Origin of the sequence: Bradyrhizobium sp. HKCCYLRH3059 (genome assembly GCF_051168035.1) — a bacterium.
In the GTDB taxonomy this organism is placed as follows: domain Bacteria; phylum Pseudomonadota; class Alphaproteobacteria; order Rhizobiales; family Xanthobacteraceae; genus Bradyrhizobium.
In genome coordinates this window covers 172,163-228,537 of the sequence record NZ_JBNPUF010000011.1, presented here as the reverse complement: position 1 = coordinate 228,537, position 56,375 = coordinate 172,163, and the positions used below count along the sequence as shown (strand labels likewise).

The 56,375-nt window shown below is 66.5% G+C and carries 54 protein-coding genes and 1 other RNA gene (2 of these 55 running past the window's edge); 27 read left to right on the top strand and 28 right to left on the bottom strand.

What is annotated here, in order from left to right:
• The 4 genes from ACQR13_RS29045 to ACQR13_RS29030 all read right to left on the bottom strand — a co-directional run.
• Positions 1–705, bottom strand: partial view of a tripartite tricarboxylate transporter permease gene (locus ACQR13_RS29045; protein ID WP_315752476.1) — the beginning only. The gene continues 810 nt to the left of window position 1, outside the view; the window shows 705 of its 1,515 coding nt (coding positions 1–705); its start codon is at positions 703–705; its stop codon lies off the left edge, out of view.
• A 7-nt stretch (positions 706–712) separates the two neighbouring features.
• The gene (locus ACQR13_RS29040; protein WP_315713366.1) at positions 713–1,492 is read right to left on the bottom strand and encodes a tripartite tricarboxylate transporter TctB family protein; all 780 of its coding nucleotides are present in this window, start codon (positions 1,490–1,492) and stop codon (positions 713–715) included.
• A 97-nt stretch (positions 1,493–1,589) separates the two neighbouring features.
• A complete protein-coding gene (locus ACQR13_RS29035) occupies positions 1,590–2,123 on the bottom strand; it encodes a chromate transporter (protein ID WP_315713367.1) in 534 nt (177 codons plus the stop codon).
• Complete coding sequence (locus tag ACQR13_RS29030) at positions 2,120–2,716, bottom strand: chromate transporter (protein ID WP_315713652.1); 597 nt, start codon at positions 2,714–2,716, stop codon at positions 2,120–2,122. Before ACQR13_RS29030 ends, ACQR13_RS29035 begins: the two co-directional genes overlap by 4 nt.
• A gap of 94 nt (positions 2,717–2,810) precedes the next feature.
• On the opposite strand from ACQR13_RS29030, the gene ssrA reads away from it, so the two are divergent.
• The 7 genes from ssrA (at position 2,811) to feoB (ending at position 8,470) form a co-directional block, all read left to right on the top strand.
• Positions 2,811–3,165: a transfer-messenger RNA gene (gene ssrA / locus ACQR13_RS29025) on the top strand.
• Positions 3,166–3,426: 261 nt separating this feature from the next.
• Entirely contained in the window at positions 3,427–3,957 is a 531-nt protein-coding gene (locus ACQR13_RS29020) for an SspB family protein (protein WP_315752475.1), read from the top strand.
• A gap of 96 nt (positions 3,958–4,053) precedes the next feature.
• Positions 4,054–5,478: a class II fumarate hydratase gene (gene fumC, locus ACQR13_RS29015; RefSeq protein ID WP_315713369.1), complete on the top strand. Its 1,425-nt coding sequence runs from the start codon at positions 4,054–4,056 to the stop codon at positions 5,476–5,478.
• A gap of 238 nt (positions 5,479–5,716) precedes the next feature.
• Complete coding sequence (locus ACQR13_RS29010) at positions 5,717–5,902, top strand: DUF4169 family protein (protein ID WP_315713370.1); 186 nt, start codon at positions 5,717–5,719, stop codon at positions 5,900–5,902.
• Positions 5,902–6,189, top strand: coding sequence for a ribbon-helix-helix domain-containing protein (locus tag ACQR13_RS29005; RefSeq protein ID WP_315713371.1), 288 nt, complete (start codon positions 5,902–5,904; stop codon positions 6,187–6,189). The genes ACQR13_RS29010 and ACQR13_RS29005 overlap by 1 nt, the downstream gene beginning before the upstream one ends.
• A gap of 107 nt (positions 6,190–6,296) precedes the next feature.
• Positions 6,297–6,572 carry a FeoA family protein gene (locus ACQR13_RS29000; RefSeq protein WP_315713372.1) on the top strand — a complete coding sequence of 92 codons (276 nt, stop codon included), beginning with the start codon at positions 6,297–6,299 and terminating at the stop codon, positions 6,570–6,572.
• 20 nt (positions 6,573–6,592) lie between these two features.
• Positions 6,593–8,470 carry a ferrous iron transporter B gene (feoB, locus tag ACQR13_RS28995; RefSeq protein ID WP_315713373.1) on the top strand — a complete coding sequence of 626 codons (1,878 nt, stop codon included), beginning with the start codon at positions 6,593–6,595 and terminating at the stop codon, positions 8,468–8,470.
• Between the two features lie 16 nt (positions 8,471–8,486).
• Here feoB and ACQR13_RS28990 read toward each other — a convergent pair whose 3' ends face one another.
• On the bottom strand, positions 8,487–9,275 hold the full coding sequence (locus ACQR13_RS28990; protein WP_316201755.1) for an NAD(P)H-dependent oxidoreductase: 789 nt from the start codon (positions 9,273–9,275) through the stop codon (positions 8,487–8,489).
• Positions 9,276–9,365: 90 nt separating this feature from the next.
• On the opposite strand from ACQR13_RS28990, the gene ACQR13_RS28985 reads away from it, so the two are divergent.
• The gene (locus ACQR13_RS28985; RefSeq protein ID WP_316201754.1) at positions 9,366–10,289 is read left to right on the top strand and encodes a LysR family transcriptional regulator; all 924 of its coding nucleotides are present in this window, start codon (positions 9,366–9,368) and stop codon (positions 10,287–10,289) included.
• A gap of 1 nt (position 10,290) precedes the next feature.
• On the opposite strand, the gene ACQR13_RS28980 is transcribed toward ACQR13_RS28985, so the two are convergent.
• From ACQR13_RS28980 to ACQR13_RS28920, 13 genes are all read right to left on the bottom strand, one after another.
• Entirely contained in the window at positions 10,291–12,162 is a 1,872-nt protein-coding gene (locus ACQR13_RS28980) for a bifunctional sugar phosphate isomerase/epimerase/4-hydroxyphenylpyruvate dioxygenase family protein (RefSeq protein ID WP_316201753.1), read from the bottom strand.
• Positions 12,159–12,896, bottom strand: coding sequence for an ABC transporter ATP-binding protein (locus tag ACQR13_RS28975; protein WP_434863479.1), 738 nt, complete (start codon positions 12,894–12,896; stop codon positions 12,159–12,161). The genes ACQR13_RS28980 and ACQR13_RS28975 overlap by 4 nt, the downstream gene beginning before the upstream one ends.
• A gap of 10 nt (positions 12,897–12,906) precedes the next feature.
• Entirely contained in the window at positions 12,907–13,650 is a 744-nt protein-coding gene (locus tag ACQR13_RS28970) for an ABC transporter ATP-binding protein (protein WP_315725831.1), read from the bottom strand.
• Positions 13,647–14,645, bottom strand: coding sequence for a branched-chain amino acid ABC transporter permease (locus ACQR13_RS28965; protein ID WP_316192842.1), 999 nt, complete (start codon positions 14,643–14,645; stop codon positions 13,647–13,649). The genes ACQR13_RS28970 and ACQR13_RS28965 overlap by 4 nt, the downstream gene beginning before the upstream one ends.
• On the bottom strand, positions 14,642–15,517 hold the full coding sequence (locus ACQR13_RS28960) for a branched-chain amino acid ABC transporter permease (RefSeq protein ID WP_315755128.1): 876 nt from the start codon (positions 15,515–15,517) through the stop codon (positions 14,642–14,644). The genes ACQR13_RS28965 and ACQR13_RS28960 overlap by 4 nt, the downstream gene beginning before the upstream one ends.
• A gap of 71 nt (positions 15,518–15,588) precedes the next feature.
• Positions 15,589–16,728 carry an ABC transporter substrate-binding protein gene (locus tag ACQR13_RS28955; protein WP_434863478.1) on the bottom strand — a complete coding sequence of 380 codons (1,140 nt, stop codon included), beginning with the start codon at positions 16,726–16,728 and terminating at the stop codon, positions 15,589–15,591.
• 79 nt (positions 16,729–16,807) lie between these two features.
• Positions 16,808–17,689 (bottom strand): shikimate dehydrogenase, encoded by an 882-nt coding sequence (locus tag ACQR13_RS28950; protein WP_434863481.1) that lies wholly within the window; start codon positions 17,687–17,689, stop codon positions 16,808–16,810.
• 121 nt (positions 17,690–17,810) lie between these two features.
• A complete protein-coding gene (locus tag ACQR13_RS28945; protein WP_316226141.1) occupies positions 17,811–18,752 on the bottom strand; it encodes a LysR family transcriptional regulator in 942 nt (313 codons plus the stop codon).
• Between the two features lie 31 nt (positions 18,753–18,783).
• On the bottom strand, positions 18,784–22,557 hold the full coding sequence (locus ACQR13_RS28940; protein WP_434863477.1) for an AsmA family protein: 3,774 nt from the start codon (positions 22,555–22,557) through the stop codon (positions 18,784–18,786).
• Positions 22,558–22,725: 168 nt separating this feature from the next.
• Entirely contained in the window at positions 22,726–23,958 is a 1,233-nt protein-coding gene (locus tag ACQR13_RS28935) for a cytochrome P450 (protein ID WP_316183986.1), read from the bottom strand.
• A gap of 72 nt (positions 23,959–24,030) precedes the next feature.
• Positions 24,031–25,332 carry an MFS transporter gene (locus tag ACQR13_RS28930; protein ID WP_434863476.1) on the bottom strand — a complete coding sequence of 434 codons (1,302 nt, stop codon included), beginning with the start codon at positions 25,330–25,332 and terminating at the stop codon, positions 24,031–24,033.
• A 795-nt stretch (positions 25,333–26,127) separates the two neighbouring features.
• Entirely contained in the window at positions 26,128–26,940 is an 813-nt protein-coding gene (locus tag ACQR13_RS28925) for a DODA-type extradiol aromatic ring-opening family dioxygenase (protein ID WP_316169797.1), read from the bottom strand.
• Positions 26,941–27,154: 214 nt separating this feature from the next.
• Positions 27,155–27,589: a DoxX family protein gene (locus ACQR13_RS28920; protein WP_316174241.1), complete on the bottom strand. Its 435-nt coding sequence runs from the start codon at positions 27,587–27,589 to the stop codon at positions 27,155–27,157.
• 102 nt (positions 27,590–27,691) lie between these two features.
• On the opposite strand from ACQR13_RS28920, the gene ACQR13_RS28915 reads away from it, so the two are divergent.
• The 4 genes from ACQR13_RS28915 to ACQR13_RS28900 all read left to right on the top strand — a co-directional run bounded on the left by ACQR13_RS28915 (position 27,692) and on the right by ACQR13_RS28900 (position 31,325).
• The gene (locus ACQR13_RS28915; protein WP_434863475.1) at positions 27,692–28,609 is read left to right on the top strand and encodes a LysR family transcriptional regulator; all 918 of its coding nucleotides are present in this window, start codon (positions 27,692–27,694) and stop codon (positions 28,607–28,609) included.
• Between the two features lie 42 nt (positions 28,610–28,651).
• Complete coding sequence (locus ACQR13_RS28910; RefSeq protein ID WP_434863474.1) at positions 28,652–30,355, top strand: SulP family inorganic anion transporter; 1,704 nt, start codon at positions 28,652–28,654, stop codon at positions 30,353–30,355.
• Between the two features lie 199 nt (positions 30,356–30,554).
• Positions 30,555–30,785: a hypothetical protein gene (locus tag ACQR13_RS28905; RefSeq protein ID WP_315736839.1), complete on the top strand. Its 231-nt coding sequence runs from the start codon at positions 30,555–30,557 to the stop codon at positions 30,783–30,785.
• A gap of 267 nt (positions 30,786–31,052) precedes the next feature.
• Positions 31,053–31,325: a GCG_CRPN prefix-to-repeats domain-containing protein gene (locus tag ACQR13_RS28900; RefSeq protein ID WP_315713392.1), complete on the top strand. Its 273-nt coding sequence runs from the start codon at positions 31,053–31,055 to the stop codon at positions 31,323–31,325.
• 176 nt (positions 31,326–31,501) lie between these two features.
• Here the strand turns inward: ACQR13_RS28900 and ACQR13_RS28895 are convergent, their stop codons facing one another.
• Positions 31,502–32,923, bottom strand: coding sequence for an FAD-binding oxidoreductase (locus ACQR13_RS28895; protein WP_315713393.1), 1,422 nt, complete (start codon positions 32,921–32,923; stop codon positions 31,502–31,504).
• Positions 32,924–32,995: 72 nt separating this feature from the next.
• On the opposite strand from ACQR13_RS28895, the gene ACQR13_RS28890 reads away from it, so the two are divergent.
• Complete coding sequence (locus ACQR13_RS28890; RefSeq protein WP_315713394.1) at positions 32,996–33,502, top strand: thioesterase family protein; 507 nt, start codon at positions 32,996–32,998, stop codon at positions 33,500–33,502.
• A gap of 16 nt (positions 33,503–33,518) precedes the next feature.
• Here the strand turns inward: ACQR13_RS28890 and ACQR13_RS28885 are convergent, their stop codons facing one another.
• Positions 33,519–35,057: a helix-turn-helix domain-containing protein gene (locus ACQR13_RS28885; RefSeq protein WP_316201745.1), complete on the bottom strand. Its 1,539-nt coding sequence runs from the start codon at positions 35,055–35,057 to the stop codon at positions 33,519–33,521.
• Between the two features lie 159 nt (positions 35,058–35,216).
• Between ACQR13_RS28885 and ACQR13_RS28880 the strand changes: the two genes are divergently transcribed.
• Entirely contained in the window at positions 35,217–36,056 is an 840-nt protein-coding gene (locus ACQR13_RS28880) for a class I SAM-dependent methyltransferase (protein ID WP_316169800.1), read from the top strand.
• A gap of 133 nt (positions 36,057–36,189) precedes the next feature.
• On the opposite strand, the gene ACQR13_RS28875 is transcribed toward ACQR13_RS28880, so the two are convergent.
• Entirely contained in the window at positions 36,190–37,407 is a 1,218-nt protein-coding gene (locus ACQR13_RS28875) for an alpha/beta hydrolase (RefSeq protein WP_316165973.1), read from the bottom strand.
• A gap of 299 nt (positions 37,408–37,706) precedes the next feature.
• A complete protein-coding gene (locus ACQR13_RS28870) occupies positions 37,707–39,206 on the bottom strand; it encodes an amidase (RefSeq protein ID WP_434863480.1) in 1,500 nt (499 codons plus the stop codon).
• 260 nt (positions 39,207–39,466) lie between these two features.
• On the opposite strand from ACQR13_RS28870, the gene ACQR13_RS28865 reads away from it, so the two are divergent.
• The 4 genes from ACQR13_RS28865 to ACQR13_RS28850 are packed head-to-tail and all read left to right on the top strand — an operon-like array spanning position 39,467 to position 42,535.
• Positions 39,467–40,306 carry a roadblock/LC7 domain-containing protein gene (locus tag ACQR13_RS28865; RefSeq protein WP_315825259.1) on the top strand — a complete coding sequence of 280 codons (840 nt, stop codon included), beginning with the start codon at positions 39,467–39,469 and terminating at the stop codon, positions 40,304–40,306.
• A 60-nt stretch (positions 40,307–40,366) separates the two neighbouring features.
• Entirely contained in the window at positions 40,367–41,128 is a 762-nt protein-coding gene (locus tag ACQR13_RS28860; protein WP_315713400.1) for an MBL fold metallo-hydrolase, read from the top strand.
• A gap of 1 nt (position 41,129) precedes the next feature.
• Complete coding sequence (locus tag ACQR13_RS28855; RefSeq protein WP_315752453.1) at positions 41,130–41,894, top strand: OmpA family protein; 765 nt, start codon at positions 41,130–41,132, stop codon at positions 41,892–41,894.
• Positions 41,891–42,535 carry a hypothetical protein gene (locus ACQR13_RS28850; RefSeq protein ID WP_315713402.1) on the top strand — a complete coding sequence of 215 codons (645 nt, stop codon included), beginning with the start codon at positions 41,891–41,893 and terminating at the stop codon, positions 42,533–42,535. The genes ACQR13_RS28855 and ACQR13_RS28850 overlap by 4 nt, the downstream gene beginning before the upstream one ends.
• A gap of 83 nt (positions 42,536–42,618) precedes the next feature.
• Here the strand turns inward: ACQR13_RS28850 and ACQR13_RS28845 are convergent, their stop codons facing one another.
• Positions 42,619–42,792 carry a DUF1328 domain-containing protein gene (locus ACQR13_RS28845; protein ID WP_009030497.1) on the bottom strand — a complete coding sequence of 58 codons (174 nt, stop codon included), beginning with the start codon at positions 42,790–42,792 and terminating at the stop codon, positions 42,619–42,621.
• A 291-nt stretch (positions 42,793–43,083) separates the two neighbouring features.
• On the opposite strand from ACQR13_RS28845, the gene ACQR13_RS28840 reads away from it, so the two are divergent.
• From ACQR13_RS28840 to ACQR13_RS28815, 6 genes are all read left to right on the top strand, one after another.
• A complete protein-coding gene (locus ACQR13_RS28840; protein ID WP_434863473.1) occupies positions 43,084–45,687 on the top strand; it encodes an ATP-dependent helicase in 2,604 nt (867 codons plus the stop codon).
• Positions 45,688–45,797: 110 nt separating this feature from the next.
• Positions 45,798–46,214, top strand: coding sequence for a hypothetical protein (locus tag ACQR13_RS28835; protein ID WP_315713404.1), 417 nt, complete (start codon positions 45,798–45,800; stop codon positions 46,212–46,214).
• Entirely contained in the window at positions 46,214–46,885 is a 672-nt protein-coding gene (locus tag ACQR13_RS28830) for an OmpA family protein (protein WP_315713405.1), read from the top strand. Before ACQR13_RS28835 ends, ACQR13_RS28830 begins: the two co-directional genes overlap by 1 nt.
• Before the next feature lie 243 nt (positions 46,886–47,128).
• Positions 47,129–47,680: an Mpo1-like protein gene (locus tag ACQR13_RS28825; protein ID WP_315825264.1), complete on the top strand. Its 552-nt coding sequence runs from the start codon at positions 47,129–47,131 to the stop codon at positions 47,678–47,680.
• Positions 47,680–48,705, top strand: coding sequence for an NAD-dependent epimerase/dehydratase family protein (locus ACQR13_RS28820; RefSeq protein ID WP_434863472.1), 1,026 nt, complete (start codon positions 47,680–47,682; stop codon positions 48,703–48,705). The genes ACQR13_RS28825 and ACQR13_RS28820 overlap by 1 nt, the downstream gene beginning before the upstream one ends.
• Positions 48,706–48,746: 41 nt before the next feature.
• Positions 48,747–49,370, top strand: coding sequence for a methyltransferase family protein (locus tag ACQR13_RS28815; RefSeq protein ID WP_315752449.1), 624 nt, complete (start codon positions 48,747–48,749; stop codon positions 49,368–49,370).
• A 5-nt stretch (positions 49,371–49,375) separates the two neighbouring features.
• On the opposite strand, the gene ACQR13_RS28810 is transcribed toward ACQR13_RS28815, so the two are convergent.
• Positions 49,376–50,422 (bottom strand): alpha/beta fold hydrolase, encoded by a 1,047-nt coding sequence (locus tag ACQR13_RS28810; protein ID WP_315752448.1) that lies wholly within the window; start codon positions 50,420–50,422, stop codon positions 49,376–49,378.
• 119 nt (positions 50,423–50,541) lie between these two features.
• Positions 50,542–51,276: a hypothetical protein gene (locus tag ACQR13_RS28805; protein WP_409998012.1), complete on the bottom strand. Its 735-nt coding sequence runs from the start codon at positions 51,274–51,276 to the stop codon at positions 50,542–50,544.
• Between the two features lie 283 nt (positions 51,277–51,559).
• On the opposite strand from ACQR13_RS28805, the gene ACQR13_RS28800 reads away from it, so the two are divergent.
• Positions 51,560–52,480, top strand: a complete 921-nt coding sequence (locus ACQR13_RS28800) for an ABC transporter ATP-binding protein (protein WP_315752447.1) — start codon at positions 51,560–51,562, stop codon at positions 52,478–52,480.
• On the top strand, positions 52,477–53,238 hold the full coding sequence (locus ACQR13_RS28795) for an ABC transporter permease (protein ID WP_315713411.1): 762 nt from the start codon (positions 52,477–52,479) through the stop codon (positions 53,236–53,238). Before ACQR13_RS28800 ends, ACQR13_RS28795 begins: the two co-directional genes overlap by 4 nt.
• 14 nt (positions 53,239–53,252) lie before the next feature.
• Here the strand turns inward: ACQR13_RS28795 and ACQR13_RS28790 are convergent, their stop codons facing one another.
• On the bottom strand, positions 53,253–53,603 hold the full coding sequence (locus ACQR13_RS28790) for a hypothetical protein (protein ID WP_315752446.1): 351 nt from the start codon (positions 53,601–53,603) through the stop codon (positions 53,253–53,255).
• A gap of 317 nt (positions 53,604–53,920) precedes the next feature.
• Here ACQR13_RS28790 and ACQR13_RS28785 point away from each other — a divergent pair, with 317 nt between their 5' ends.
• A complete protein-coding gene (locus tag ACQR13_RS28785; protein ID WP_315752445.1) occupies positions 53,921–54,709 on the top strand; it encodes a L,D-transpeptidase in 789 nt (262 codons plus the stop codon).
• Positions 54,710–54,762: 53 nt separating this feature from the next.
• Here the strand turns inward: ACQR13_RS28785 and ACQR13_RS28780 are convergent, their stop codons facing one another.
• Positions 54,763–55,788 carry an ABC transporter permease gene (locus tag ACQR13_RS28780; protein ID WP_315752444.1) on the bottom strand — a complete coding sequence of 342 codons (1,026 nt, stop codon included), beginning with the start codon at positions 55,786–55,788 and terminating at the stop codon, positions 54,763–54,765.
• Positions 55,789–55,800: 12 nt separating this feature from the next.
• Positions 55,801–56,375 carry the end of a sugar ABC transporter ATP-binding protein gene (locus ACQR13_RS28775; protein WP_316165959.1) on the bottom strand. It continues 928 nt past the right edge of the window, so only the last 575 of its 1,503 coding nucleotides appear in the window; its start codon lies beyond the right edge, outside the window; its stop codon occupies positions 55,801–55,803.

Sequence of the window (56,375 nt, the reverse complement as noted above, 5' to 3'; positions counted from 1 at the left end):
CTGCACGAGGTCGCGGTCCATCTCCGCGCCGGCATCGAGATTGCGAATGATCTCGGCAAAGCCGAACACGCCCATCGCGACGGTGGCAAAGCCCAGGCCGTCGGCGAGCTCGGGAATATTGAAGGCCATGCGCGAGACGCCGGTCTCGATGTCCGAGCCGACCATCGACAGCAGCAGGCCGAGCACGATCATTGCGATCGCCTTCAGCACCGAGCCCTTCGCCAGCACGACTGCGAAGATCAGGCCCAGCACCATCAGCGAGAAATACTCGGCCGGGCCGAACGCCAGCGCGAGCTTGGTCAACGGCGCGCCGAGGATCGCAATCAGCACGGTGGCAACGCAGCCGGCGAAGAATGAGCCGATCGCGGCAATCGCCAGCGCCGGACCGGCACGGCCCTGCTTCGCCATCTGGAAGCCGTCGAGCGCGGTCACCACCGACGTCGCCTCGCCGGGAATGTTGACCAGGATGGACGTCGTCGAGCCGCCATACTGGGCGCCGTAGTAGATGCCGGCCAGCATGATCAGCGCGCCGACCGGCGGCAGGCCGAAGGTGATCGGCAGCAACATCGCGACGGTGGCGATGGTCCCGATGCCCGGGAGAACGCCGACCAGCGTGCCGACCAGCGCGCCGATCAGGCACATCAGCAGATTGATTGGCGACAACGCGACGGCGAAACCGTGGGCGAGATTTGCAAACAGATCCATCACGCCCTCACTGCAAAAGGAAACGCGGCAACAGCGGCATCGGCAACCCCAGCACGTAGGGGAACAGCAGCGCGCAGCCGCCGGTCAGGCAGATGCCGACGATCAGGGCCTCGCGCCAGCGCGTCTCGGGGCTGCCGATCGCCGCGATCAGGAAGCTTGCAAGCCCCGTGACCAATAGTCCGAGCGGGCGAATGGAGACGGCGAAGGTCAGGATCGCGAGCGAGACGAACAGCGGTCCGCGCCAGTGATAGGTCGCAAGCTGCGCGCCTTCACTCACGACGCCGATCACGGCCACGGCAGCTCCGAGCCCTAGCAGCAGCAGACCGAACATCCGCGGCGCAGTTCCGGCACCGAACGAGAAGCCGCGCATGCCCTGCAGGTCGCTGGAGGCCCACAACGCGAACAGCGCGATCGCCATCAGCACGACGCCGCCGAAATAGTCCTGCGGCGCGCGTGGACGTACCATGAATGTGAACACCGCGACCGCGATCAGCGGATAGGTGTAGATGAGCGCCAGCAGAACATCGGAAGACAGCGAGGTCTTGCCGCTTGCGGCATATTGCTGCGCCAGGCTCGGGATCGCCATTGACAAGGCCGACGCATGGGCTCCAATGACCTGCAGCGGACCGCGTCCGGAGAGTGGACCTACAAGACCGGCCAAGGCGATCAGCAGTTCGATGATCTGTGGCGCGAAGGCAAGGACCAGAATGATCGATGCGCCGGTCACGCTGCGGGCGGCCGACATGCCCGCCGTTTCGCCCGACAATTGGCCCGTGGTCTCGGCCATGCCTCGCCCTCCCCGATCGGCCTTGATGGCCGGCACTGTTTTCGTTCGGCGGCCCGGAGCAAACCGGTCGCGCTTCTATTTTGCCTAGCGACTTTCCCTAGAGAAGGCCAGCAAAACCAAGACAGCCGCCCGCGGCGAGCAGCCAGAGCGGATTGAGTCGCGTCATAGATGCAACGACTGCGGCAAGGACCGTCAGCGCGAACGCCCGCCACGTCTGGTCGGAAGCCTGACCGAGAATCCATGCGCTCGCCGCCATCAAGCCGATCGACAACGGCACCAGCGTCGCCTGCAGCATGGCGGGCCAGCGCGCATCCCGCGCATTCGAGAGCCAGCGGCTGACAAAATAGGAGAGCACGGCGGTGGGACCGCACATCGCGATCGTCGCGACCGCCGCACCTGCCACGCCTGCGACCGAATAGCCGATCAGGGTGACGATCAGAACGTTGGGCCCGGGCGACAATTGCGAGAGTGCGAACAGATCGGCGAACTGTTTGTCCGTCATCCAGTGCCGGGCCTCGACTGCAACACGTTGCAGTTCGGGAATCGCCGCCACTGCGCCGCCAACCGCAAACAGCGAGATCAACGCAAAGGTCCAGAACAGCTGGAACAACGGATTGTCGTCCCCGCTCATCGTGCCGACCGCGTCTTGGCATAGGTGACGGCTAGGCTGAGCGGCACGGCCACCAGCAGAACCTCCTGAAGCGGCAGGCGCGCCAGCCCGATCGCCACGAACACGCCAGCCACGACGGCAACGCCCGCCACGTCGCTCTTCTTCAGGAGCGGCGAGATCATGCGAAACACCACCGACGCCAGCAGACCCACGGCCACGCAGGACACGCCTGCAAGCGCCCGTCGCCACGTGTCGGCTTGTCCAAAATGACCGTAGATGGCACCGAGAGAGGTGATCAGCAGCATCGGTGGTCCGAGCAGGCCTGCAAAGGCAGCGATTCCACCCGCGACACCGCGCAATCGCGCGCCGAACACCACGGAGAAATTCACGATGTTCGGTCCGGGCAGGAAATGACAGAGCGCGAAGGTCGCGTTGAACTCCTCCGCCGTCATCCAGTGATGCTCATCGACGATCGCACGCCGCGCGAACACCAGCACGCCGCCGAAGCCCGACAGCGACATTTTCGCGAATGCGAAGAAGAGCGTGCGGAGGCTGGGCGGGTGTCTGGCGATGTCGGCAGCGGGAGAGGCAACCTGCGCAGCTTCGGGAGGCATGCCGCACTGTAGGAGGACGAAAACCAGGCTGCCAAGGTCGAACCAGAGGTTCCCAGCAGCCGCCCACATTTTTGTCGCGCGCCGCGGCGTTTCGGCCCTGTGCATCCGCCGGCCGGCGGCCTATATAGGGGGTGCCGGCTTGCCGGCTATGGAAATAAATCGCCGTCGAAATAAACCATTCGGACCCGGGGGCGGTACCCGGCGCCTCCACCAAAGCCCACCGACGGATGGGTTTTGGCGGGGGCGAAATAGGATCGACGAGGGCGTAAAGGGCGAGCTTTTTCCCGGTATTGTTCCGCCGTTATCGGGCTACTGCAATAGTTGCCAACGACAACTTTGCTCCGGTTGCTCAGGCTGCGTAACGCAGTTTGAAAGACCACCTTAAAGTCCTAACGGGTTAAGCTCCGTTAGGCGGGGTTCGGAGGCACCTGGCAACAGAAGCCTCCACTTTCATTTGCCCCGCTTTGGCCGGTCTCCCCGTCGCGGGCCGTGCTGTCCCCAGTTTTTTGGCGCGTCATCCGTTCATTCCTCCGTTGACCGGACTTCCGCCAGCTTCTACCCGTTCCCATATCTGGCGATCGACCGGCATGGCTGCTGACCTCGGCACCGATGCCGGGTACGATGTGACTGACGCGAGTCGGGAATGCTGCTGCCTGCCGGGCGCGGCCGCTCGACACGTCGGGCGCAGCCCTCACGATACAGGACCGATCATGGCGACGGATCATATTCGATACGATGTGCTGGCGCGCGACGCGTTGCGCGGGGTGCTGCGCCGGGTGCTGACCGACGCTGCTGCCCATGGTCTCCCGGGCGAGCATCATTTCTTCATCACCTTCGTGTCCAAGGCCGAGGGCGTGAAGCTGTCGCCGCGGCTGCTCGCGCAATATCCGGAGGAGATGACGATCATCCTGCAACACCAGTTCTGGGATCTGGTGGTTTCGGAGGATCGGTTCGAGGTCGGCCTTTCGTTCGGCGGCATCCCTGAGCGCCTCGTGGTGCCGTTCCACGCGATCAAGAGCTTCTTCGATCCGTCGGTGCAATTCGGACTGCAGTTCGAGCCGTCGGAGGCGATTGCCGAGACGCCGCCAGCTCCGAAGCTGCCGGCCGCACCGGCGCCATCGGCCATCGCCGGTCCGCAGCCTGCGACACCGGCCGAGACCAGCGACGACAAGCCGCTCCCGCCAGCCTCGCCGGGAGAAGGCGCCGAGGTCGTGCGCCTGGACCGTTTCCGCAAGAAGTAGGCGCATTCGCCGCGCGCGGAACGCCGGTTGGACCACGAGATTGAAGCATGCTTGAACCGGTCGACGCCGGTTCACCACCAATCATGGGCATGCTTCATGGCACATTCAGCAAATCCATCATCGCACGGAGCGACGCGCACGGAGACCGACAGCTTCGGCCCGATCGAGGTCGCCGCCGATCGCTATTGGGGCGCGCAGACCGAGCGCAGCCGTCAGAATTTCCGCATCGGCCACGACCGCATGCCGATCGGCATCGTGCACGCGCTTGCGCTGGTGAAGATGGCCGCGGCCCAGACCAACCGCGAGCTCGGCCAGCTCGAGCCGCGCATGGCGGACGCCATCGTCCAAGCGGCGCAGGAGGTCATCGACGGCAAGCTCGACGACCACTTTCCGCTGGTCGTCTGGCAGACCGGCTCGGGCACCCAGAGCAACATGAACCTCAACGAGGTGATCGCCAATCGCGCCAGCGAGCTGCTGGGGGGCGAGCGCGGCACCAAGAAGCCCGTTCATCCGAACGACCACGTCAACATGAGCCAGTCGTCCAACGACTCGTTCCCGACCGCGATGCACATCGCCGCAGCGCGCGCGATCTCAGGCCATCTGGTGCCGGCGCTGTCGGAGCTGCTGGCGGCATTGCGCGCCAAGCAGGAGGCGTTCGCGGACATCGTCAAGATCGGCCGCACCCACACCCAGGACGCCACGCCGCTCACGCTGGGGCAGGAGTTCTCCGGCTACGCCGCGCAGGTCGAGAGCGCGATCGCAAGAATCGAGATTGCGGCGCGGGATCTCCTGCCGCTGGCGCAGGGCGGCACCGCCGTGGGCACCGGCCTGAACGCGGATCCGAAGTTCGCAAAGCTGTTCGCCAAGCATGTTGCCGACATCACCGGCCTGCCCTTCACCAGCGCGGCCAACAAATTCGAGGCGCTCGCGTCCAACGACGCCTATGTGTACACCCATGGTGCGCTGAATGCGGCGGCCGCCGGCCTGTTCAAGATCGCTAACGACATCCGCTTCCTCGGCTCAGGCCCGCGCTCCGGATTGGGAGAATTGATCCTGCCGGAGAACGAGCCGGGCTCCTCGATCATGCCGGGCAAGGTGAACCCGACGCAGTGCGAAGCGCTCACGATGGTGTGTTGCCAGGTGTTCGGCAATCACACGGCGATCACCATGGGCGGCAGTCAGGGTCATTTCGAACTGAACGTCTACAAACCATTGCTTTCACATTGCATGATGCAGTCCATACAATTACTAGGTGATTCAGCACGTTCATTCAGCGAACATTGCGTAACCGGTATTCAGGCCGACGCTGCTCGCATTCGCGAGCTGATGGAGCGCTCGCTGATGCTGGTGACAGCGCTTGCGCCGAAGATCGGCTACGACAACGCTGCCAAGGTCGCGAAATCAGCGCATCAGCGCGGCACCACGCTGAAACAAGAGGCCTTGCGGCTCGGTCTCGTCTCCGAGGACGAATTCGACCGCCTCGTTCAACCCGAGAGGATGACAAGGCCGGGGCGAGCGTAGCGGTAGCCCCGTAGTACTACGGGGGGTGATGCAATTCTCGCTGTTAACCCCTAAAGGATACTCTCGACTACAAGTTCTGCTGCGTTTGTTGAGTAAACAAATCCCGCTCGCAACGACGCGAATGGCCATCGAACTATCAGGGAGCGATGACATGATTGTCTGGAGAACGCCTGGGCTCATCCGCGCAATGCGCATGCTCTCGTCGCGACGTTCGATGGCTTAGATGATTGGAGCAAGCATGGGTGATGTCATCAACTTGAAGCGTTTCAGAAAGCGCGTGGAGCGCGATCAGGAAGCGAAGGTCGCCGAAAGCAACCGCGCTCGCTTCGGCAGGACGAAGTCCGAACGCGCAACTGACGCCCAACGCGACAAGCGCGCGAACGAATTACTCGATCAACATCGTATCAATGGCGAGGACGCGTGATGAAGTCGCCCGTCGTAAAACGTTCAATCGTGGTCGCAGGCCACAAGACCAGCGTCAGCCTCGAAGAGGCCTTCTGGAACGGCATGAAGGAGATTTCGGGTCTCCGTAACATGACCCTGTCCGAGCTGGTCGGAGAGATCGACAACAATCGCCAGCAGGGCAACCTGTCCTCGGCGATCCGGCTGTTCGTGCTCGACCACTTCAAGAGCCGCGCCGCAGCGTCTTCAGGCCTCGAGCCGAAGGCGGCGGTGGACACCCGGCACACGGCAGCCGCCGCGGCTCCTTGAGGCAGATCAGACGGCGATCCGCCCGGCCTGTTTAAAATCGCTCTAAGATGCCGCGGCATTTAACATGCCGCGCTTGACCTCTTGGCACGCGATTGAAAATACAGGCTATGAGCGAAATTTGCGATACAAGGCCGCCTCAGCCGCTCGGTCTCGCCCGGCGAGGCTATACCGGAACAATCCAGCATCTGGCTGCGGGCGGCGCGAGCTCGTCCCTGCCGGACGTCGAATTGGAGAGCCGGCTGATCGAACTGGGCTTCGTCGAGGGCGCCCGGGTCGAAATCCTGCATGAGGGGATCGTCGGGCGCGATCCGATCGCCGTGCGTGTCGACAACATCACCGTCGCGGTCCGCCGGCGCGAGGCCATGGCCGTCATCGTGGCATAGGCCGCGCGGAAAGCGTCGTCATGGAAAGCCCTCTGCTGCATCTGGCCCTGGTGGGTACGCCCAACAGCGGCAAGACCTCGCTGTTCAACGCGCTGACGGGAAGCCGCCAGAAGGTCGCGAACTATCCCGGGGTCACGGTCGAGCGCAAAGAGGGCGCCTTCGTCACCCCGCAGGGCCGCCAGGTCTCGCTGGTCGACCTGCCCGGCACCTATTCCTTGCGCGGTCGCAGCCCTGACGAGGAAATCACCAGGGATTTCGTGCTGGGACGTGCCACCGGCGAGGTCCTGCCCGACCTGGTGTTGTGCGTTGCCGACTCCACCAACCTCAGGTTGACGATCCGGCTGCTGCTCGAGCTCAAGAGCACCGGCCGGCCGCTGGCGCTCGTGCTCAACATGTTCGACATCGCCAAGCGGCGCGGCGTAACGGTCGACGTCTCCGCGCTGTCGCAGGCGCTGGGCGTGCCGGTCGTGACGTCGATCGCCGTGCGCAAGGGCGGCACCGACGACCTGCTGCGGCTGACCGACGAGCTCCTGGCCCAGGCGGCCGCGGCCACCGGAGAGCGCGCCAACACCTGGCGTCCCCTCACGGTCCCGGAGCTGCGCGCCACCCAGCGCGAGGCCGACCGTATCATCGCGGAGACGGTCAGCCTGCCCGAGCGGCCCGATACCTGGACCGCCCGGATCGATGCCATCGCGCTGCATCCGGTCGGCGGCCTGCTGATCCTGCTGGCGATCCTGTTCGTGATGTTTCAGGGGGTGTTCGCCTGGGCCCAGCCGCTGATGCAGGTGCTATCGGCGGCTTTTGATGCGCTCGGCCAGCTCGTTCACGACGAGCTTCCCGAAGGCCTGCTGCAGAGCTTCCTGCAGAACGGGGTGATCTCCGGCGTCGGCAGCGTCATCGTCTTCCTGCCGCAGATCATCATCATCTTCCTGTTCATCCTGCTCCTGGAAGATTTCGGCTACATGGCGCGCGCGGCGTTCCTGATGGACCGCATCATGGGCGGCGCCGGGCTGCATGGCCGCGCCTTCATCCCGCTGCTCTCGAGCTTTGCCTGCGCCATTCCCGGCATCATGGCGACGCGCGTGATCGACAACCGGCGCGACCGGCTCACCACGATCCTGATCGCGCCGCTGATGACCTGCTCGGCGCGGATCCCGGTCTATACGCTGATCATTTCGGCCTTCATCCCGCCGACCAAGATCTGGGGCCTGGTCAACCTGCAGGGCCTGGTGATGTTCGGGCTCTACGCCGCCGGGATCATCAGCGCGCTGCTGGTGTCGTTCCTGGTCAAGTTCTTCCTGATGCGCGACTACCAGCCGGCGCCGTTCATGCTGGAGCTGCCGGACTACAAGATGCCGCGGTTGCGCAGCATCGCGATCGGCGTCTACACCCGCGCCAAGATGTTCTTGCAGCGCGCCGGCACCACGATCTTCGCGATGATGGTGCTGATCTGGTTCCTGGCGTCGTTCCCGCAGCCGCCGGAGGGCGCGACCGAGCCCGCGATCAATTACAGCCTCGCGGCGATGATCGGCCAGGCGATCGCCCCCCTGCTCTCGCCGGTCGGCTTCAACTGGCAGATCGCGGTGGCGCTGGTACCCGGCATGGCCGCCCGCGAAGTCGCAGTCGCCGCGCTCGGCACCGTCTATGCGATCGAAGGCGGCAAGGAGGCCGCCGAGCAGATCGGACAGGTGCTGGCCAGCAAATGGAGCCTCGCCACGGCGCTGGCGCTGCTCGCCTGGTACATCTTCGCCCCGCAATGCGCCTCGACGCTCGCCGTCATCCGCCGAGAAACCGGCAGCTGGCGCTGGATGGCTGTCACCTTCTTCTACATGTTCGCGCTGGCCTATGCGGCGGCGTTCGCGACCTACCACATCGCGGTCGCGATGGGCGCGGGCTGAGCCCGCGCCTTTCGCGTCAGCGCGCGGCGTCGACATGCAGCGCGAAGCCGCGCGCGTCCGGCGCGCCGAGCTCAGGACGAAGCTGCATCGACGGGATCAGATAGTCGCCGTGGTTCTGCCGCCGGTACGGAATCGGCTGATCCGTGAACAGCGTCCGCATCCGCGCGCGCAGTCGGTCAGCGATCTCAACAAATCCGGCCTCGTCGATCCGGCTCACCTTGTGCGCCACGAAGGCCGGCAGCACGTCGAAGCCGGGATAGAACAGGATGCCATGGTTGATCGGAAACAGCAGATCGTCGATCGGCCCGTTGATGCCGCGCGCCGAATAGTGCTCCTCCCAGCCGCCGGTGGTCACGACCAGCATCGCGCGCTTGCCGGCAAACACACCCTCGCCATAGCGGTTGCCCCAGCGCTTGTCGCTGTGCTCGCCGACGCCATAGGTGAAGCCGTAGGAATACACCCGGTCGACCCAGCCCTTGAGAATCGCGGGCATCGTGAACCACCACAGCGGGAACTGCAGGATGACCGCGTCGGCCCACAAGAGCTTCTCTTGCTCGGCCCTAACGTCGTCAGTGAGCGTGTGCGTCTTGAAGGCCTCGCCCGACGCGGTGGCAACGTTGAGGCGCGCATCCGGCGGCAGTTGCGGAAAGTCGGCGCGATCCGCAGCCGCCTTCCAGCCGATCGCATAGAGATCCGAGACCCTGACCTGATGGCCTTGAGATTCGAGCTCGGCGGCCGCGACGTCGCGTAGGGCGCCGTTGAGCGAGCGGGGTTCTGGGTGGGCGGAGACGAGCAGCACATTCATGGCCTTGATCCCTTTGCTGGAACAGCCGGAACATAGACGCGCGCCCACCTATCCACTATATGGCATATATCGATAACATTATGCTGATTTATGGATAAGTCAGGCATCAGCCTCATCAACATGCGCAGCTTCGTCCGGGTTGCCGAGCGCGGCAGCCTGTCGGCCGTGGCGCGCGAGCTCGGGCTGGGCCAATCCACCATCTCGCGTCACCTTCAGGAATTGGAGGATGCGATCGGCGTGCCGCTGCTCAGCCGCACCACCCGGCGCGTCACCCTGACCGACGAAGGCAGCCGCTATTACGCGAACTGCGTCCAGATCCTCCGCCTGATCGACCAGGCCGGCGACGAGGCACGCGGTGCGCGTGGCGCCGCCGCCGGCACGATCCGGATCTCCTGTACGGCGGCCTTCGGGATCCTGCACATCACGCGGCTGGTCTTCGCGTTCCAGGATCGCTATCCGGACATCGCGATCGATCTCAATTTGACCGACGAGCGCATCGACCTCGTGCGGGAGGGTGTCGACATCGCACTGCGTCTCGCTCCGCTCACCGACAGTTCTCTGAAGCTGCGGTCGCTCGGCTACTCGCACCGGCTTCTTGTCGCCTCGCCGGACTATCTGGCGAAACGCGGCACGCCGCGCACGCCGCAGGAGCTGATCGGGCATGACGGCATCCGCATGACCAACGTCGCGGGCAGCGAGTCGCTCGTCGTCATGGGACCCGACGGAGAACGCCATGAGGTGCCGTTCAGAGGCTGCTTCCGCACCAATCACGGACTCGCGGTTCGAGAGGCCGTGCTGTCCGGGCGCGGAATCGGCGGGAGCCATGCGTGGCTGGTCGACGACCTCATCGCGGCTGGCAGGCTGACGGTCATCCTGCCCGACCACCGTCTGCCATCGACTCCCCTCAACATGCTGATCGTCCCGGAGCGCGCCGGCATCGCGCGCGTGCGGCTGCTGATCGACTATCTCGTTGAGGAGATCGTCGGCCTGCCCGGCATCCGGCCCGAGCCCTGAGCTAAAGCCGCGGCATCGCGTCCGGCCGTACCTCGCGGGCCTGCGCGGCCAGCCGGATCGCGGCATTGGCCGCACCGAAGCCCTGATAGTTGCGCCGCTGCACGATCTCGAAGAAGAAGCGCTCCTCGAAGATATGGGTGTAGACTTGGAAGAACTCGGCGTCGCCGTCGCGGTCGTACAGGATCTCGTTGGCACGGAGCGCTGCGATCGTCTCGGGCGCAAGATCATACTTGGCTTCGAGATCGTCGTAATAGTTGTCGGGAATGTCGAGGAAGCCGGCACCACGGGCGCGCATCTCGGCCACGGCCGCGAAGATGTCGTCGCAGGAGAACGCGATGTGCTGGACGCCGGAGCCGAAGAACTCGGAGATGAAGCGCGACGACAAGGTGCGCGTCGCCGTGGAGCCGTTGAGGATGAAGCGCAGGCTGCGATCGCCGTTGACGATCGCCTGGCTCTGCACGAGGCCTCTGGGATCGGCGATCTCCATCTGCGGCAGGCGGGAGAAGTCGATCAGCCCGGCATAGAACAGCAGCCAGGACAGCATCTCCTCATGCGGCATCGACTGGGCGATGTGATCGACCGCGACGAGACGGTCGGTGCTCTTGTCGCTGGCGACGGCTTCGAAATCGACGTCCCAGTGCCGCCCGTGGGTATCCAGGAAGTACAGCAGGCTGCCGCCGACACCATGGATCGCCGGGATCTCCAGCTCGCCCGGCCCGACCGGCTGGGTGAAGGTGCGCGTCTTCAAGGACTGCGCCCGCGCCATGGCACGAGCGGCACTGTCGACGTCCAGCGCCAACGCGCAGACACCAGCCCCATGCGTGACGTAGTGTGAATGCGCAAAACTGGCCGGCTCGCAGTTGATCACCAACTCGATTGCGCCCTGGGACCAGCGCTGCACCGCCTTGCTGCGATGACGCCCCGTCTTGCGGAAGCCAAGCTGTCCGAACAGTCTCGCCAGAGACTCCGCTTTGTCCTCGCTGACCGCGAATTCGACGAAGCCGATGCCGTGGCTCTTGACCCGAGGCTCGAAGCGCGCGGCCGATGACGCCGGCGTCTTTCCAGCGAGGTCGTCCTGCAACAGCAGCAGCGAGCGCATGCCATCGAGCGCGGTGCGCGGCGCCGAGCCGGCGCGGAACTGATCGTTGAAGATCTCCAGCGACAGCGGCCCGAAATAGCCGGTCGCGGCGACCGCCTCCATGAACGCGCCTACCGGCAGATCGCCCTGCCCCGGAAAACTGCGAAAATGCCGGCTCCAGGACAGCACATCCAGTTCGAGCTTCGGCGCATCGGCAAGCTGCACCAGGAAAATCTTGTCGGCCGGAATCGCGCGGATCGCGTTGGTCGGCAGCGCCGGCGCCAGCGCATGAAAGCTGTCGAGGATGACGCCGATCGCCTTGTGATCGGCGCGGCGCACGATCTCCCAGGCGTCACGATAGTCATGGACGTGGCGGCCCCAGGCCAGCGCCTCGTAGCCGACGCGCAGGCCGCGCTTGGCCGCGCGCTCGCCGAGCTCGTGGAAATCGGCGGCGGCCCGGTCGATGCCGCCAAGCGAGGCCGGCGACACGCTGCTGCAGATCAGCAGCAGATCGGTGCCGAGCTCCTGCATCAGGTCGAACTTGCGCTCCGCGCGGATGAAGTTGCGCGCGCGCTGCGGCTCCGGCATGCCCTCGAAATCGCGGAACGGCTGATAGGCGCAGATCGACAACCCAAGGTCGCGGCACATCTGCCCGATCTCGCGCGGCCGCATCCCGAACGCGACGAGATCGTTCTCGAAGATCTCGACCGTATCGAAGCCGGCGGCGGCGATCGCCTTGAGCTTCTCGTCGAGCGCGCCTGAGATGGAGACCGTTGCGATCGAGCGCAGGTTCATGCCGCGGTCTCCTCCATCGCGCCGCCCAAGAACAGCTGGCCGACGCGCGGATCGGCCAGCACGCGGTCGGCCTTGTCGATGATCCGGGTGCGGCCGAGCTCGAGCACGATGCCGTAATCGGAAATCTCCAGCGCCGAGCGCGCGTTCTGCTCGATCAGGAGCACCGAGACGCCGCGGTCGCGCAATTGTTTTAGCATGTCGAAGGTCTGTTGCACCATCAAGGGCGACAGGCCGATGGAGGGCTCGTCGATCAGCACGAGCTGCGGCTCGAGCAGAAGCCCGCGCGCGATCTCGAGCTGCTTCTGCTCGCCGCCTGACAGGGTCGAGGCCTGCCGGTCCGCCTTCTTGCGCAGCACGGGAAAGACGTCGAGCGCCGCCTCGACACGGGCGGCCAGATCGAACTCGCGCGGTGCGGCCACGCCGCCGAGCTCGATATTGTGACGGACCGACAGCTCGCCGAAGATGTTGCGGCCCTGCGGGATGTAGCAGATGCCGGCGCCGAGCAGCGCGCGCTGGCTCAAGCCGGTGACGTCGCGGCCCTTGAAGACCACCTTGCCTTCGCGCAGCTTGAGCAGGCCGAAGATCGCCTTGAACACGGTCGACTTGCCGGCGCCGTTCGGACCGATGACGGTGGTGATCGAGCCCGCCGGCACCGAGAAGGTCGTGCCGTTGAGGATCGTCATCTTGCCGTAGCCGCCGACGAGGTTCTGGACGTCGAGAATGGGATCGCTCATCGCCGTCTCCTCAATGTCCGAGATAGGCTTCGATCACGGCCGGGTTGGCCCTGATCTCGTCGGGCTTGCCGATCGCCAGCACCTTGCCCTCCGCCATCACCATGACGCGCGAGCACAGCGACATCACGAACTCCATGTTGTGCTCGATCACCACGAAGGTGGCGCGGCGTTCGCGGTTGATCGCGATCAGCCGCTCCTTGAGGTCGCCCAGCATGGTCGGGTTGACGCCGCCTGCAGGCTCGTCGAGCAGCACCAGCCGCGGACCGCCCATGAAGGCCATGGCGGCATCGAGCAGCTTCTGCTGGCCGTAGGACAGGCCGCCGGCCGGCTCGTTGGCGAGATGCTCCAGCTTGAAGAAGCCGATCATCTGATCGGCGGTCGTGGTCAGGCCCGCATCGGACGGACCGAACAGACGCGACAGCATGCTGCCGCGATGCTCCTGGCCGGCAAGAATGAGATTGTCGCGCACCGACAGCTTCGGGAATACCTGCAGCAGCTGGAAGGTGCGGCTCACGCCGAGACGATTCAGCTCCGACGGCCGCTGCCCTGTGACGAGCTTGCCGTCGACCCTGACCTCGCCCGCGCTCGGCACCAGCTGGCCGAGAATGCAGTTGAACAGCGTCGACTTGCCGCAGCCATTGGGGCCGATCAGGCCGAGGATCTCGCCCTCCTGCACGTCAAAGCTGACGCCGTTGACGGCGGTGATGCCGCCGAAGCTCTTCTTGACGTCGCGTACGTCGAGAACTGCGGTCATCGCGCGGCCTCCAGCTTGGATTGAGCCGCCGCACGCAGCGCGGACGCCGCCTGGGTTCGCCGTGAGCTGAGATAGCGGTCGAGGATGCCGAGAATGCCGCTCGGCGAATAGATCAGCAGCACGATCACGGCGGCCGCATAGAGCATCAGATAATAGCCTTCCGCGAAGCGCAGCCACTCCGGCAGCAGCACCGCTATCATGGCGCCAAGGAACGGCCCGAGCATGAAGCCGGCGCCGCCGACGATCACCATCATCAGGAGATCGAGCGAGAGCTGCAGGTTGAACGGTACGGGATCGACATATTGCGTCAGCGGCGCATAGAGCACGCCGGAGATGCCGCCGAGCACCGAGCCGATCGCGAACGCCATCAGCGTATAGCGGCGCGTGTCGATGCCGAGCGATTGCGCCCGGATCGGATTTTCGCGCAGCGCCATGAAGGCGCGGCCCCAGGGCGAGCGGATCAGCCACCACATCGCGAGCGTCACGAGGCCGAGGGAGCCGAGACAGAGATAGTAGAACGGCAGCGGCTTGCGGGTCGGGAAGCCGAAGATGTCGGGACGTGGAATGTTGCTGATGCCGTAGATGCCGTTGGTGAGCCAGCTCTCGTTGCGGAACACCAGGAACGCCAGCGTCGAAAACGCGAGCGTGACGAAGGCGAGATAGTGATGCTGAACGCGCAGCGCCGGATAGCCGAGGAGCCAGCCGACGATGAAGCAGATCAAGATGACGAGGCCGAGCGCGGCAATCAGCGGCCAGCCATGCGTGGTCAGGATCGCCGCCCCATAGGCGCCAATGCCGACGAAGGCGCCCTGCGCCAGCGACACCTGCCCGGCGTAGCCAAGCGTAAGGTTCAATCCCATCGCTGCGATGGTCATCACCGCCCACTGGCTCAGGATGTACAGGCCGTAGCGGTTGAAGTTCATCGGGATGATGATCAGACCCGCAATGACCACGACGGCCAGCGCGACGAGAAGCAGTCTGCTGTGCTTGCTCATACCGTACGCTCCTCGGCGCGTCCGAGCAGGCCCTGCGGCCGGAACAGGATGACAAGGATCAGCAGCACCATCGGAACGGCGGCGCGATACTGGGTGGAGACGTAGGCCGCGGCGAGGTTGTCAACGACGCCGATCAGGAGACCGCCGGCGATGGCACCGCGCACCTGGTTGAAGCCGCCAACGATCGCGGCGATGAACGCCGCCTGCCCGAGCACCTCGCCGCTGGAGAACTTCGCGAGATAGATCGGCGTGATCAGCAGCGAGGCCAGCGCGACCAACACGGCATTGATCAGGAAGGTCAGCAGGATCATGCGCTCGACGGGCACGCCGATGATGCGCGCCACCGTGGGATTCTGCGCGGCCGCCTGCATCTGATGGCCGAGCGAGGTGCGGTTCAACAGCGTGGTCAAGCCGACGACCGCGAGGATCGCGACGGCGAGCACGCCGAGGCTCTGCAGCGAAATCGCCCGGCCCAGGACGGTGACGTCACCGACCGGCACGATCGAAGGGAAAGGCGAGGCCTCGGCGCTGAAGAACTGCTTCACCGCCTCCTTGATCCCGACCGCCAGCGCCATGGTGGCGATCGCCAGCGGCAGCACGCCATGCCGCAGCATCGGATCGACCAGCAACATCTTGAAGGCGAGACCGAGCAGCAGTGCCGACAACAGGATGCCGACGAGAACCGCGAGCCAGAACGGCGCGCCGAGATGCATCACCGCAAGCATCAGGAAGGCCGGCAGCATCACGAACTCGCCCTGGGCGAAGTTGATGGTCTGCGAGGTCTGCCACAGCAAGGTGAAGCCGACGGCAACGAGCGCGTAGATGGCGCCGGTGGCGAGACCCGCCACGATCAGGTCGAGCAGATTGGACATCGTTTCCCCCTAAGCCTTTGGGTGACGGCGGCACTGGCATCCCCTCCGGCGCCGCCGGTCGACCGTTGTCCTCAGTTGAGCTTCGGCAGCACCTGCTTGACGACCTGCTTGCCTTCGACCACCTCGACCAGGAAGCCCTGGCGATCGATGTCGCCATTCTGATCGAAGGTGACGTCCATCAGGATGTTCGGCTCGGCCGATGTCTTGATGGTCAGGCCGTGCAGCGTATCGGCAAACGCCTTGGAGTCGACCTTGCCCATCTTCTCGGTCGTCGCCTTGACCATGTAGATGGCGAGATAGCCCTTCAGGCCGTTATGGTCGGGCACGTAGTTGTACTTCTTCACGAAGCGGTCGCGGAACGCCTTGATGGCCTCGACCGGCGCATCGGTGGTGAGGCCGACATGGCCGCGAGCCCCGTTGGCCGCATCACCGGCGAGCTCGATGACCTTCTGGCCGACCAGCGTGGTCTCGCCGATCAGCGGCGCCGTCACGCCCTGGCGCTTGATCTCCTTGAGGATGCGCGCGCTCTCTTCCTCGTTGACATAGATGAAGACGGCATCCGGCGCGGCCGCCTTGATCTTGCTGACGTCGGCGGCGAAGTCGGCCTGGCCGGCTTCGGTCGACAGGTCGGCCGCGACCTTGATGCCGAGGCGGTTGAACTCCTTGGTGATGACGTCGCGTCCGCCGCGGCCGAAGTCGTTGTTGACCCAGACCACCGCCACCGACTTCGCCTTGATCTCGTCGTTGATGTACTTGGCGACCTTCGGCATCGACGATTGCTGGCCGAACGAGGTGCGGAACAGGAACTTGTTGCCGGCCTGCGTGAGCTCGGCCGCTTCGCCGCCCATGATTTGGGTGATGCCGGCCTCGGCCGCCAGCGGCGCCGTCACCTTCACCGAGCCGGAATAGCCGGGCCCGAGCAGCACGTAGGGCTCGCCATCGAGCGCCTTCTGCACCTGCGCACGCGCAACGCCGGGGTTCGACTGCGAGTCGGCATGGCTGACCTCGATCTTGCGGCCGAGGATGCCGCCCTTGGCGTTGACCTCCTCGACGGCGAGGTCGATGCCGTTCTTCCAGTTGTTGCCGACGGTCGCGCCGCCACCCGAGAGCTCGGCGACATCGGCGATCTTGATGGGGGCGCCGGACTGCGCGTAGGCGGCTCCGGACAGCAGCACGGCCGAGCACAGGCCAGCCAGGATGATCGATCTCACGTTGTTTCCTCCTCTGTCTTAAACGCTTGTTTGCGCTTCTTGCTTGAACGACTTGTTCCGGCGCGTATTGGCCGTCGGCTCAGGCGGCGTCAACCGCCGGATATCTCTCCGCCATGTGGTTGTCGAAGGCCGCGCCCATCGCATCGGTCGAAGGCACAAGGCCGGTGAACAATTCGAAGGCGTCCGCGGCCTGGTAGATCGCGAGCTCGCGGCCGAGCAGGACCTGAGCGCCCTTGGCCCTGGCGGCTTTCAGCAGCGGAGTCCAGAGCGGAGAATAGACCGCGTCGGCGACCCAGAGGTCGGCACGCAGCAAGTGATCCGACACCGGCGTACCGCGGTTCGGCAGCATCCCGATCGGTGTGCCGTTGACGACGCCCACCGCCCCCTGCAGCGCCTCTTCGACGCTATCGGCCACCGTGATGGATTTGCCGCCCGGAAGCAGGTTCGCCAGCTTCTCCGCACGCGCGCGCTCGGTGTCGTAGATGTGCAAGCCTGCAACGTCGAGGTTCGCAAGCGCGAACGCAATCGCTTTACCAACCCCGCCGGCCCCAATCAGCGCCACGGTGCCGCGACCTGTCTGGCTGACCAGCGGCGCCACTGCCCGCTCGAAGCCGGTGGTATCGGTATTGTGGCCGATCAGCCGGCCATCGCGCACGACGACGGTATTGACCGCGCCCATCGCCGCCGCCTTCGGCGCGAGCTCGTCGAGCAGCTCGACCACAGCTTCCTTGTACGGGTAGGTCACATTGACACCGGCAAAGCCGAGCTGGCGCACGCCCTCCAGCAGCATCGCCAGTCCGGCACGATCCGCGCCGGCGACCTCGATCAGCTGATAATGGCAGCGCACGCCGAGCGCCGCCGCGGCGTGCTCGTGCATGGCGGGAGAGGCCGAATGCGCGATCGGGGCACCGATCAAGCCGGTCAGGAATTTTCGGGCTTTGAGCGCGGAAAGATCAGGCACGTTCGCTTTTGTCTCTTGCTGCTGCGACGTGCGAGCGCCGCACGCGCGGATTTCGTTGCAGACGATAGCGCGTCCGCTCGCTAACACAATTACTCAAATATCGGCTGAACCTAACATCATGTTATTTTTTGCCGCCACCGGATTTCGCCGGTTTGGCCACCTGACGTCGGCCGGGCTCCAGCGCGCGCATCTCCGCGCGCAAGCAGTCGATGAAGTGTTCGGCGTAGAGCGACAGCGGCGTACCGCGCTTGACCGCGATGTAGGTGTCGAACCGCGTCGGCTCGGCGATCTTCAACAGCTCGATGCCGGGATAGCCGCCATGCGCGACCGTGAACTGGTCGATCACGGCGATGCCGAGCCCCGCCTTCACCAGCGCACAGACGGTGGTGCCGAAGCGCGCTTTGATCGAGATGTTGTAGCTGAGTTTGTTGCGCGCGAAGATCTCCGCCATGATCCTGCCGTAAGGGTCGTTGGGATCGATGCCGATCAACGGATAGCGGGTCATCTCGGCAGCAGACACCTGCTTGCGGCCGGCGAGCTCGTGGCCGGGCGGGACGATGCAGAACAATTCGCCGGAGGCCAGCGGCAGGAATTCGAGCCCGGAATGATCGAGCCGGTAGCTCATCGCCACGCACTCGCCCTTTCCCAGCATCAGATAGTCGATCGCCTCCTCGATCTTGAGGATGTTGATGTCGATGCCCAAATCAGGATAGCGGCGGCGGACGCGCTCGATCGCGCGCGGCACCATCACCTGGGAGATGCTGGGCACCGAGCCGACGCGCAGTTCCGACAGCGCGCCACGGCCGATGTTGGAGATGATGTAGCTGAGATCGTCGACCTTCTCGTAGACGCTGTTGATCTGCTCGAAGATGTTCTGCGCCTCGGGCGTCGGGAAGTAGCGGCCGTTCTGGCGCTGGAAGAAGCGGATGCCGAGCGAGCGCTCGGTGTATTTCACCAGACGGCTGACGCCCGGTGCCGACACCTTCAGCAGGCGCGCGGCGCCGTTGATGGTGCCCGTCACCATGACCGCCCGAATGACCTCGACCTGTCGCAAGGTCATCATCGGCGCGGTCTCCGCACGCCGTCAGCCAGCATCATGGACTGCCCGGCGGCGTCAGCACGACCGGCGGACGCGGCACCGGCCGTGGGCGCGGCGGCAGCGCACCCGGCGCGGGCTTGATCTCGACCGGCGGCGGCAAGGGCGCGACCTGCGGCTGGCTCGATGCCATCGGTGCCGCCGGCTGAGGCGCAGGGGCGGGAGCCGAGAGCGGCGGGGTCAGCGGCGGCACGACGGCGCGCGGACCACCCAGCTTGGTGCGCGGCTCGCGCCGCGGATCACGACCGGGCAGCGGCACGTCGGCCGCGCTCGGTGCCGCCGGGCCAGCCTCGGGTGCACCGGGCAGCGACGCCGTCGACGACGGATAGGCCGGCGGCACCTCGCCGCGCGCGATCGCATCCAGCCGCCGCGTCTCGCGATCGATGGCACGCACCGCCAGCCACGACGACAGCGAGGTGACGTCGACCGCGCGCGTCAGCGCCTCGGACGTCCCGACCACGAACAGCTGGATCTCGGGACGGCTATTGGCATTGCCGACCGTGCCCGTGCTCAGGCTGACGCGAATGTCGGCCTGATCGGCCGGAATGTCGAAGCCACCGGAGACGATGGCACGGGCGCCCTGCGCTTCGAGCGTGGTGGCGCCGACACGCAGCCGGCCATCGCGGATGATGAAGGGGATCTGCGCAGCCGTGACCGGCAACGTCCCCGATGCCAGCACCGGCTCGATCACCTGCCGCAACTTGCCGTCGTCGCTCACCTGGCCTGCGTCGGCCGCGCGCAACGCCGCATCGAACGCCCGCGGGTCGAGATTGGGGAGCGCCGCATTGTCAAGCGTCACCGTGCCATTGCCCGAGAGCGCATTGATCATTGCCTGCACGCTGCGTCCTTCGGCGGCGAGCGTCATCTGCGCCGAAACCTTGCCGGCCGGCATCTTCAGGCTGTGATAGCGTAGCGCGTTGCCGTCAATACCGGCCAGCTCGACGCGGCCGTTCAGGACGAGACCATTCGCGTTGGAGCGCGTATCGACGGTCGCGGTGACGTCGCCGCCGCCGAGCTTGCCCTTGAGATTCTCGATGGTCAGCGACTGGCCGTCGCTCTTGATGGCGCCGCCCAGCGGACGCAGATCAGTGCCGTTCAGAATGGCGCCGCTGAGGGCCTGAAACGAGACGCGCCCGCGCCATCCCTTCAAGAGACCGGCGCCCAAAGGCTCGGCCGGCTCACGCCCGGCCCCGCCGATCAGCACCGAGAACACTTGCGGCACGTCGAGCGCGTCCAGCCCGAGTTCGCCGTCGATCTGCTTGTCGTCGTCGAGCACCAGCGCGAGCCGGCCACGCAGCCGCGATCCGCCGACCGTGCTGTCGATGTCATCGAGCGTCACGCGATTGTTGGAAAGACCAAGACGGCCGAACAGGCGGATGTTCTGCGCCGCCGGATCCTGCGGCTTCAATCCGAACAACGGCGACAGATTGGCGCTGCGCAGGCGCAGATTGACGTTGGCCTTGGCGGTGTCGCCCCAGGGATCGACTGAGCCTTGCGCATCGCAATCGAGACCGGCGCCGGACAGCTTCGCATTCACCCGCAGCGGCGTCCGCCAGCTGCCGGTCACGCTGGCGTCGAACTGGGCCGGACCGTTGCCCGCCGCCGCGACGCGATCTAGTCCGAGCAGCGCTAGCACGGCACTGCCCTGCTCCGACGACACCCGGCTCTCGATTCCAAGCTCGGTTCGATCGATCGCATCGAGCTCGAAGCTGCGCAGCGCCGCCGCCGACGGTTTTGCCGTCAGCGTCGCCGAGCCCTTGAGTTGCGGCGCGTCGAGATCGAGCACCGCCTTGGCCTGGCTGCGATCGGCATTGGCCGGATCCTTGGCGAGATCGAGCGTAAGCTTCAGCCGGGCGGCACCGGCAGGCGTGCCGAGCGCATCGAAGCGGGCGGCGATCTGCGGCGCGAGCGGCTGCACCAGCGCAGTGATCTCCTTGAGCGAGCCGGCCATCGAGGTCACCACCAGCCGCCCGGTTGCATCGGCGCGATCGAACCGGCCGGAGCCCTCGCTCGTCACGCCGCTGCTTTGGCCGAACTTGATCTGGTCGATGGCGATGGTCTTGGGATCGTAGGAAAAGCGCGCGGTGAGCGGACGCAGCTCCTGGCCGCTGAGCTTGGCGCGGCCGACGTCCAGCGCCACGCTGGCCTCCGCCGGCCACTCGCCGGTAACGCCGACCAGCGAACGCGTCACGGCCATCGCCGCGTCGAGATCGAGCCGATCGCCCTTCAGCACCGCCTCGAAACGCGAGCCCGGCCCTGCTGGCCGGTTGACGAGGGCGACGCGTCCATCGACGGAGCCGCCGTCGATATCGGCCTTGAGGCTGTCGATCGCGACCCGCTCCGGCGCCACGTTGAGGTCGCCGCGCAGCCGCAGCGGACGCTGCGTGCGATAGCTGCTGTCGCTGCGGCCCTGCAGCCAGGCCACCAGCGTGTCGGGCTCCGACGATTCGAGATCAAGCGCGCCGGTGAAGCCCGATGTGACCGAGGTCGAGATGCCGATGGTCCGGAAGGTCAGCCGTGTCGAGCCGGGCGCGCGCAGATCGACCTTTTCGAGGCTCCATGCCGAAGGCTCGTTGTGGAGGTCGGCAGTAAAGTTCTGCACCGGGCGGCCGGAAAGCATGATCTGCTCGGTCGCGAACTGCACGTTGGCCGGCATCGGCAGGGTCGGCAGTTGTGCGATCCAATTGCGCAGCGCCGGCAGCACCAGCGCGGGCGCGATCGCCCGCCGATCCTTGATGTCGTCACCGCCGGCCAGGAGCTTGTCGGCATCGAGCTGGCGTGCGGACAGTGAGGCTTTCAGCACGGGGGCGGCGCCGAAACGGACGTCGCCGCTGCCCGCGAATTTGAGCGAGCGATCCTCCTGGCCGAAGCTGACCTCGATCTGGTCGAGCTTGGCCGACGCCTGGTCGCCGACGATCTTGGTGGCGATGCGCCAAGGCGTCGCGCCGGCCTGGTTCAGCGGACCCGCCTTGGCCTGTTGAGCCTGCTTTGCGGATGGCTCCTTCACAGGCTGGGCGGGCTTGTCGTTGTCGGCGCCCTGCTCCTTCGGGGGCGACGACAGCGTCAGCGCGCCCTCGAACTTCGGCGAGCGGTTGGGGAAGCTGATGAGGCCTTCGATGTCGGCCATCACGGGACGCTCGCCCGGGTCGATGTTGAGGTGGACGCGCAGGCCGTTGGAGTCCTTGTCCTGGCTCGACGACACCCGGAACGGGTAGCGGCCGCCGCGGATCGACACCGCGCCATCGCCGCGCAGCGAACCGGCCAGCGAACGCACGTCGCCGGAGAAGACGATGTCGGTCAGTTCCAGCGTCGAGCGGCTGGCCGCGTCGTGCAGCGCGACACGGCCGGTGAGGTTGAGCCGGTCGATGGCGAGCGCGGCCAGATCGAAGCGGCCGGAGGCTGCCGGCAGGTCGACCTGACCCTTGGCATCGAGGCCGAGATCGGCCGCCATGCCGCCGATGGTAAGCTCGTTCGCCCGCCACTGCCCCCGCATGAGGTCGCCGAGGCTGAATTCGACGTCGAGCTTGTCGGCGCGCAGCTTGCCGAGGTGGTTGGCGCCGCCGAAGGTGACCTGGCGCAGCCGCAGCGTCGGCGTCGGCAAAAGCCGTGCGTCCAGCGCACCGGCGACCCGCACGGGCACGCCAATGATCTTGCCCGCCTCGGCCTCGAACTGCGGCCGGAACTGGTTCCAGTCGACGAAGTACGGGCCGATCAGCGCAGCAAGGAGCGCAAGGATGAAGGCAATCGCCAAGCCGAGCAGGGTCGTCTGCACGGGGTCTCCCTCAAAGGACAACGCTCCGGCGTCCCAACCTTAAAACCAATGCGGCCGCGGCCCACTGGCATCGATACCGGAGCGCTGCATCATATAGGATTAAGTATGGCGAAGTCACAGCGCTGTCGGTCTTTCCGGGGCGTTGGACAACTCCGTTGACGAAGATGGTTACCAGTGGGCCGGCAGCCGTTTGAGGCCGCGCAGCACGAAGGTCGGCCGCCAGTCCGGGTTGTCCGGATCGTCTAGCTTCAGCTCCGGCAGCCGCCGCAGCAGGGTTCCGATGGCGATCTCGGCCTCGATCCGGGCAAGCTGCGCGCCCAGGCAATGATGGATGCCGCCGCCGAACGACAGCGGCTTCACGTTTGGCCTGGTGATATCGAGCTGCTCCGGATTGTCCGGATACACCGCGGGATCGCGGTTGGCCGAGCCGAGCAGACACAGCACGCTCTCGCCCGCAGGAATCCGCCGGCCGCCGAGATCCTCGATATCCTCGAGCGCGACCCGCCCGGTGAGCTGCACCGAGGAATCGTAGCGCAGGAATTCCTCGATCGCGTTCGTGATCAGCTCCGGCCGCGCCTTCAAGAGCGCCAGCTGCTCCGGGTTGCGGTGCAGCGCCAGCAGGCCGTTGCCGATCAGGTTGACCGTGGTCTCGTGTCCCGCGCCGAACAGCAGGATGATGTTGGCGGTGAGTTCCTCATGGCTGAGCTTGGCACCATCCTCCTCGGCCTGCAGCAGCTGCGTCGTCAGGTCGTCGCCCGGATGTTTCCGGCGCAGCTCGAACAGGTGCTGGAAATACGCCTTGGACACGGCATTGCCGGCATTGCCCTCGGCGATCTCGGCCTTGGACAGCGGCACCGGCTCGAGCAGGCGGCCGCCCTCGCGCGAGCTCTTGTAGAACGCCTCGCGATGCTCCTCGGGAATCCCAAGCATGTCGCAGATCACGGTGACGGGCAGCTTGAAGGCGAAATCCTCGATCAGATCCATCCGGCCCTGCGGGATCACCTGATCGAGCGTGCGGTCGACGATCTCCTGGATGCGCGGCCGCATGTCCTCGACCCGCCGCGCCGTGAACGCCTTCACGACGAGGCCGCGCAGCCGGGTGTGGTCCGGCGGGTCCTGCTGCAGCATCCAATGCCGCATGCTCTGGAACACCGGCTCCTTCATGATGTCGGGGCCGTAGCGCCGGATCGAACGCGCGACGAAGTCCTTGCCGAAGCGCTTGTCGCGCAGCACCAGGCTCGATTCCGCGTGCCGGCTGGCGAGGAACGCGCCGAACGGCGTCACATGCATCGGATCGTTGTCGCGCAGTTGCGCATAGAAGGGATAGGGGTCGCGGATGAACTCCGGCGACAGCGGATTGAACAGCGGCGCGGCCTTGGCGGCCTGGACATGCTCGTTCATGGGGTTCCTCTCCCTGGATTGGCCGATTAGCTCACGGCCGCGGCGCGATGGCAAGTCGGCCCCGATCACACATCATGCCGCCGCCCCCGCCGTCTTTAACCTGTGCAACTGGCCGGCGACGAGGCGGACCCGGCGGGGGGCCGCGATCCAGATCGCCGCCGCCGAGACGAAGGCGCCGAGGAAGGCGATCACGAAGCCCGGCGTGTAGCTCAGGGTGTAGTCATACAGCACGCCGGTCACCCACGGCCCCGCTGCGCCGCCGCACAGCCCGATCAACATCAGCGTTCCGAAGATGCTGCCGAAATGCGCCCCCTGGAATATTTCCAGCGCGACCGCGCCCATCACCGAGGTCAGGCCGTAGCCAAGCGCGCCCTGCGTCGCCACCATGACGTAGATCAGCACCAGCGACGGCGCGGCCTTGAGCGCGATCAGCGCGGCGAAGCAGATCGCGAAGCCGAGACAGCCTAATCCCCACACCGCCTCGCGCCCCAGGCGATCCGACAGATGGCCGAGCGCGATCTGGCCGGGAATCCCGAGCAGGCTGACGGCCCCGAGCGCCCACACCGCGACGCTCGAGCTGAAGCCGATCTCGAGCAGGTATTTCGTCTGGTGCACCTGCACCGCGTACCAGACGTAGAGCCCGAAGAAATAGCCCAGCGCGAGCCACCAGAACCGGCCCGTGCGCAGCGCGCGCGACAACGTCCAGTCGGTGCCGGCCCAGGCGGCGTCGACGACGTTGGAGACCGGCTTGGCCGCGTGGGCGAGCGGCGCGGCGTCGCCGTCGGGGCGCAGGCCGATCTCCTCCGGCTTCTTGCGCAGCAAGAGATTGATCGGCGCCAGCACAACCAGCACGACGATGCCCATCGCGGTGCAGGCCGTGCGCCAGTTGGTCTGCGCGATCATGTGCTGCACCCACGGCAACAGCGTCATCGAGCCGACGCCGACGCCGGCGAAGGCGATGCCGATCGCCAGCCCGCGGCGGCGAATGAACCAGTTCGGCAGGAACAAGGACTGGCCGGAATAGCCAAGGCAGACGCTGCCGGCGCCGACCATCACGCCGATGGTGAGGTACAGATGCCAGGGCTGCGTGGTCAGCGGCGCGAGCAGGAGACCGCCGGCCATCAGCACGACGCCGAGCTCCATTACGGCCCGCGGGCCGGTGCGATCCATCAGCCGTCCGATCAGCGGACTGACGATTCCGGAGGCAACGAAGCCGAACGAGAACGCGCCGGCGGTGACGCCGCGGTCCCAGCCGAATTCGGCGAGAACAGGCGGATAGAACAGCGAGAACGCGGTGCGCGCATTGACGCCGACGGCCATCGTCACGAAGGTCACGGCGACGATGACCCAGCCATAATAGAAGGGTAGGCGCATTGTTGTTGTTTCACTCCCTGGTGCATCCTTCGCATCATCTGCATGCGGAGGGGTCAAGGATTTTCTACGCCGCGCCATCCCGTGTCAGTTACCTCCGAGGTCATGTGTGCGGCGCACCTTTGGGAACGCTGGCCTCTCCTCCGTCATTGCGAGCGCAGCGAAGCAATCCAGGGCTGTGGACGGGACTCTGGATTGCTTCGCTGTGCTCGCAATGACGACGCTGAGATATCTCGCGTTCATCGAACAGACCGACGCGCGTCTGCAATTCCGCGGCATGACATGCCCGGGCTGTGCAACGTCCGTTCACCCTCATCAATCAGGAGGGCGCAGGGAAGGCCGGGCGCTGGCCGCGCCCGTGGCCCGCCTGCTCAAAAAAATGCAGGCGGCAGGTACCACAGGTTCAGCCGAGATCGCCCGGCCCTCCCTGCGCGATGGGCTTCACGCTTATATGCAGGCTTCCTGGCGCTCGGCTTGTTGGCCGCCATGCGCGACAACGCGTTTCACGCGTTGCGCGGTGATACCAGCGTCGAGGTATCAGAACCCTGCAACTTCACGTCCGCAAGAGCTTCGTTCGTCCGCACATCGACAGGACATGCTGCGAGTTCTCGCGGCCACCGCTCCCCGCCTCGCGTGTCGTGACGATCGCGCGCAACGCCCCTCCGCAAGTGAGGCGGGATGCGCGGAAGGATCGCGGTGATTTGCCCGACGACGCAAGCGAAATGACTGCGACAAAGTAACCCGTCGGGCAAAATAGGCCCGACGGGCAAATGCAGATCGAACTAACAAGTCAGCGGCTCACGCCGCAGCCTTCGCCTCGTCTGCGCCGTGGAACGCATACACGTCCATGCGCAGCACGCCGTAATTGGCGCTGTTGTGCAGGCGCTCCACGCGGGCGCCCTCGCCGGCGGCGCCGAGCGCGGCGAACAGCGGCAGGAAGTGCTCGTCGGTCGGATGGTTGTCGCGCGCATGCGGGGCGAGACGGCGGTAGTTGACGAGATCATCGACGCGGCCCTCGATCGCGGCCTGGTGCACCCAGTCGGCGAAGTCGACCACCCAGGACGGCGCGGGATCGTCGATGTCGAGCCGGCGCTTGCGGAACTCGCCGAGATTGTGGGTGAAGCTGCCGCTGCCGATGATCAGCACGCCCTCCTCGCGCAGCGGCGCCAGCGCACGGCCGAGCGCGAGATGATGCGCAGGGCCCTGCTCGGTCTGGATCGAGAGCTGCAGCACCGGAATGTCGGCCTGCGGGTACATCAGAAGCAGCGGCACCCAGGCGCCGTGATCGAGGCCGCGCTCGCGGTCGATGCCGACCGGCAGGCCGGCCGCCTGCAACCGCGCCGCGACGGCCTGCGCGAGATCGGGCGCCCCCGGCGCGGGATAGCGCAACTGATAGAGCTCACGGGGAAAGCCGTAGAAGTCGTAGATGGTCTCGTTGGTGGCCACCGCATTGACGGCGGGGATGTCGGTCTCCCAATGCGCCGAGATCACCAGGATCGCCTTCGGCCGCGGCAGGCTGCCGCCGAGGCCGACGAGGAAGTCACGGGCGGCCGAATCCGTGAGCGGCAGCATCGGCGAGCCGTGCGACAGGAAGATGCTGGGCAGGGTCATGTCATGGCTCCTCGGGCGATATAGGGATGTCCACCTGTCAACCCAACCCACAGCCGTCGTCCCTGCGAAAGCAGGGACCCATACCGCGGGATCGACGTTTGAGGCAGGCTGCGCGTCGACCAGCGTGCTCGACCCAAGTCCGCTTGTGGTTATGGGTCCCCGCGTTCGCGGGGACGACACTGAGATTGTCGCGGCAGTCAACCAACCATGACGATCAGTGTGCGCTGCGGAGCTGACCGCCGGCAAGGCCGCTGCGCAGGCCCCCCAGCGCATAGGCGCCGTCGCCGAGGAGGGCCTGGATCACCAGGGTCACCGCCCAGAACGCCGGATACTCCCAGCCGCCCTTCGGATTGTTGAAGAAGAACCCGGCGGAGCCATGCACGGTGAAGATGGCGCCGAGCAGGATCGGCACGGCGGCGAGCGCGACCCAGCGGGTGGCGATGCCGAGGATCAGGGCAATGCCGGCCAGGATCTCGGCGGCGATCACGAGATAGGCCAGCTCGGGCGGCAGGCCGATGCTGCCGAAGAACTTTGCGGTGCCGGCCGGGCTGAAGACGAACAGCTTGAGGCTGGCATGGGCCAGGAACAGCCCGCCAAGAGTGAGGCGGAGCAGGAGCGCGGCATAAGGCGCAGTACGGGAATCGATCATCGGGACCTCCGTGGGGACTTCCCGCCATATGGATCATTTCCCCTCAGACGATAATCCGCTACAATGGAAAATCAGTTCACACTCCAAGAGTGAGATGATCCAGTGTTGGACCGGCTGACCGGACTGGAGGTGCTCTCGAAGGTGGCCGGCTGCGGAAGCCTGTCGGGCGCGGCCCGCCTGCTCGGCATGTCGCCGACCATGGTGACAAAACACCTCGCGGCGCTGGAGACGCGACTCGGCACCAAGCTGTTTCACCGCACCACGCGCCGGCTGACCATCACCGAGGCCGGACGCCGCTATCTCGACCTTGCCGAGCGCGTGCTCGGCGACTTCGAGGCGGCCGAGAGCGCGATCGCGGCCGACCGCGTCGAGCCGCGCGGGCTGTTGCGCCTCAATGTCCCGCTCGCCTTCGGCACGCGCCAGATCGCGCCGCTGCTCGCCGGCTTCGCCGCGCTCTATCCCGGCGTCAGCGTCGAGCTCGGCCTCAACGACCGGCTGGTCGACCTGATCGAGGAAGGCTGGGATCTCGCGATCCGCATCGGCACGCTCAAGGACTCCAGCCTGGTGGCGCGGCGGCTCGCGCCATGCCGGATGATGCTCTGTGCCGCGCCGTCCTATCTCGCCGTGCATGGGACACCGCGCACCACGGCCGATCTCGCCGGTCACAACTGCCTCGGCTATACGCTGGCGGCGGCCGGCCCGTCGCGCTGGCGCATGGGCGGCAAAGCCGCGGTCGATGTCACCGTGAGCGGCAATCTGCGCGCCAACAATGGCGATGCGCTGCTCGCGGCGGCGTTGGCCGGACAGGGCGTGATCTACCAGCCGACCTTCATCGTCGGCGACGACATCCGCGCGGGCCGGCTGGTGCCGCTGACGCTCGACGCGCCGCCGTCGGACCTGCTGGCGGTGCACGCCGTCTATCTGCCGGACCGCACGCCATCGGCCAAGGTGCGCGCCTTCATAGACCACCTCGCCGCGGCGTTCGCGCCGGAGCCGCCCTGGGATCGCGATCTTGCGTGAGCGGACGAACACATCGACCGTGATGCGCTTGGAGACATCGACATGATCGAGCAACCACGCCACGACGGCAACCATCATTGGCCGATGCTCCGCTCGCTGCGAGGCTGGCGGATCAGCGCCCTGCCCGCCGATCTCGCCGCCGGATTGACGCTGGCGGCGATCGCGATCCCCGAGCAGATGGCGACCGCCAAGCTCGGCGGCTTCACGCCCGAGACCGGCTTCTTCGCCTTCATGGCGGGATCGCTGGGGTTCGCGCTGTTCGGCGCCAACCGCTTCCTGTCCTGCGGCGCCGATTCCACGATCACGCCGATCTTCGCCGGCGGCCTGGCGCTGCTCGCGGCCAGCGGCACGCTTGAATACGGCAGCCTCGCTGCGGCGCTGGCGCTGCTGGTCGGAGTCATGCTGGTGCTGGCCGGCGGCTTCAGGCTGGGCGGCATCGCCAACCTGCTGTCGGTGCCGGTCACCGTGGGCTTCCTGGCCGGCATCGCCGTTCACATCATCGTCTCGCAATTGCCGGGCGTGCTCGGCCTGCCGTCACCGAGCGGGCCAACGCTGGCGCGGATCGCCACCCTCGCTGGCGAACTCGGCAAGGCCAACGGGTACACGATGCTCATCGGCTTCGGCGTGCTCGCGACCATCACGGTCTGCGAGCGGATCAGCGCCCGCATTCCCGGCGCGCTGATCGCGCTTACGGCCTCGACCTTGTTCGTGCTCTCGGCCGGGCTGCGGGGACGCGGCGTGCCCGTCATCGGCGAGATCGCCGGCACGGTGCCGATGCCGTCCGTGCCGCTGATCGGGCCGGAACAATGGGCGAAGCTGGTTCCGCTCGCCTTCCTGATCGCGGTCGTGGTGATGGTGCAGACGTCGGCGACGACGCGCTCGTTCCCTTCCGATCCCGACCGCGCGGCCGACGTCGACCGCGACTTCCTCGGCGCCGGTGCCGGCAGCCTGCTGGCCGGATTGTTCGGCGCGTTTCCGGTCGATGCGAGTCCACCGCGCACCGGCATCGTGGTCGAGACCGGCGGCCGGTCGCAGGTCGCGGGCCTGCTCGCCGCTGGGATCGTGCTGCTGCTCGTGCTGTTCGGAGCCCGGCTGCTTGCAAACGTCCCGGAGGCAGCGCTCGGCGGCGTGCTGCTGTTCGTCGCGCTGCGCATCATCCGCGTCGCGCAGATCACGAGCGTCTATCGTGCGTCGAAGGGCGAGTTCCTGCTCATCCTGGCCACCGCGGTGGCCATCGTCGCACTGCCGATCGAGCAGGGCGTCGCGCTCGGCATCGCGCTGTCGCTGCTGCACGGCATCTGGAGCACGACGCGCGCCCACCTCATCGCCTTCCAGCGCGTGCCGGACACGACGATCTGGTGGCCGGCGCATCCGCAGATCAAGGGCGAGGAACTGTCCGACATCGCCGTGGTCGGCTTCCAGGCCCCGCTCAGCTTCCTCAATGCAGCGACGTTCCGCGCCGACATGCAGCGCCTGCTGCGCAGCCGCAAGCCGCGGCTGGTGGTGTTCGAGGCCAGCGCCATCGTCGAGATCGATTTCACCGCCGCGCAGACCCTGCGCGACGTGATCCATATCTGCAACGAGACCGGTATCGTGTTCGCGGTGGCGCGGCTGGAGTCGCTGCGGGCCCAGGCGGCCTTCGAACGGTTCGGCCTGTACGATGTGCTGCCGCGGGAGCGCGTGTTCCACAGCGTCGATCACGCGCTGCAGAAGCTGCGCAGCAGTGCCTCGGACGTGCACGCTTGAGGGAATGGCGGCACGAGCGCCGCCGTGGTCGACGACGACCCCGGCGGCAGGCGGACGCTTGCGCTCTGCGCAGTGACCTCGTGATACAAACCGTTACACGTTGCGGCGACGGTCGACATATGCCCGCTAAATTCATCGGCGAGACAACCGCCTCACGAGGCCCGGCGCGTCGGCCGCGGCGAGAGAGGAATCATTGATCATGCACAAGCTTCTTCCGCTGCTGTTGATAGTCATCTCCAGCACGGCCGCCCAGGCTCAGGACAGGAGCGCCATGCGCCAGGCCTGCGGCGACGATGTGCGTACGCTCTGTACTGGAATCATGCCGGGCGGCGGCCGCATCAAGCAATGCATGATCGAGAAGTTCGACAAGCTCTCCGACGGTTGCAGGACGGCGTTGAAGGACGCAAAGGCGCAGCAAGGCGGAAAATGATGCCGCCTGCGACGAAAGCCAACGGGACGCGTCGCTGATCGTTCATGTTCCTTGCAGCGAATGTCTGCTAGAAGACCGCACGATGGCGTCGACACTGCAGCGATGCGCCACATGATCGGCAGAGCTGCATCGGGCGACCGGCGTCGTGGAGAGCTCTATGGTACTGGGAAGAGGTTTCGCGACCTCGAAAAAATTGCGAAACCAAAATTTGCCCGACGACGTCTAAGGACTGCACTGCTTCGAAACCAACGAGAGGACCGCACTGCAATGCGCAATCTGTTCACCTCCGCCCTGCTCGCCGCGACCGTCATGTTGGGCGCGTCGGCCGCGCAGGCCTTCACGCTGCCAGCCCAGCCGGCTGCTCCGGACAGCAATGTCGAGCGCGTCGCCGGCGGCTGTGGTCCCGGTTGGTTCCCCGACCGCTGGGGCCGCTGCCGGCCCGCCCCGCGCGTCTATCGCCCCTACGGCTACGGCGTCTACGGCCCGCGCACCTGCTGGGTGCGGCCGACCCCGTGGGGACCGCGCCGCGTCTGCCGTTGATCTGCACGGAAACAAAGCGCCGCCGCGTGTCGAACGCGGCGGCGTTTTCTATTTGGTGAATCGTGATGCATTCCGACATCTCCCGCGAGCTGGGAGATGTGAGCAGCGGCCCTATGTGAGCAGCGGGCCTGCACGCCGAACCCAAATCCGAAACCCAGCTCGGCTTGGATTGCCAATCAGCGCGCCGGGATGATCTTGCCTGGATTGAAGATGTTCTGCGGATCGAGCGCCTGCTTCACCGCGCGCATCGCATCGAGCGCTTCCGGGCCGAGCTCGGACTCGAGATATTTCTGCTTGCCCTGGCCGATGCCGTGCTCGCCGGTGCAGGTGCCGCCCATGGCCTGCGCGCGCTCGACGAGGCGATGCATGAACTCGTCGCCGCGCGCCATCTCGTCGGCGTCGTCGACGTCGCACATCAAGGAGCAGTGGAAATTGCCGTCGCCGACATGGCCGACGATCGGCGAGGTCAGCCTGAGACGCGCGAGGTCCTCCTCGGTCTCGGTGACGCAGTCCGCGAGCCTGGAGATCGGCACGCAGACATCGGTCGCGACCACGCCGACACCGGGCCGGATCGCCTTCACGGACCAATAGGCATCGTGACGCGCCTGCCACAGCTTGGTGCGGTCCTCCGGCTTGGTGGTCCAGGCGAAGTCGCCGCCGCCGCACTCCCTGGCGATCTCGGCAAAGTTCTTCGACTGCTCGGCGACCTCGGCCTCGCTGCCGTGAAACTCCAAGAGCAGCAGCGGCGTCTCCGGCAGCGTCAGCTTGGAATAGGCGTTGCACGCCCTGACCTGCGCCGCATTGAGCAGCTCGATGCGCGCCACCGGAATCCCGGTCTGGATCGCGAGGATCGTCGCCTGGCAGGCGCCGCGCACGGTCTCGAACGAGCACGACGCCGCGGCGATGGTCTCGGGAATGCCACGCAGCCGGATGGTCATCTCGCAGATGATGCCGAGCGTGCCCTCGGCGCCGATGAACAGGTGCGTCAAATCGTAGCCGGCCGCGGACTTCTTGGCGCGGGTGCCGGTCTTGATGATCTCGCCGTCGCCGCGCACGACCTTCAGCGCCAGCACGTTCTCGCGGATGGTGCCGTAGCGCACCGCATTGGTGCCGGAGGCCCGCGTCGACGCCATGCCGCCGAGGGACGCGTCGGCGCCGGGATCGATCGGAAAGAACAGGCCCTGGTCGCGCAGATATTCGTTCAAGGTCTTGCGGGTGATGCCGGGCTGGATCACGCAGTCGAGGTCCTCGGCATGCACCTCCAGCACCTTGTTCATGTCGCGCATGTCGATGCAGATGCCGCCGGCCGGCGCATTGACCTGGCCCTCCAACGAGGTGCCGGTGCCGAACGGAATGATCGGCACGCCCTTTGGCGCACAGATGCGGACGACGTCCTGGATGTCGGCGGTCTCCTGCGCCAGCACCACGCCATCCGGCGGCTGCGTCGGCAGCCAGGTCGTGGTATGGCCATGTTGCTCGCGCACGGCCTGCGAGGTGATGAGCCGGTTGCCGAAGCGGGCCGCCAGCGCGTCGAGCGCGCTCTTGAGCGCCTCCGGCGCGGGCCGCTTCAAATCGTGATGGGGGATCGTCGTCGCCACTGCTTCCTCCGAAAGTTGGGCGGACCGTGGCAAAGGACGCAACAGGGGTCAAGGGAGCAAACGGAAGAGCCGATGAGCGATAATGCAGTGCCCACACAAGCCGGCGCGGGGCCGTTCCTGTCGTCCATCATGCAGATCGAGCCGCAATGGATCGACTACAACGGCCATCTCAACATGGCCTATTACAACGTGATGTTCGACCGCGCGATCGACCAGCTATGGGCCGAGCTCGGCATCGGACCGGCCTACATGAAGGAACGGCAGGGCTCGACCTTCATCACGGAGTGCCACGTGCGCTATTTGCGCGAGATCCATCTGGGTGATCCGGTGCAGGTCGCAGTCTGGCTGATCGGTGCCGACGAGAAGCGGCTGCACACGTTCGAGGAGCTCCGCCACGCCGACGAAGGCTGGATCTCGGCGAGTTCGGAGGGCATGTCGGTGCATATCGACATGACCAAGCGCAAGGTCGCGCCGTTTCCGCCGGACATCCAGGCCAACATCGCCCGCGTGCTGCAGGCGCATGCCGCGCTGCCGCAGCCCGACGGGCTCGGCCGCGCCATCGGCATGCCGAAGAGGTGACGGTGACCGGCCGCCGCTACGCCGGCAGGCCGGCGTCGGACAATCCCTCGAATACCCGGGCCGAATAGGCGTCCGGTAGCGGCGGCATGCCGCGCTGGACCTCGGCCAGGGTCAGGTCCGGATAGCCGGCACGCAGCGCCTGCAGACTGCGCAGGGCCGCGGATCGCTCGCCCGCCAGCACGTGGGACGGGCACATGGTCCGGTGCACCCAGAGCGACGACGGGTGCTCGCGCAGGCCGCGCTGCTGCCAGCGCGCCGCCTCCGCGTAGGTCCCGGCGGCGAAATGCGCGCAGCCGATTCCAATGATGGCGTTGAAGGCGAGCGGGTCCTGCGGCGCGAGATCCAGCGCAATCCGAAAGCGCTCGATCGCCGACGCGGCATCGCCGCGATAGACATCGAGCCAGCCGCTGCGGCTCCAGGCCCAGGCGGCACCGCCATCCAGCGCGAGCGCCCGGCCCACCACCTGCTCGGCCTCGGCGAGCTCATCCAGCAAGGTGAGCGCGTTGCCGAGCACGCACAGCACGGTCGCATCCGCAAGCTCGGTCGGCACGCGCTGCGCCAGGGCGCGACCAAGCTGCCGGTCCTGCCCGGGCGCGGTGCCGAAATGATAGACCGCGCGCTGGCCGTAGGCCCAGGCCGCGAGCGCCGTGGCCAGGGCATGACGGGGATCGCGGGCGATGGCCTGATGCAGCAGCTCGAGCGCACTGCGGTTGCCGTCGGCGTCGAGCGACAGCACGCCGGGCATGGCGCGCAGCGCGAGATCCTGCGTGGTCAGATCCTCATCCGGTTTGCGCAGCGCCCGATCGATCTCGGCGCGGCGCAGGCTTTGCAGCAGCGATGCCGCCACGCGGGCGGCCAACCGTTCGTGACTGTCGGCCTCCCACCGCAGCATGACCTCGCCGCGATGCGCCCATATCAGCCCGCCGCTGTCCTGGTCGATCAGCTGCAGCAGCAGCCGTGACGCGCCATCCCGACCCTGGAGCGACGCGTTCATGCGGTAGCGCGCCGCGCGCGGCTGGGTCGTCACGGCAAATCCCGCGCGGGTCAGCGCCAGCGTGAGCTCGGCCGCGAGGTCGTCCGCCAGCTCGCGCACGCTCGGATCGGTGGCGATCATGGCGAAGGCAATGGTCGGCCGATCGCGCACCGGCGCAATGGTGGTGCGCGACGCGGCGAGCTGCGCCATCAAGACCGCCTGCCGCTTCAGGGTTTCCGACGGCGTCTCGCCGTGGCAGCGACGATAGCCGGCGGCGAAGCGGCCGTAATGCGGGAAGCCGCAGCGCAGCGCGACGTCCATCACCTTCCCGCCGGCGCGCCCCTGCAGAAACTCGACACGGGCGCGCGCGTAGCCGATCTCCTGCCGGACCATTTGCGGCGACCGGCCGATCGACCTGACGAACTGGCGCTGCAAGGTCCGTCCGGAAACGCCGGCAATCTTCGCCAGATCGGCCAGCGTCCAGCGCCGCCCGAGGTCGTCATGCATCGCTTCGAGCGCGCGGCGTACGCTGCGTGGCAAAGGCTGCCGCGCCGCCAGGGGAACCTGATCTCCGTCCATCATGCGACGACGTCCAATTGCCTATGGGTCATCGGCGGCGCTCGAAAAGTTCACGATCCGGATGGCCGTGTCGCGATCTGGATAGCGCCGCCCGAAGCCTGCCGCGTACGTCTCCACACACCAGCGCGCGCAACAGCGCTGCATTCTCCGGAGGAGACCATCATGACCGCATCAGCTGCAATTCAGGCCGGCGCGACCGCAGAGCCGGATTTCACCGCGCTCAAGGCACGCCAGCACAGCGCGTGGTCGTCCGGCGACTACGCCATCGTCGGCAACACGCTGCAGATCGTCGGCGAGGAACTCTGCGAGGCGCTTGACATCCGCGCCGGCCAGAAGGTGCTCGACGTGGCCGCCGGCAACGGCAACGTCACATTGGCTGCGGCGCGGCGCTGGTGCAACGTCGTCTCGACCGACTACGTGCCTGCCCTGCTCGACCGCGGGCGCCAGCGTGCCGCCGCCGACGGCCTGTCCGTGCAGTTCCAGGAGGCCGATGCCGAGGCGCTTCCGTTCGGCGATGGCACATTCGACGTGGTGGTCTCGACATTCGGCGTGATGTTCACGCCCCGGCAGGAGCGCGCCGCCGCCGAGCTCACCCGGGTGTGCCGCAGCGGCGGCAAGATCGGCCTGGCCAATTGGACCCCCGACGGCTTCATCGGCCAGTTGTTCAAGACGCTCGGCAAATATCTGCCACCGCCCGCCGGCGCCAGATCGCCGGCGCTGTGGGGCACCGAGGCACGCATCCGAGAGATGTTCGCCGATGCCACCGACATTCGCTGCCATCGGCGTCATTTCGCGATGCGCTACCGCTCGCCTGAGCATTTCGTCGACGTGTTCAAGACCTACTATGGCCCGGTGCTCAAGGCCTTCGCTGCGCTTGATGGCGACCGCCAGGCCGATCTCAAGCGCGACATGCTGGCCCTGATCGGGACGCTCAATCGCGCCGAGGACGGCACGATGGTGGTGCCGTCGGAGTATCTCGAAGTGGTCATCATCAAACGCTGAGATCGTCAGCTCTGCATCACCCAGTCCGGCAGGCGCGCGAACCAGGGCTGCGCCTGCTCGAGCTGGCGGGCGAGCCGCAGCAGCCTCGTCTCGTCGCCGAGCCGGCCCATGCGGGCGCGCCTGCGTCCCGCGCTCAGCTCCCGCCGGCCGCCCTCTTCTTCGCAGCACCGGACTTGGCGACGCGCGCCTTCGCGGCGCGCGGCTTGGGACTGGTGGCCCTGACCGCCAAGCGGGCCTGCGGCCGAATGCGGTAGCGTCCCGACCCCACCGGATCGCGGTTGCTGACCTGGTTCTGCGGCACGCCCTGCAGCACCTGGACGATGTCGTCGCGGACCACCGGGAAGATCCGGTAATACTGGTGCTGCTGCGGGTCCTGCTCGAACGTCGTCACATCCGAACAATCGATCGCGGTGACCTTGTCGCTGATGCTGCCCATGTTGTCGGGACCGTCGCTGCCGAGCCGCGGACCGTTGAATTTCGTGCCCGCGCTCAGCGTATTGAGCACCCAATCCTTGGTCGAGTGATAGACCGTGACGCTGCTCGCGGTGCGCGGCAGATATTTCAGCTTCGCCGGGTCGTCGAACGCGTCCGCGTCCTCGTCGGCCGCCGCGAGCACGACCTTGTCGAAGGTCCTGCGCAATCCGGTCAGGGACGGCTGCGTCCCGCCCATCCGCACCATCGCCGGAACGCCGCCGGCCATGGCCGCGCCGGCGACCGGGTCGGGCATCTGCATCAAGGCCTGCAACGCGTTGCGCAGGACATAGACGCCCATGCTGTGACAGATGAGATGAATGCTCTGGTTGCAGCGTTCGCTCTCGGGCAGCCCGTCGACGAAATCATAGAGCCGCCGCAGCGTGCGTGCCACGGCCGGGCCGGATGCCGCCGCCGTCTTGCGATCGTGCTGGTAGTCCACAAAGGGCAGCGGCACGCCGACCAGCGAGGCGACCGACGGCCAACTGAACACGAACATGTTGGCGTCGATCCCGTAGAACGCCGAGATCCACCCGGCGCGTTCGATCGAGTCGACGAAGCTGTTGCTGAAGCCGTGAATGAACGCCAGCGTCGGCCGCGCCTTCGCCAGCATGTCGGCACGCAGGGCGCCGAAGATCGTATTGCTGCCGAGGACCGCACGGGAGCCTTGCGGAAAGATCAGTTGCTCATCCTCGACATGAAGCGATCCAGGCACCAGGGCATAGCTCGATGCCTGCAGATCGACCGCGATCTCGGCCCGGCCATACCTGATGTTCAAGCCGTTGACGGGACCGAGCTCGGAGCTGAACCCGGTAATCTGATTCGTGCCTTCAGCCGTGATCGGTTGCCTGTTGGTCGCGAAATAGACTGTGACGTTCATGATCCAGCCCTCTGAAAGTATCGCCAATGTGCATGGCACGGCACCGGACGAGCGGACCGTCGGAAGCGACGCGGAGTAGTTTCCGCACGACGGCAGCGACGTGCGATGTGCCGGGCGCGAAGAACGTGGCCGTCCGAAGAACGTGGCCGTCCGAAGAACGTCGCCGAGCCGGCGCGGCTTAGGCGACCGCGCTCCACCTAAGATAGAACACCACAAACAGCGCGCACGCAATCGCGATGGACGTGCACGGCGTCGTGCGACGCACGACCGCGCTGCTCGAACCGGCCCGCCGGGTGTGGTCAGCTCTGCATCACCCAGTCCGGCAGGCGCGCGAACCAGGGCTGCGCCTGCTCGAGCTGGCGGGCGAGCTGCAGCAGCCTCGTCTCGTCGCCGAGCCGGCCCACGAACTGCACGCCGAGCGGCAGGCCGTCGGCGGTCCAGTGCAGCGGCACGCTCATCGCCGGCGTGCCCGTGAGATTGGCGAGCTGCGTGAACGGGACATATTGCAGGCTGTCGCGGGCGATCTTGTCGATCATGCCGTCGAGCAGGCCCCAGCGCGTCATCAGCCCGAGCAGGCCGATGCGGTCGAGGATGTCGAGCAGGGTCTGCTCGGCGGTGCTCGGATCGCCCTCGCCGTGCCGGATTGGCGGATGCGCGAGCGTCGGCGTCAGCAGCAGGTCGTAGCGGGCATGGAAGCGCGCGAGCGCCCGCGCGAACTCGTTCCATTTCAGCAGCTGCGTCGTCAGCGCGCCGGCCGAGATCGCGCCGCCGAGCGTCGACAGCACCCGCGTCAGCAGCTCGAACTCCTCGCGCCTGGCGCCCTTGCCGCGCGCGTCGGCGACCAGCGCCGCGACCTGGCCGAAATAGATGTGCAGGAACGCTGTCGCGAGCGCGGCGCCATCGATGTCGGGCGAGGCCTCCTCGACCTCGTGACCAAGGCCTTGCAGCAGCTTCACGGCGTTGTCGACCGCAAGCTTCGCCTCGGCATGCACCTCGGTCCCGATCGGCGACGCCACCGTGTAGCCGATGCGCAGGCGGCCGGGATCGCGGGCCACCGCGTCGGCGTAGACCACGCCGGGCTCGGCGGTGAGAAAGGGATCACCGGGCTCGCCGCCCGCGATGACGTCGAGCGCGAGCGCGGTGTCGCGGACGCTGCGCGACACCACGCCCTCGCTGGATGCGCCGAACCAGTACTCGCCGAAGCCGGGCCCTGACGAGATCAGCCCGCGCGATGGCTTCAGGCCGAACAGGCCGCAGCAGGCGGCGGGAATGCGGATCGAGCCGCCGCCGTCATTGCCGGCGGCCATCGGCACGACGCCCGAAGCGACCGCCGCCGCAGCGCCGCCGCTGGAGCCGCCGGGCGTATGTGCGGGATTCCAGGGGTTGCTGACGCGGCCGAAGGCGCGGGAGTCGCTGACGCCCTTCAGCGCGAGCTCCGGCAGGTTGGTCTTGCCGAAGATTACGAGGCCGGCCTCGAGATACCGCCTCACGACCGAGGCATGCTCGCCGGCGACGAATCCGGATAGCGCCTTGCTGCCATAGGCCGTCGGCAGGCCCGCATAGTCCTGGGCGCAGTCCTTGATCAGGAACGGTACGCCGGTGAGCGGGCCGTTGGCGGGCTTGGCGAGCTGCGCGCGGGCCTCGCGCTCCATCAGCCTGCAGACGGCGTTGGTCCTCGGCTGGGCCCGCTCGTTCTGCGCCAGCGCGAGCTGCAGCAGCTCCGCCGCATGGGTCTCGCCGCCCTTCACCGCGGCGGCAAGCGCCGTCGCATCGCGCTGCACATAGTCCCGGACGTTCACATTGCCCTCCCCGCGCCGCCATTCGTCGCCGTGATCGTAGCTGATTCTGGCTGCGACCGAGGCGCAGTTGCGCCGAACGCGGCGGCAATACGGCGCATTGGCGGCAATCGTGGCCACACGATGATCTGCTGCGGTCGACTTGAGGGCGGGATTACGCAGTCTGGTCCTGATTTTAGTTAATTTGATTCAGATCATTCGTCCTGTCCCTTGCACCGACCTAACCTTATGCATCGTTAGTTGCGTAGAGTGACGAGAGAGCGATGGGACGCCTCGCAAGCCTGCTGAGCCGAGCGCACGGTCCGCATGAGGATGCGGCAGCCCTGCCCGTGACCACCGCCGACTACTTCATCCTGCTGTCGCGCGCGATGGAGAGCCTGCCGGATTCCACCCCCGAACGCCGCGCCGAAGTCTACCAGTCGGCCCGCCAGGCGCTGGTGACCCAGTTGCAGGCGATGGATCCGCCGGTCTCGCGATCACGCATCAAGGCCGAGCAGCGCGCGCTCGACGATGCGGTTGATACGATCGAGACACGCGCGCTGACGGCGCCGGACGGCAGTCCGGAACAGACGACGACGCTGGTCCCGGATGACCCGCTGTATCCCTCCTTCGTTACTGCACAAATCGACATTCCGACCGCTTCCGTTTCAACAGCTCAAGATGATGACCAGGACCCCGCCATGGCTCAAACCCAGTTTCATTCCAAGTTTGCCCCGCGCGCCGTCGAGGAGAAGCCGATGTCACGACTCGATGAAATCAACCGGGTGCTGCGCAAGCTGCAGAGCGACTCGTTCGGGGTCGAGGCCTGCGCGCTGATCTCGGAGGACGGGCTGATGATCGCGAGCGTGCTCGCGGCCGACATGGAGGAGACGCGGGTTGCCGGCATGACCGCGACCTTGCTGTCGCTCGGCGGCCGCGCCGCCATGGAGCTCGGCCGCAGCCATCTGCAGGAGGTCATCATCCGCGGCGAGTCCGGCTATGCCGTGCTGGTCAGCGCCGGCCGTGGCGCGCTGCTGCTCGCGCTCACCAACGAGAACAGCAAGCTCGGGCTGACCTTCTTCGACATGCGCGAAGCCGTCAGATCGCTGCAGAAGGTACTGTAGCGCACCGTCGTCCAATGAGCCGGCGCGCTGCGATGGCGCGGCGCCGGCGGGAGTAGTTTCATGGCCAATACCGTCCTCTACGACGACGGCGTTCACAAGAACATTCTGCTGGAGGATTTCGGCGCCGGCGACCACGCGGTGCAGGCGAACCAGCATCTGATCATCCACGACCGCGTCGGCATGCTGCTCGATCCGGGCGGCCACAAGGTCTATTCCAGGGTGCTCAGCGAGACCTTCAGCGAGCTCTCGGGCGGGCGGCTGAAATATCTGTTCCTGTCGCACCAGGATCCCGACATCGTCGCGGCGATCAACGGCTGGCTGATGACGACCGACGCCGACGCCTACATCTCCGAGCTGTGGACCCGCTTCGTGCCGCATTTCGGCTTCGACCACATCGTTGCCCACCGGCTGAAGCCGATCCCCGACGAGGGCATGGTGTTCGATCTCGCGGGCAGCAGGCTCTACGCGCTGCCGGCGCACTTCCTGCACAGCGAGGGCAATTTCCAGCTCTACGATCCGATCTCGAAGATCCTCTACAGCGGCGACCTCGGCGCCTCGATCGGCGTCGACTACACCGTCGTGCGCGACTTCAAGGCGCATACGCGCTTCATGGAGGGCTTTCACCGGCGCTACATGGTCTCCAACCGCGTCATGAAGGCGTGGGCGCAGATGGTCAGCACGCTCGACATCGAGATCATCGCCCCGCAGCACGGCGCGCTGTTTCCGGATGCTACGATGTCGCGCCAGTTCATCGCGTGGTGCGCGGGGCTCGAATGCGGCATCGACCTGATCACGCCGAAATTCAAGGTGCCCGTGGGCTGACATGCTGGCGCCCTCCCCGAACTCCGCTCTGCCTTCGCCCACCATGCGCATCGATGCGTGCACCGTGGCCGGCGAGGAGGCGCCGGTCTGGCTCGCCGCGGCCTTCGCCGTCGCCGGCACCCTGATCGCCGTCATGTCGGCAGCGCTCTGGCAGCAAGGCACCGCCACGCCGCCGGTCGCGACGGCCGCAATGCCGGTGACGGCCGTACCGCAGCGCGACGCCCCCGTTGCCGACGCGGCACCCAAGCGACGGGAGGCGCGGATCGTCGACCCGGCACCGGTCGCGGCGCCGCCGATGCCGCCCGCGATCGCTCCCGTCGTGATCGCGCCACCGACACCGCCGGTCGCCCCGGCAGCGCCCCCGGAGCCCCAGAGCCCTGCGAAGCCCTCCGCCGAGTGCTTCGCGCCGCTGGCGGTCGGCTTCGAGCGCGGCAGCGCACGACCGAACCCTGCCGACATGAAGCGGTCGCTGGCGATCCTGCAACGCGCGCTCGCGCGCCACGGTGAGGCGACCATCATCATCGAGGGGCATACCGATGCCAGCGGCACCGAGGATCTGAACGTGCTGCTCAGCTATTCGCGCGCCAAGGAGATCGCGGCCCAGTTGAAGCGCGAGGGCCTCCCCGCGCAGCGGATGTCGGTGCGCGCGGCCGGCGCCGGCGAGGCGCGCGGCGATGCCCAGGCGGTCGCGGGCGACCGCAAGGCCGTGCTGCGCATTGCGGGCGTCGATGATTGCAGTCAACTCACAGCGACGAAGCGACCATGACGATCTATGCCATCGTGAGCGGCCTCGGCGCCGCCATTCTGCTCTTGACCTCGGGCTATCTGTTCGGCGCCCGCCAGGGCGCGCTGTCCCGCGAGCTGTTGCGCCGGCAGGTGCAGATGCAGGCGGCCAGCCTCGACCAGTTGCAGGAGCAGAGCAGCCACGACGCCATCGAGCGGGAGACCAGCCTGCGCAGCGCGATCGAAGATGTGCTGGCGCCGCTGGTCGAGCGTGAGCGCATCTCGCTGGATCTGGCGCAGCTCGCGAGCCGGCCGGGCCGGCGCCGCGAGCTGGTGCCGCTGCTCGACCGCATCGCCGAAGTCGGCCGCTTCCAGACCGTGCTGCTCACCAACGAGGAAGGCTTGCCGCTCGCGGCCAATACGACCGCACACCGCACCGAGCAGCTTGCGGCGGCGGCGACGCGGCTTGCGCTCGTGGCGGAGAAGATCGCCGACGAGACCCACATCGCGCCGTTGTCGGTGATGCTGCGCGACGCCTCGGAGGCGACGACGCTGTGCCGGATCTTCCGCGTGCAGGACCAGACGCTCACTCTGACCGCGCTCTCCAACGATACGCGCCTCGCCTCCGTGGCGCTCGATCCCGCCCTCGCCAAGGTGCAGGTCGCGCTGACGGCCCCGGCCTGACACCTCCTCAAAACGCAAAGGGCGCCGCACCTCTTGCGAGGCACTGCGCCCTTCGCCGACCTCATTGTCAGGGATGAGGCCGACTACACGCGGCTGCGGCCGCGGGCGAGGCCCACGACGGCCGAAACCAGAAACAGCACGATGGCGATGAAGAAGATGATCTTGGCGATCTCGATGGAGGCACCGGCGACGCCGCCGAAGCCGAGAATGCCGGCGATCAATGCGATAACCAGGAAGGTGACAACCCAGCCTAACATGACACGACCTCTGTCTCTCGATTGCGGTTCAAAGCGACGCGGAGCTTGCGCCGTTGCCGAAATAATCGTGGCTCGGAACAAAGGTTCCGGCCACGCGGGTCGCTAAAATTTCGCGATTTGCCGGAACAAATGCCCAGCGAGGCTGGAGTGGCGTCCGCCTGGCCCGATTTAGGGCTGTAAAACGCCGGCCCCGGCCCCATATAGCCGTCAATCCCTGCTATGAGGGCTCCTTCCTGCAGACCTCGTGATGCCGTCATATGATGCCATCCGAGGGACGAGACTGATTCGCTGATGACCGAGCCCAACCGCGTGAGCCCCTTTCCTGCGCCTGACCACCAGCCCGTTGCCGGCGGCATCGCCGCGCGCGCTCGCGCCGCCGCGACCGGTGGCGCGCGCTATCTGGCCGGCCTCAATCCGGAGCAGCGGGAGGCGGTCGAAACGCTCGATGGCCCGGTGCTCGTGCTCGCCGGCGCAGGCACCGGCAAGACCCGTGTGCTGACCACGCGCATCGCGCATATCCTGAGCCAGGGCCGCGCCCGGCCGAGTGAGATCCTGTCGGTGACCTTCACCAACAAGGCCGCGCGCGAGATGAAGACGCGGCTTGCCGAGATGCTCGGACAGGCGGTCGAGGGCATGCCGTGGCTCGGCACCTTCCACTCGATCTCCGGCCGCATCCTGCGCAGCCATGCCGAGCTGGTGCAGCTCAAGTCCAATTTCACCGTGCTCGACGTCGATGACCAGATCCGCCTGCTCAAGCAGTTGCTGCAGGCCGAGAATATCGACGACAAGCGCTGGCCGGCGCGCATGCTGGCCGGCCTGATCGACGGCTGGAAGAACCGCGGCCTGGCGCCGTCCCAGGTGCCTTCGGGCGAGGCCGCCGTGTTCGCCAACGGCAAGGGCGGCAAGCTCTATGCGAGCTATCAGGAACGGCTGAAGATCCTCAACGCCGCCGATTTCGGCGACCTGCTGCTGGAGAGCATCCGGCTGTTCCGCGAGAACCCTGACGTGCTGCGGCAATATCAGAGCCGCTTCAAGTTCATCCTGGTCGACGAGTATCAGGACACCAACGTCGCGCAATATCTGTGGCTGCGGCTGCTGTCGCAGGCGCCGAGTTCGTCGCGTGCCGTCGCCCCATCCTCCGTCACTCCGGGGCGGCTCGAAGGGCCGAACCCGGAATCCCGCGCTGAGGATAGCCAACTGCGAGATTCCGGGTTCGCACCTGGCGGTGCGCCCCGGAATGACGACGACGCCGCGCAGGGCGCCACGCCGCCGCTCAAGAACATCTGCTGCGTCGGCGACGACGATCAGTCGATCTATGGCTGGCGCGGCGCCGAGGTCGACAACATCCTGCGCTTCGAGCACGACTTCCCCGGCGCCAAGGTCATTCGCCTCGAGCGCAACTACCGCTCCACGGGTCACATCCTCGCCGCCGCCTCGCACCTCATCACCCACAATGAAGGCCGGCTCGGCAAGACCTTGCATACCGAGGACGTCGAGGGCGAGAAGGTCACCGTCACCGGCGCCTGGGATTCCGAGGAGGAAGCGCGCGGCATCGGCGAGGAGATCGAGGAGCTGCAGCGCAAGGGCGAGCATCTCAACGACATCGCGATCCTGGTGCGCGCGTCCTACCAGATGCGCGAGTTCGAAGACCGCTTCGTCACGCTCGGCCTGCCCTATCGCGTGATCGGCGGCCCGCGCTTCTACGAGCGCGCCGAGATCCGCGACGCGCTGGCTTACTTGCGCGTCATCAACTCGCCGGCCGACGATCTCGCCTTCGAGCGCGTCGTCAACGTGCCCAAGCGCGGGCTCGGCGATGCCACGGTGCAGATGCTGCACGACCATGCCCGCAAGCGCCGCATCCCGCTGTTCGAGGCGGCGCGCGCGGTGGTCGAGACCGACGAGCTGAAGCCGAAGGCGCGCGGCTCGCTGCGCGGGCTGATCCTGCAGTTCGAGCGCTGGCGCGCCCAGCGCGAGGTGACGCCACACACCGAGCTCGCCGAGATCGTGCTCGACGAGAGCGGCTACACCGAGATGTGGCAGAAGGACCGCTCGGCCGATGCGGCCGGGCGACTGGACAACCTCAAGGAGCTCGTCCGCTCGATGGAGGAGTTCGAGAACCTACACGGCTTCCTCGAGCACATCTCGCTGGTGATGGACCGCGAGGGCGCGGCCGACGAGGAAGCGGTGTCGCTGATGACCTTGCATTCGGCCAAGGGGCTGGAGTTCGACAACGTGTTCCTGCCGGGCTGGGAGGAAGGGCTATTCCCGAGCCAGCGCACGCTCGACGAGCAGGGCCGCGCCGGGCTGGAAGAGGAGCGCCGCCTCGCCCATGTCGGCCTGACCCGCGCGCGGCGCCGGGCAAAAATCTATTTCGCCACCAACCGCCGCATCCACGGCACCTGGACCACCACGATCCCGTCGCGCTTTCTCGACGAGCTGCCCGCGGCGAGCGTCGAGATCACCGAGTCGAAGGGCGGCTCGGGCTGGGGCGGCGCCGGGGGCTACGGCCCGTCGCGCTTCGACAACGTGGAATCGTTCGGATCGAGCTATTCCACGCCGGGCTGGCAGCGCGCGCAGGCACGTCGGCCGGGCGCAGCGCGCGGTTCGTCGGAGGGCGGCTTCAAGGAAGAGCCGTCGCCGTTCTCGGGCCGTGATCCGTTCGGCAGCGGCTTCGGCGGTCATTTCGGCCGTGGCAAGCGCGGACCGATGACCATCGAGGGCGAGCTGGTGGCGAAATCCACCGGCACGACATCCGAATTCGCCCTCGACGACCGCGTCTTCCATCAGAAGTTCGGCTATGGCCGCGTCGTCAAGATCGACGGCAACAAGCTGACCATCGCCTTCGACAAGGCCGGCGAAAAGCACGTCGTCGACAGCTTCGTGCAGCGGGCGTGACCTGACCGCCACGCCTGCGCTTGCCGCGTAGCCGCTCGCCGCGATCGAACTTCACACTTCGCCTTGGTTAGGCCTTGACCGTGGCAGCGTGCATCGTATGAGATGCAATCATGGTCCGGGGATACATTCTGTTGAGTGTTGCGGTCGCGCTGTGTGTGCCCTCGCTGGCGGCGGCGCAGACGATGAGCTTTGGCGATTCCGCGGGGCTGATCGCGTCGAGCTGCGGCGCCGACATCACCGCCAATTGCCGCGGCGTCAATCTCGACTCCAACCGCCTCAAGGAATGCCTCTCGCGCAACCAGGACGTGGTCTCCGCGCAGTGCAAGGCGACCTATTTCAAGGCGTTCGAGGCGATCCAGAAGCGCATCGCGGCACGGGTCACGGTCGCCAACGCCTGCCAGCGCGAGATCGTCAAGCTGTGTGGCGGCTCCACGAAGGAGACGAGCAAATCGATCCCGTGCCTGATGACGGCCAACGGCGTGAGCGCGCGGTGTCAGCAGGCGATGGGTGAAGCGGGGTATCGCTGATGCGGCGGACCGCGAGATCATTGCTGTCAGGGCCGATCGTGGCTTCGCTGATGGCCGCGAGCGCGCCCGCCTGGTCGCAGGAGCCGGGTCGCGAGGACATCGTGCGCCAGCTCGGCCGCTTCGAAACCGCACCCACGCTGGATCTGCCGGCGCTGAAGCAGCAGACGCAGGAGCGTTCCAGGTCGCGCGGGCGCAACGAGCCACCGCCGCAGAAGCGTCCGCCGATCGCGCCGGAGCTGATGAATCTGCCGGCCTTCAACGTCGACATCCAGTTCGACGTGGACACGCCGATCGTGCGCCCGGAATCGTACCAGACCGTCGGGCGGATCGCCGATGCGATGGTGTATTCCGATCTGCTGCCCTACACCTTCCTGATCGTCGGCCATGTCGAGGCCAACGGCAAGCGCGAGGCCAACGTCATCCTGAGCCAGCGCCGCGCCGACGCGATCCGCGACATCCTGGCGAACACCTTCAAGATCTCGGTCAAGCGGCTGCAATCGATCGGACTTGGCGAGGAGCAGTTGCTCGACCCGTCCAAGCCGACCGCCGCCGTCAATCAGCAGATCCAGATCATCCCGATCGCAAAGACCGTAGAAGAGGCCGCGCCGCCGCCTTCGGCCCCTGCCCCGGCAGCGCCCCACAAGCAGGCCCCGCGCAAGCATCGCAGTTGATGCAATTGAGACCTGCGCTGAGGCCATGAACCCAGCGCGCTGCAGGTGCGACTGTTGTCTCAGCAGGTTGCCGATACGCTATTCCCGACAGGCGCCAATGGAACCTGTTTTCAAGTCGGGTCGCGCGGCAATGCTGCTGGGCCGTGATTGCCGGGTTTGTCGATGCAGCCGCTTGATGGTATAGCCCCCTCTTTGCGGCCGTCGATTGAGCGACGGTCGATCTCATTGACGAGCGAGCCAGCCATGAACGCCATGTTCCGACGCCAGATGGTCGACTACGTCGAATACCATCGCGATCCGCGCAACGGCCTGATGCATGTGTTCGGGATCATCCTGTTGTTCCTGGGCGCCGTGCTGCCCCTGAGCTTGTGGCATTTCGACGCGTTCGGCATCCGGATCGGCCTCGGCGCCGTGCTGGCGCTGCCCGTCCTGCTCTACTGGCTGCTGCTCGATGCCGCACTCGGGGCCGGCATCCTGGCCTTCGCCGTGCTGTTCCTTGCTGCGGCCATGATGATCGCCGATCACGTCCATGGCGTCGCCTTCTGGGCGCTGTTTGCCGCGCTCATCATCTTCGGCTTTGTCTCGCAGGCCGTGGGCCACAAGGTGTTCGAGCGCAACAATCCATCTCTGCTGGATCATCCGGCGCATCTCTTTCTCGGTCCGATGTTCGTGATGGCGAAATTGTACATGGCGTTGGGTCTGCGGCCTTCGGTGTCCGACCTCATCGCGCCGGACTGGTCGCCGGATCGGCTCGCATCGGACCGGCTTCAAGGCGATCAGCACTCGCGCCCCTAATGAAAGTCCTCGTCACCGGCGGCAGCGGTTTCATCGGCCATCACCTCGTCTCTGCGCTCGCGACGCGGGGCGCGGAGGTGCGTGTGCTCGATATTCGCTGCCCCAGCCACATGATCGCTGACGTCGAGTACATCGAAGGCTCGGTGCTCGATGCGGGCCTGGTGAAGCAGGCGGTCGCCGGCGTCGATCAGGTCTATCATCTGGCTGGACTGCCCGGCATGTGGATGCCGGACCGCGAGGACTTCTACCGCGTCAATTGCGTGGGCACGGAGACGATGCTGGCGGCGGCGCGCGCCGGCCGGGTGCGCCGGTTCCTGCACTGTTCGACCGAATCCATCCTGTTCGACTATCCCGGCTCGACCGGCGCCGCATCGGCACCGACCGCACCGCCGGCCGAGGCGATGCCGGGCGCCTATACGCGCTCCAAGGCGCTGGCGGAGGCCCGCGCCATGGCCGCCGCGGCGGACGGCTTCCCCGTCGTGGTGGGCACGCCGACAATGCCGATCGGGCCGCACGACAGCAACCTGACACCGCCCTCGCAGATGCTGCGGCACTTCCTGGACAGCCGGCTCCAGCTCTATCTCGACTTCGTCGTCAACCTGGTCGACGTCCGCGACGTCGCGGACGGCCTGATCCTGGCGATGGAGCGCGGCAAGGTCGGCGGCCGCTACGTGTTCGGCGGCGAGAGCCTGCGTCTCAGCCGGATCCTCGATCTCATGGCGGCGATCAGCGGCCGCAAGCATGTCGCGGTCGCCGTGCCCGGCCGGCTGGCCGAGCTGTCGGCGGGCATGCTCGAGCTCGTCTCCGATCACCTCACCAAGCGCTGCCCGTCCGGCACCGCCGAGGGGGTGCGGATCGCCCGCGCGGCCTCGGATCTGTCAATCGACAGGGCCAAACGCGAGCTCGGCTACGTCCCGCGCCCGATCGAGCCGACCTTGCGCGAGACGATCGCCTTTCTGCTCGGTTCCGAGCCGGGAAAGCGGCTCGACGGTAAACAACACCCTTTTCGCACCGCGGCCGAATAGCTAAGAGCAGCCGGTCCCAGGTCTCATAACGGTTCCAACACATGTCCGGCGATGCCAGCCCCATCTCGTCGTTTGCGTTCAGCGGATGGACCACCACCTGGCCCACCTCGCTGCTGGCCATCATCTGGCTGATCTGGCTCGCGAGCTGGGTCGGCGCCTCGTTCTGGTCGGGGCAGACCCGCAAGCATGTGACGGTGATCAAGACCAGCCGCTATCACGCGCTGATCGTGCTCGGCGGCATCCTGTTCACGCCGTGGACCTCGCGCCTGCTCGGCGAGAAGCCGTTCTGGACTCCCGGTGAGACCGGCGTCTACCTGCTGACCGTCGTCACCCTGGCCGGCATCGCCTTCACCTGGTGGGCGCGCATCCATCTCGGCCGCTTCTGGTCCAACGCGATCACCCACAAGGAAGGCCACAAGGTCATCGACACCGGCCCCTACGGCATGGTCCGTCACCCCATCTATACCGGGCTGATCCTCGGCATGATCGCCACCGGCATCGCGGTGGGCACGGTGACCGCCGTGCTGGGCGCCGTCCTGATCTCGCTCGGGATGGCCTGGAAGGCAAAGATGGAAGAGGTCTTCCTCGCGCAGGAGCTCGGGCCGGATTACGTCACCTACCGGCAGCGCGTGCCGATGATCATTCCGTTCCTGCCGCCGGGCTAGAGCGCTCAGCGTCTGGCCTGGGCTTCCGAAGGCGGCTGCGGCGACTGGTTTGCCGCCTGCGGCAGCAGGTGGCGCGGCAGGATGATGCGCTGGCCGGGGACCAACGGCTGGGTGGCGAGGCCGCGGTTGGATTGCTGGAGCGCCCAGAGCGGAACGTGATAATTGGTGGCGATCTGGTCCAGGGTCTCGCCCGGCCGTACCGCCAGAGCAGTGCCGCTGTCCCACAGCTCCACGGAGGCTTTCGGCGGCACCAAGTAGCGCAGCGGCACCGGGTCCGCGTCGGCGGTCGCCGAGGTCTGCGACAATTGGCTGATCATGGTGACCAATTGGGCGTGCACGTCCTCCATCTTGTCGATGTTGATGTGCGTGACCTCATCATGATCCTTCATGTCGAAACTGGCGTAGTGACCGCGAAAGCCGGGCTCCGGCTTGACGTCGCCGCCGCCGAGAATGTTGTCGGACAGGAACAGGTTGATGAAGCGCTGCACGTTGGGCGGCACGCTCTTGGTCGCATGCGCCGGATCGACGGTGACGACGAGGGCAACCGGGATGTTCTGCTCCTGCAGCGTGATCGCGATGCGGACGCTGCACAGCCCGCCCATCGAATGGCCGATCAGCACGATCGGGCCCGGCTCCTGGCGGTAGTTCTTGGCCACCTGGAGCGCGATCAGGTCGCACAGCGTGAATTCATAGACACTGGCCCGGTAGCCGGCCTGCTCGATCTTTTCGGCCAGACGATCCATCCCGGTCGAGAACAGCGGCCCGAGCGCGCCGCGGAACAGGTACACCCGCGGCGGCGGCAGCGGCTGGCTGATCTCGGGCGGCGCAGTCGGTACGGCGCGGATCGCCGCGGGGGTTGCTGCCGGGGATGCCTTGGCGGATCTGGTCGGCGCGGGGGCGGACGCAGCGCCGGGCTGGGCGGCCCGCGAGATGCTTGGGGCGGCAAGTCCCGCGAGCAAAGGTGCGGTGACGAGGATCGCGAGCAGTCTCCTGCCGGCAGCCACCTTGGCTGGACCGAGCCACCGCTTCGCGATTCGCGCCACGCTGGTCATTCGCGCTCCCGGGAAAGCTCTCGGCTGAGATCAAGCAGGGTCATATCCCCCCTGCCATACCGTTTGTCGCCGCCGAATGGGAGCATTTTGGGGCGCGCGCCCCGTGGCGCGGCCGCGGACTACCGGTAGCCGGTCACGTTGGCCGCGCGCTGCGGCGCGGCCATGCGCGTCGGCGGCGCCGCCGCCGGGCGGCCGCGGCCGCCGAACACCACGCCATCGATGGCACCGATCACCTTCTGCTGCATGATCTGGTTCTTCTCGATCGTGACGTGGCCGACACCGGGAACCGACTGGACGTCGACATTCTCAAGCTTGCCGCGGAAGCCGTCGTCGCGGCGGACCGGCTCGCCGGCACCGCTGGCGATGTAGAAATTGATGTAGCGCTCGGCGTTGCCGCCGACGAGCTTGGTCTTGAACACCGAATCGAGCCCGATCGCGAGCTTCACCGGCACCCCGAGCTGGCCGAGCTTGTTGATCATGTCCGGCAGCGCGGTCGCGCCCGAGGAATGGCCCACCAGGATGATGGTCTTGATCCGGCCGGCGCGATAGGCGGCCGCCGCTTCGTCGGCGAGCGACGACCACGACACGAAATTGGCGACCGTGTTCGGAATGCCCTGCGAATCCAGCTTGGCGGCGATGTCGTCGAGCCCGAGCGAGAAGATGTTGAGCACGCCGCGCAGCAGATAGACATGCGTGGTGCTGGCGGCGGTTGCGGCCGCCGGGCTCGGTGCCGCCCGGACCGATCCGGTGCCGAGCGGCAGAGCCAGCGCAACGGCCAGCGCCACCATGCCAAAGCAGCGCGCCGAGAGGCTGCGCTTGAAGGTGGGTCGAACGGTGCTGGCGCGTGCCGTCATCGGTCCTTCTCCGCGGCGGAAATGTCGAGACGGCGCGACCGTACCCAAGATGCTCGCGGACGCAACATCGTCGGACATCGCAAGGCGGCGTTCCTCCTCAGACGTGGCTGAGCGGCAACACTCAGCCATATCGGCCACGGAAAAGCCCAACAAGCGACATGATCGAGGGCGGCGCGCACGATTGCGCGAACGCATCGCCGTCCCTATCTGAGCGCTTCGCCTGCGCCCCCTCCTCCGCGCAGCTCCCCCGCTCTTTTCGAATCCCTCGCATCGAATCCCCGTGATGGCTCCCGTCATTTCCGTTACCGGCCTGTCGAAGACCTATTCCTCGGGCTTCACCTCGCTCAACAATGTCGATCTCGCGATCGAGCGGGGCGAGATCTTCGCGCTGCTCGGGCCCAACGGCGCGGGCAAGACGACGCTGATCAGCATCATCTGCGGCATCGTCAATGCGTCCGCGGGCAAGGTCGCGGTCGGCGGCCACGACATCAACCGCGACTACCGTGCCGCACGGGCGCTGATCGGGCTGGTGCCGCAGGAGCTGCACACCGATTCGTTCGAGACCGTATGGGCCACGGTCAGCTTCAGCCGGGGGCTGTTCGGCAAGCCGAAGAACCCCGCCCTGATCGAGAAGATCCTCAAGGACCTGTCGCTCTGGGACAAGAAGGACGCCAAGATCATCACGCTCTCCGGCGGCATGAAGCGCCGCGTGATGATCGCGAAGGCGCTCTCGCACGAGCCGCAGGTGCTGTTCCTGGACGAGCCGACCGCGGGCGTCGACGTCGAGCTGCGCAAGGGCATGTGGGACGTCGTGCGCGAGCTGAAGGCCGCCGGCGTCACCATCATTCTCACCACGCACTACATCGAGGAAGCCGAGGAGATGGCCGATCGCGTCGGCGTCATCAACAAGGGCGAGATCGTGCTGGTCGAGGACAAGGCCAAGCTGATGGCGAAGCTCGGCCGGAAGCGGCTGAGCCTGCATCTGCAGCACCGGATCGAGACCATCCCCGAGACGCTCGCGCCCTATCATCTGGCGCTGTCGGACGACGGCTGGCGGCTCGCCTATGACTACGATACCAAGGGCGAGCGCACCGGCATCACCAGCCTGCTCGGCGATCTCAGGACCGCCGGCATCCGCTTCGTCGATCTCGAGACCAAGCAATCATCCCTTGAAGACATCTTCGTGAGCCTGGTGCGGCAATGAATTTTCGCGCGGTCGCCGCAATCTACAAGTTCGAAATGGCGCGCACCTGGCGCACGCTGCTGCAGAGCATCGTGTCGCCCGTCGTGTCGACGTCGCTCTACTTCGTCGTGTTCGGCGCCGCGATCGGCTCGCGCATCAGCCACGTCGAGGGCGTCAGCTACGGCACCTTCATCGTGCCCGGCCTCGTGATGCTGTCGGTGTTGACCCAGAGCATCTCCAACGCCTCGTTCGGGATCTACTTCCCGAAATTCATCGGCACGATCTACGAGATCCTCTCGGCGCCGATCTCGCATTTCGAGATCGTGCTCGGCTATGTCGGCGCGGCCGCGACGAAATCCATCATTCTCGGGCTGATCATCCTCGCGACCGCCGGGCTGTTCGTGCCGCTGCACATCCAGCACCCGGTGTGGATGCTGTCGTTCCTGGTGCTGACGGCCGTGACCTTCAGCCTGTTCGGCTTCATCATCGGCATCTGGGCCGACGGCTTCGAGAAGCTGCAGATGGTCCCGATGCTGGTGGTGACGCCGCTCACGTTCCTCGGCGGCAGCTTCTACTCGGTCAACATGCTGCCGCCGACCTGGCATTCGATCGCGCTGCTCAACCCGGTGGTCTACCTGATCTCGGGCTTTCGCTGGAGCTTCTACGAGATCGCCGACGTCAGGGTGGAAATCAGCGTCGGCGTGACGCTGCTGTTCCTGGCGATCTGCATGACGATCATCTGGTGGATCTTCAAGACGGGCTACCGGCTCAAGCATTGAGCCGGCGCCTCAACTCAGCGGTAGCAGTGGAAGCGGCCGTAGCTGTCGCGGTATCCCCGGCAGTGATAGTGCCGGTGGTAATAGGAGCGGTGCGGAATGCCGAGCACGCCTTCGACGGCGCCCACGGCTCCGCCGACGCCGGCACCGACCGCGCCGCCGACGACGCCGCCCACCGGACCGGCGATGCGGTTGCCTTCGTGGGCCCCTTCATGGGCGCCACGGATGATGCCCTGGGCATGGGCGAATTGCGGCAGCGCCAGCCAGGCCAGCGCCAGGACGACCAGCGCGAGCGCAGCCAGCAGGTAGGTCAGCTTCTGCGGCGCGCGATCATCGAGCACCGCCGTCTTGGCCTTCATCGTCAACATTTTGAGTCCTGGGAACCGCATGGGGGAATCTTTGAAACGCGGATGCGGCCAAAAAGTTGCGCGGTCGTGACGAATTGCACCGATTAGAGAGGTCCCAAAACGCCGGAATGAAAGACCATCCGCGGTCGCGAAAATGTCAGCGCCGGTGAACGCGGGGAGCCTTTGTCCTGGTCCTGCCCGACATTAAGGTTGAGGCTGCCCTCGGCTGGAACAAAGCCGGCAATTCCGACATAGTGCAGGCCGAGGCGATGACCTGGGCGTTAAAGTCCCGTTTTGAGGTCTCTCCACAGTCGAGGGCCCTGGAGGCCAGAGGTTAGATGCGTACCATCCTTTTTGCAGTTGCCGGCTTCGCCTTTCTGTCGGCCACGCCGGCTCTGGCCAAGATCGACATCACGGTCGACAAGAACAGCCAGATCATGACGGTCGCCGTCGATGGCGTCGAGCGCTATCGATGGCCAGTCTCGACCGGCATTCCCTCACGGGAAACGCCGAATGGCTCGTTCCGCGCCTTCCGCATGGAGGCCGATCATTTTTCCAAGGAATTCGACGACGCACCGATGCCGCATTCGATCTTCTTCACGAAGGTCGGTCACGCGATTCACGGCACGGATTCGGAAAGCCGCCTCGGGACCCCGGCGTCCCACGGCTGCGTCCGGCTGTCCAAGGCCAACGCCACGACGCTCTACGACCTGGTGCAAAAGGACGGCGTGCTCAACACCACGGTGACCCTGACCGGCTCGGCCGAGGTGGCGCTGGCGCGCAATCCACGCCGCGGCACCGCTGTTGCCCGCCGCGACGTGCCGCAGCAGTATGACGACAGCGGCGAGCCGGTCGTGCTGACGCCGCAGCCACAGATGCTGCCCGGACGCCAGGTCGTTCCGCAGCAGCGGCCCGATGACGGCTACATCTATCCCGCCGACGGCAGCGACAACGGCGTGCGTTATCCGGCGCCGCGCGGCACGGCCCGGCGCGTCTATGACGCCCAGGCCTATCCGCAGCAGCAGCAGTACGATTACCAAAACGGCAATCCGAGCTACGCGCAGCCGCGCTATTACCAGCCGCGCTCTTATTATCAGCCGCGCGGCTACTACACCTATCAGGACTGATCGCGCATTGATCCTCGCGGCCGGGCGCTGTTACGCAGCGCATCGGCGCCTCCTCACTCGGCGTTGACCCGCTCGAGCGAGGCGGACGCACGATCGGCGCTGGCCTGCCCGCGGGCCGTCGGCATGCGCGCGCGCCGCTGCACGAAATACTGATCGGCCAGCACGCCGATCAGGATCACCGTGCCCATCACGGCGAAATTGAGCGAGCTCGGGATGCCCAGCAGATTGACCAGGTTCTGCAGCATCTGCAGCAGGATTGTGCCGAGCACGACGCCGATGACCGAGCCCTCGCCGCCGCGCAGCGAACAGCCCCCGAGCACCGCTGCGGCGATCGCATAGAGCTCGTAGAACGAGCCATGCACCGCCGGCGAGATCGAGCGGGTGTACATCGCCAGCAGGACCGCGGCGAGCGCCGTCAGGGCGCCGCAGATCACATAGGCCGCGATCGTCACCCGATCGGACCGGATGCCGGAGTAGCGCGCCGCCTCCTCGTTCTTGCCGACCGCGTAGAAATAGCGGCCGTACACCGAGCGGTGCAGCACCAGCCAGGCGATGCCGGCCACGATGGCGAGCGCCACGACGCTATGCGGCAGTGGAAAGCCGAGGACATCGGTGCGGCCGGCGGCCAGCCATTCCAGCGCCGGGAAGCTCGCGCCGTAGCCGAAGCCGGCCGTGGCATCCTCGGTGTAATAACGGGCCGCGCCGCGATAGATCAAAAGTCCGCACAGGGTCACCACGAAGGGCTGGATGCGCATCTTGGTCACCAGCGTGCCGTGGACCATGCCGATGGCGACGCCGCCGGCGAGGATGAGGAACAAGGCGGCGACCCAGTCGACGTCCCGGTTGACGATGAGGTCGATGAACAGCACGCCGAGCAACGCGATCACCGAGCCCACGGCGAGCTCGATGCCGCCAACGATGATGACGAAGGCCTCGGCGATCGAGAAGATTCCGAACATGCCGACCTGGTTGGCGGTATTGGAGAGGTTGCCGACCAGCAGGAAGCGCGGGTTGATGAAGGCGACGACGGCGCCGACCACCAGGATCAGGATCAGCAGGCTGAGATCTTTTTTCTGCACGGGCGCCCTCGCTCAGACGGTATGGCCGACGGCGAGCTGAAGCACGTTGTGCTCGCTGAACTCGTTGCGGGCCAGGAAGCCCGAAATCATGCCTTCATGCATCACGGCGATCCGGTCGCTCACCCCGATCACCTCCTCCATGTCGCTCGAGATCATCAGGATCGCGACGCCGGAATCCGCCAGCCGCCGCAGCATGTCGTAGATCTCCTGCTTGGCGCCGACATCGATGCCCCGGGTCGGCTCGTCGAAGATCAAGACCTTTGGCCGCATCGACAGCCATTTGGCGAGCACGACCTTCTGCTGGTTGCCGCCGGACAAGGTGCCGACCGAGACCTTGACGTCGGACGCCCGGATCTTGAGCCGTTCGCGCTGCCGGTCGGCATTCTCGGTCTCACGCCTGATGTCGACAAGTCCAAAGCTGAGATAGGAGGCGAGATCCGGCAGCGAGATGTTCTCGGCGATCGACAGGTCGAGCAGCAGGCCGCAGGCCTTGCGGTCTTCCGGAATGAGATAGATGCCGCGATCGATCGCCGCGCGCGGTGTCGAGATGCGGATCGGCTCGCCCTCCAGGCTGATGCCCCCGGCCA

Bases quoted from the DNA above. Each gene is read 5' to 3' on its own strand.
- ACQR13_RS29000 (WP_315713372.1), top strand. From the start codon at position 6,297: ATGAGCGAAATTTGCGATACAAGGCCGCCTCAGCCGCTCGGTCTCGCC.
- ACQR13_RS28800 (WP_315752447.1), top strand. From the start codon at position 51,560: ATGGCTCCCGTCATTTCCGTTACCGGCCTGTCGAAGACCTATTCCTCG.
- ACQR13_RS28815 (WP_315752449.1), top strand. From the start codon at position 48,747: ATGTCCGGCGATGCCAGCCCCATCTCGTCGTTTGCGTTCAGCGGATGG.
- feoB (WP_315713373.1), top strand. From the start codon at position 6,593: ATGGAAAGCCCTCTGCTGCATCTGGCCCTGGTGGGTACGCCCAACAGC.
- ACQR13_RS28925 (WP_316169797.1), bottom strand. From the start codon at position 26,940: ATGACCCTGCCCAGCATCTTCCTGTCGCACGGCTCGCCGATGCTGCCG.
- ACQR13_RS28810 (WP_315752448.1), bottom strand. From the start codon at position 50,422: ATGACCAGCGTGGCGCGAATCGCGAAGCGGTGGCTCGGTCCAGCCAAG.
- ACQR13_RS29010 (WP_315713370.1), top strand. From the start codon at position 5,717: ATGGGTGATGTCATCAACTTGAAGCGTTTCAGAAAGCGCGTGGAGCGC.
- ACQR13_RS28945 (WP_316226141.1), bottom strand. From the start codon at position 18,752: ATGATGACCTTGCGACAGGTCGAGGTCATTCGGGCGGTCATGGTGACG.
- ACQR13_RS28965 (WP_316192842.1), bottom strand. From the start codon at position 14,645: ATGAGCAAGCACAGCAGACTGCTTCTCGTCGCGCTGGCCGTCGTGGTC.
- ACQR13_RS28905 (WP_315736839.1), top strand. From the start codon at position 30,555: ATGCACAAGCTTCTTCCGCTGCTGTTGATAGTCATCTCCAGCACGGCC.
- ACQR13_RS28960 (WP_315755128.1), bottom strand. From the start codon at position 15,517: ATGTCCAATCTGCTCGACCTGATCGTGGCGGGTCTCGCCACCGGCGCC.
- ACQR13_RS29035 (WP_315713367.1), bottom strand. From the start codon at position 2,123: ATGAGCGGGGACGACAATCCGTTGTTCCAGCTGTTCTGGACCTTTGCG.
- ACQR13_RS28855 (WP_315752453.1), top strand. From the start codon at position 41,130: ATGCTGGCGCCCTCCCCGAACTCCGCTCTGCCTTCGCCCACCATGCGC.
- ACQR13_RS28985 (WP_316201754.1), top strand. From the start codon at position 9,366: ATGGATAAGTCAGGCATCAGCCTCATCAACATGCGCAGCTTCGTCCGG.
- ACQR13_RS28795 (WP_315713411.1), top strand. From the start codon at position 52,477: ATGAATTTTCGCGCGGTCGCCGCAATCTACAAGTTCGAAATGGCGCGC.
- ACQR13_RS28980 (WP_316201753.1), bottom strand. From the start codon at position 12,162: ATGAACCTGCGCTCGATCGCAACGGTCTCCATCTCAGGCGCGCTCGAC.
- ACQR13_RS28830 (WP_315713405.1), top strand. From the start codon at position 46,214: ATGCGGCGGACCGCGAGATCATTGCTGTCAGGGCCGATCGTGGCTTCG.
- ACQR13_RS28785 (WP_315752445.1), top strand. From the start codon at position 53,921: ATGCGTACCATCCTTTTTGCAGTTGCCGGCTTCGCCTTTCTGTCGGCC.
- ACQR13_RS28875 (WP_316165973.1), bottom strand. From the start codon at position 37,407: ATGAACGTCACAGTCTATTTCGCGACCAACAGGCAACCGATCACGGCT.
- ACQR13_RS28885 (WP_316201745.1), bottom strand. From the start codon at position 35,057: ATGATGGACGGAGATCAGGTTCCCCTGGCGGCGCGGCAGCCTTTGCCA.
- ACQR13_RS29040 (WP_315713366.1), bottom strand. From the start codon at position 1,492: ATGGCCGAGACCACGGGCCAATTGTCGGGCGAAACGGCGGGCATGTCG.
- fumC (WP_315713369.1), top strand. From the start codon at position 4,054: ATGGCACATTCAGCAAATCCATCATCGCACGGAGCGACGCGCACGGAG.
- ACQR13_RS28805 (WP_409998012.1), bottom strand. From the start codon at position 51,276: ATGACGGCACGCGCCAGCACCGTTCGACCCACCTTCAAGCGCAGCCTC.
- ACQR13_RS28865 (WP_315825259.1), top strand. From the start codon at position 39,467: ATGGGACGCCTCGCAAGCCTGCTGAGCCGAGCGCACGGTCCGCATGAG.
- ACQR13_RS28935 (WP_316183986.1), bottom strand. From the start codon at position 23,958: ATGAACGAGCATGTCCAGGCCGCCAAGGCCGCGCCGCTGTTCAATCCG.
- ACQR13_RS29020 (WP_315752475.1), top strand. From the start codon at position 3,427: ATGGCGACGGATCATATTCGATACGATGTGCTGGCGCGCGACGCGTTG.
- ACQR13_RS28790 (WP_315752446.1), bottom strand. From the start codon at position 53,603: ATGTTGACGATGAAGGCCAAGACGGCGGTGCTCGATGATCGCGCGCCG.
- ACQR13_RS28920 (WP_316174241.1), bottom strand. From the start codon at position 27,589: ATGATCGATTCCCGTACTGCGCCTTATGCCGCGCTCCTGCTCCGCCTC.
- ACQR13_RS28900 (WP_315713392.1), top strand. From the start codon at position 31,053: ATGCGCAATCTGTTCACCTCCGCCCTGCTCGCCGCGACCGTCATGTTG.
- ACQR13_RS28910 (WP_434863474.1), top strand. From the start codon at position 28,652: ATGATCGAGCAACCACGCCACGACGGCAACCATCATTGGCCGATGCTC.
- ACQR13_RS29005 (WP_315713371.1), top strand. From the start codon at position 5,902: ATGAAGTCGCCCGTCGTAAAACGTTCAATCGTGGTCGCAGGCCACAAG.
- ACQR13_RS28970 (WP_315725831.1), bottom strand. From the start codon at position 13,650: ATGACCGCAGTTCTCGACGTACGCGACGTCAAGAAGAGCTTCGGCGGC.
- ACQR13_RS28840 (WP_434863473.1), top strand. From the start codon at position 43,084: ATGACCGAGCCCAACCGCGTGAGCCCCTTTCCTGCGCCTGACCACCAG.
- ACQR13_RS28860 (WP_315713400.1), top strand. From the start codon at position 40,367: ATGGCCAATACCGTCCTCTACGACGACGGCGTTCACAAGAACATTCTG.
- ACQR13_RS28880 (WP_316169800.1), top strand. From the start codon at position 35,217: ATGACCGCATCAGCTGCAATTCAGGCCGGCGCGACCGCAGAGCCGGAT.
- ACQR13_RS28975 (WP_434863479.1), bottom strand. From the start codon at position 12,896: ATGAGCGATCCCATTCTCGACGTCCAGAACCTCGTCGGCGGCTACGGC.
- ACQR13_RS28820 (WP_434863472.1), top strand. From the start codon at position 47,680: ATGAAAGTCCTCGTCACCGGCGGCAGCGGTTTCATCGGCCATCACCTC.
- ACQR13_RS28845 (WP_009030497.1), bottom strand. From the start codon at position 42,792: ATGTTAGGCTGGGTTGTCACCTTCCTGGTTATCGCATTGATCGCCGGC.
- ACQR13_RS28825 (WP_315825264.1), top strand. From the start codon at position 47,129: ATGAACGCCATGTTCCGACGCCAGATGGTCGACTACGTCGAATACCAT.
- ACQR13_RS29030 (WP_315713652.1), bottom strand. From the start codon at position 2,716: ATGCCTCCCGAAGCTGCGCAGGTTGCCTCTCCCGCTGCCGACATCGCC.
- ACQR13_RS28850 (WP_315713402.1), top strand. From the start codon at position 41,891: ATGACGATCTATGCCATCGTGAGCGGCCTCGGCGCCGCCATTCTGCTC.
- ACQR13_RS28835 (WP_315713404.1), top strand. From the start codon at position 45,798: ATGGTCCGGGGATACATTCTGTTGAGTGTTGCGGTCGCGCTGTGTGTG.
- ACQR13_RS28930 (WP_434863476.1), bottom strand. From the start codon at position 25,332: ATGCGCCTACCCTTCTATTATGGCTGGGTCATCGTCGCCGTGACCTTC.
- ACQR13_RS28890 (WP_315713394.1), top strand. From the start codon at position 32,996: ATGAGCGATAATGCAGTGCCCACACAAGCCGGCGCGGGGCCGTTCCTG.
- ACQR13_RS28990 (WP_316201755.1), bottom strand. From the start codon at position 9,275: ATGAATGTGCTGCTCGTCTCCGCCCACCCAGAACCCCGCTCGCTCAAC.